Source organism: Pedobacter jamesrossensis, assembly GCF_042650905.1.
GTDB lineage: Bacteria > Bacteroidota > Bacteroidia > Sphingobacteriales > Sphingobacteriaceae > Pedobacter > Pedobacter jamesrossensis.
In genome coordinates this window covers 1-55,927 of record NZ_JBHSBY010000138.1, presented here as the reverse complement: position 1 = coordinate 55,927, position 55,927 = coordinate 1, and the positions used below count along the sequence as shown (strand labels likewise).

65 protein-coding genes (1 of these 65 cut by a window edge) are annotated in these 55,927 nt (G+C 35.3%); 41 read left to right on the top strand and 24 right to left on the bottom strand.

The window, feature by feature from the left end:
* The 27 genes from rplB to ACFOUY_RS16825 form a co-directional block, all read left to right on the top strand.
* Positions 1-594: the 3' portion of a 50S ribosomal protein L2 gene (gene rplB, locus ACFOUY_RS16955; RefSeq protein ID WP_378962389.1), read on the top strand. 231 nt of this gene lie to the left of the window's left edge; only the last 594 of its 825 coding nucleotides appear in the window; its start codon lies beyond the left edge, outside the window; the stop codon is at positions 592-594.
* Positions 594-860 carry a 30S ribosomal protein S19 gene (gene rpsS, locus ACFOUY_RS16950; RefSeq protein ID WP_010599906.1) on the top strand — a complete coding sequence of 89 codons (267 nt, stop codon included), beginning with the start codon at positions 594-596 and terminating at the stop codon, positions 858-860. The genes rplB and rpsS overlap by 1 nt, the downstream gene beginning before the upstream one ends.
* A gap of 7 nt (positions 861-867) precedes the next feature.
* Positions 868-1,230: a 50S ribosomal protein L22 gene (gene rplV, locus ACFOUY_RS16945; protein ID WP_090501102.1), complete on the top strand. Its 363-nt coding sequence runs from the start codon at positions 868-870 to the stop codon at positions 1,228-1,230.
* Between the two features lie 7 nt (positions 1,231-1,237).
* A complete protein-coding gene (gene rpsC / locus ACFOUY_RS16940) occupies positions 1,238-2,089 on the top strand; it encodes a 30S ribosomal protein S3 (RefSeq protein WP_378962388.1) in 852 nt (283 codons plus the stop codon).
* A gap of 40 nt (positions 2,090-2,129) precedes the next feature.
* Positions 2,130-2,552, top strand: a complete 423-nt coding sequence (rplP, locus tag ACFOUY_RS16935) for a 50S ribosomal protein L16 (protein WP_010599903.1) — start codon at positions 2,130-2,132, stop codon at positions 2,550-2,552.
* A 74-nt stretch (positions 2,553-2,626) separates the two neighbouring features.
* Entirely contained in the window at positions 2,627-2,839 is a 213-nt protein-coding gene (gene rpmC, locus ACFOUY_RS16930; RefSeq protein ID WP_378962387.1) for a 50S ribosomal protein L29, read from the top strand.
* Positions 2,840-2,852: 13 nt separating this feature from the next.
* The gene (rpsQ, locus tag ACFOUY_RS16925; protein ID WP_010599901.1) at positions 2,853-3,107 is read left to right on the top strand and encodes a 30S ribosomal protein S17; all 255 of its coding nucleotides are present in this window, start codon (positions 2,853-2,855) and stop codon (positions 3,105-3,107) included.
* A 1-nt stretch (position 3,108) separates the two neighbouring features.
* A complete protein-coding gene (gene rplN, locus ACFOUY_RS16920; protein ID WP_010599900.1) occupies positions 3,109-3,477 on the top strand; it encodes a 50S ribosomal protein L14 in 369 nt (122 codons plus the stop codon).
* A 1-nt stretch (position 3,478) separates the two neighbouring features.
* Positions 3,479-3,823: a 50S ribosomal protein L24 gene (gene rplX / locus ACFOUY_RS16915; protein ID WP_378962386.1), complete on the top strand. Its 345-nt coding sequence runs from the start codon at positions 3,479-3,481 to the stop codon at positions 3,821-3,823.
* The gene (gene rplE / locus ACFOUY_RS16910; protein WP_316764562.1) at positions 3,823-4,389 is read left to right on the top strand and encodes a 50S ribosomal protein L5; all 567 of its coding nucleotides are present in this window, start codon (positions 3,823-3,825) and stop codon (positions 4,387-4,389) included. The genes rplX and rplE overlap by 1 nt, the downstream gene beginning before the upstream one ends.
* Positions 4,389-4,658: a 30S ribosomal protein S14 gene (gene rpsN, locus ACFOUY_RS16905; protein WP_025145214.1), complete on the top strand. Its 270-nt coding sequence runs from the start codon at positions 4,389-4,391 to the stop codon at positions 4,656-4,658. Before rplE ends, rpsN begins: the two co-directional genes overlap by 1 nt.
* 151 nt (positions 4,659-4,809) lie before the next feature.
* Entirely contained in the window at positions 4,810-5,208 is a 399-nt protein-coding gene (gene rpsH, locus ACFOUY_RS16900) for a 30S ribosomal protein S8 (protein ID WP_056869756.1), read from the top strand.
* Between the two features lie 19 nt (positions 5,209-5,227).
* On the top strand, positions 5,228-5,785 hold the full coding sequence (gene rplF / locus ACFOUY_RS16895; protein WP_378962385.1) for a 50S ribosomal protein L6: 558 nt from the start codon (positions 5,228-5,230) through the stop codon (positions 5,783-5,785).
* Between the two features lie 5 nt (positions 5,786-5,790).
* Complete coding sequence (gene rplR, locus ACFOUY_RS16890; RefSeq protein WP_378962384.1) at positions 5,791-6,144, top strand: 50S ribosomal protein L18; 354 nt, start codon at positions 5,791-5,793, stop codon at positions 6,142-6,144.
* An 18-nt stretch (positions 6,145-6,162) separates the two neighbouring features.
* Positions 6,163-6,681 (top strand): 30S ribosomal protein S5, encoded by a 519-nt coding sequence (gene rpsE, locus ACFOUY_RS16885; protein WP_010599893.1) that lies wholly within the window; start codon positions 6,163-6,165, stop codon positions 6,679-6,681.
* 4 nt (positions 6,682-6,685) lie between these two features.
* Positions 6,686-6,865, top strand: coding sequence for a 50S ribosomal protein L30 (gene rpmD, locus ACFOUY_RS16880; RefSeq protein ID WP_010599892.1), 180 nt, complete (start codon positions 6,686-6,688; stop codon positions 6,863-6,865).
* A gap of 101 nt (positions 6,866-6,966) precedes the next feature.
* A complete protein-coding gene (gene rplO, locus ACFOUY_RS16875; protein WP_378962383.1) occupies positions 6,967-7,413 on the top strand; it encodes a 50S ribosomal protein L15 in 447 nt (148 codons plus the stop codon).
* Between the two features lie 7 nt (positions 7,414-7,420).
* Positions 7,421-8,761, top strand: a complete 1,341-nt coding sequence (gene secY, locus ACFOUY_RS16870) for a preprotein translocase subunit SecY (RefSeq protein ID WP_378962382.1) — start codon at positions 7,421-7,423, stop codon at positions 8,759-8,761.
* A 9-nt stretch (positions 8,762-8,770) separates the two neighbouring features.
* A complete protein-coding gene (gene map / locus ACFOUY_RS16865; RefSeq protein WP_378962381.1) occupies positions 8,771-9,556 on the top strand; it encodes a type I methionyl aminopeptidase in 786 nt (261 codons plus the stop codon).
* Positions 9,557-9,627: 71 nt separating this feature from the next.
* Positions 9,628-9,846, top strand: a complete 219-nt coding sequence (gene infA / locus ACFOUY_RS16860; RefSeq protein WP_010599888.1) for a translation initiation factor IF-1 — start codon at positions 9,628-9,630, stop codon at positions 9,844-9,846.
* 1 nt (position 9,847) lies between these two features.
* On the top strand, positions 9,848-9,964 hold the full coding sequence (gene rpmJ, locus ACFOUY_RS16855) for a 50S ribosomal protein L36 (RefSeq protein ID WP_010599887.1): 117 nt from the start codon (positions 9,848-9,850) through the stop codon (positions 9,962-9,964).
* Between the two features lie 69 nt (positions 9,965-10,033).
* On the top strand, positions 10,034-10,411 hold the full coding sequence (gene rpsM, locus ACFOUY_RS16850; RefSeq protein ID WP_056869760.1) for a 30S ribosomal protein S13: 378 nt from the start codon (positions 10,034-10,036) through the stop codon (positions 10,409-10,411).
* 88 nt (positions 10,412-10,499) lie between these two features.
* On the top strand, positions 10,500-10,889 hold the full coding sequence (gene rpsK / locus ACFOUY_RS16845) for a 30S ribosomal protein S11 (RefSeq protein WP_055910073.1): 390 nt from the start codon (positions 10,500-10,502) through the stop codon (positions 10,887-10,889).
* A 60-nt stretch (positions 10,890-10,949) separates the two neighbouring features.
* Positions 10,950-11,558: a 30S ribosomal protein S4 gene (rpsD, locus tag ACFOUY_RS16840; protein WP_025145206.1), complete on the top strand. Its 609-nt coding sequence runs from the start codon at positions 10,950-10,952 to the stop codon at positions 11,556-11,558.
* Positions 11,559-11,643: 85 nt separating this feature from the next.
* Complete coding sequence (locus ACFOUY_RS16835; protein WP_056097531.1) at positions 11,644-12,636, top strand: DNA-directed RNA polymerase subunit alpha; 993 nt, start codon at positions 11,644-11,646, stop codon at positions 12,634-12,636.
* A 96-nt stretch (positions 12,637-12,732) separates the two neighbouring features.
* Positions 12,733-13,263: a 50S ribosomal protein L17 gene (gene rplQ / locus ACFOUY_RS16830; protein ID WP_378962380.1), complete on the top strand. Its 531-nt coding sequence runs from the start codon at positions 12,733-12,735 to the stop codon at positions 13,261-13,263.
* Between the two features lie 99 nt (positions 13,264-13,362).
* Complete coding sequence (locus ACFOUY_RS16825; protein ID WP_378962378.1) at positions 13,363-14,232, top strand: glycoside hydrolase domain-containing protein; 870 nt, start codon at positions 13,363-13,365, stop codon at positions 14,230-14,232.
* A 56-nt stretch (positions 14,233-14,288) separates the two neighbouring features.
* Here the strand turns inward: ACFOUY_RS16825 and ACFOUY_RS16820 are convergent, their stop codons facing one another.
* Together ACFOUY_RS16820 and ACFOUY_RS16815 are read right to left on the bottom strand one after the other, a co-directional pair.
* On the bottom strand, positions 14,289-14,924 hold the full coding sequence (locus tag ACFOUY_RS16820) for a gluconate 2-dehydrogenase subunit 3 family protein (RefSeq protein WP_378962377.1): 636 nt from the start codon (positions 14,922-14,924) through the stop codon (positions 14,289-14,291).
* A 1-nt stretch (position 14,925) separates the two neighbouring features.
* Positions 14,926-16,662: a GMC family oxidoreductase gene (locus ACFOUY_RS16815; RefSeq protein ID WP_378962376.1), complete on the bottom strand. Its 1,737-nt coding sequence runs from the start codon at positions 16,660-16,662 to the stop codon at positions 14,926-14,928.
* Between the two features lie 281 nt (positions 16,663-16,943).
* Here ACFOUY_RS16815 and ACFOUY_RS16810 point away from each other — a divergent pair, with 281 nt between their 5' ends.
* Positions 16,944-18,146, top strand: coding sequence for a class I SAM-dependent methyltransferase (locus ACFOUY_RS16810; RefSeq protein WP_378962375.1), 1,203 nt, complete (start codon positions 16,944-16,946; stop codon positions 18,144-18,146).
* A 132-nt stretch (positions 18,147-18,278) separates the two neighbouring features.
* Here ACFOUY_RS16810 and ACFOUY_RS16805 read toward each other — a convergent pair whose 3' ends face one another.
* Positions 18,279-18,641 carry a DUF1304 domain-containing protein gene (locus tag ACFOUY_RS16805; RefSeq protein ID WP_378962374.1) on the bottom strand — a complete coding sequence of 121 codons (363 nt, stop codon included), beginning with the start codon at positions 18,639-18,641 and terminating at the stop codon, positions 18,279-18,281.
* A 489-nt stretch (positions 18,642-19,130) separates the two neighbouring features.
* On the opposite strand from ACFOUY_RS16805, the gene dnaK reads away from it, so the two are divergent.
* Complete coding sequence (gene dnaK, locus ACFOUY_RS16800; RefSeq protein WP_378962373.1) at positions 19,131-21,035, top strand: molecular chaperone DnaK; 1,905 nt, start codon at positions 19,131-19,133, stop codon at positions 21,033-21,035.
* A gap of 196 nt (positions 21,036-21,231) precedes the next feature.
* Here the strand turns inward: dnaK and ACFOUY_RS16795 are convergent, their stop codons facing one another.
* The 13 genes from ACFOUY_RS16795 to ACFOUY_RS16735 all read right to left on the bottom strand — a co-directional run bounded on the left by ACFOUY_RS16795 (position 21,232) and on the right by ACFOUY_RS16735 (position 36,167).
* Positions 21,232-21,822, bottom strand: coding sequence for a fasciclin domain-containing protein (locus ACFOUY_RS16795; protein WP_378962372.1), 591 nt, complete (start codon positions 21,820-21,822; stop codon positions 21,232-21,234).
* 222 nt (positions 21,823-22,044) lie between these two features.
* A complete protein-coding gene (locus tag ACFOUY_RS16790) occupies positions 22,045-23,118 on the bottom strand; it encodes a phosphotransferase enzyme family protein (RefSeq protein WP_378962371.1) in 1,074 nt (357 codons plus the stop codon).
* The gene (locus ACFOUY_RS16785) at positions 23,109-24,008 is read right to left on the bottom strand and encodes a nucleotidyltransferase family protein (protein WP_378962370.1); all 900 of its coding nucleotides are present in this window, start codon (positions 24,006-24,008) and stop codon (positions 23,109-23,111) included. The genes ACFOUY_RS16790 and ACFOUY_RS16785 overlap by 10 nt, the downstream gene beginning before the upstream one ends.
* Before the next feature lie 57 nt (positions 24,009-24,065).
* On the bottom strand, positions 24,066-24,722 hold the full coding sequence (locus tag ACFOUY_RS16780; protein WP_378962369.1) for a hypothetical protein: 657 nt from the start codon (positions 24,720-24,722) through the stop codon (positions 24,066-24,068).
* A 269-nt stretch (positions 24,723-24,991) separates the two neighbouring features.
* Positions 24,992-26,566, bottom strand: a complete 1,575-nt coding sequence (locus tag ACFOUY_RS16775; protein WP_378962368.1) for a helicase HerA-like domain-containing protein — start codon at positions 26,564-26,566, stop codon at positions 24,992-24,994.
* Between the two features lie 143 nt (positions 26,567-26,709).
* Positions 26,710-27,597: a DnaJ C-terminal domain-containing protein gene (locus tag ACFOUY_RS16770; RefSeq protein ID WP_378962366.1), complete on the bottom strand. Its 888-nt coding sequence runs from the start codon at positions 27,595-27,597 to the stop codon at positions 26,710-26,712.
* Positions 27,598-27,757: 160 nt separating this feature from the next.
* On the bottom strand, positions 27,758-30,175 hold the full coding sequence (locus tag ACFOUY_RS16765; protein WP_378962365.1) for an alpha/beta hydrolase family protein: 2,418 nt from the start codon (positions 30,173-30,175) through the stop codon (positions 27,758-27,760).
* Between the two features lie 279 nt (positions 30,176-30,454).
* Positions 30,455-30,868 (bottom strand): DUF1801 domain-containing protein, encoded by a 414-nt coding sequence (locus ACFOUY_RS16760; protein WP_378962364.1) that lies wholly within the window; start codon positions 30,866-30,868, stop codon positions 30,455-30,457.
* 64 nt (positions 30,869-30,932) lie between these two features.
* Entirely contained in the window at positions 30,933-31,622 is a 690-nt protein-coding gene (gene gpmA, locus ACFOUY_RS16755; RefSeq protein ID WP_378962362.1) for a 2,3-diphosphoglycerate-dependent phosphoglycerate mutase, read from the bottom strand.
* A 118-nt stretch (positions 31,623-31,740) separates the two neighbouring features.
* The gene (locus ACFOUY_RS16750) at positions 31,741-32,856 is read right to left on the bottom strand and encodes a M42 family metallopeptidase (RefSeq protein ID WP_378962361.1); all 1,116 of its coding nucleotides are present in this window, start codon (positions 32,854-32,856) and stop codon (positions 31,741-31,743) included.
* A 105-nt stretch (positions 32,857-32,961) separates the two neighbouring features.
* Entirely contained in the window at positions 32,962-33,384 is a 423-nt protein-coding gene (locus tag ACFOUY_RS16745) for a GNAT family N-acetyltransferase (protein ID WP_378962360.1), read from the bottom strand.
* A 2-nt stretch (positions 33,385-33,386) separates the two neighbouring features.
* Positions 33,387-34,517: an MFS transporter gene (locus ACFOUY_RS16740; protein WP_378962359.1), complete on the bottom strand. Its 1,131-nt coding sequence runs from the start codon at positions 34,515-34,517 to the stop codon at positions 33,387-33,389.
* A 108-nt stretch (positions 34,518-34,625) separates the two neighbouring features.
* Complete coding sequence (locus ACFOUY_RS16735) at positions 34,626-36,167, bottom strand: acyl-CoA carboxylase subunit beta (protein ID WP_378962358.1); 1,542 nt, start codon at positions 36,165-36,167, stop codon at positions 34,626-34,628.
* Positions 36,168-36,637: 470 nt separating this feature from the next.
* Between ACFOUY_RS16735 and ACFOUY_RS16730 the strand changes: the two genes are divergently transcribed.
* The 3 genes from ACFOUY_RS16730 to can all read left to right on the top strand — a co-directional run bounded on the left by ACFOUY_RS16730 (position 36,638) and on the right by can (position 39,283).
* Entirely contained in the window at positions 36,638-36,868 is a 231-nt protein-coding gene (locus ACFOUY_RS16730; RefSeq protein WP_378962357.1) for a hypothetical protein, read from the top strand.
* 149 nt (positions 36,869-37,017) lie between these two features.
* Positions 37,018-38,622 (top strand): SulP family inorganic anion transporter, encoded by a 1,605-nt coding sequence (locus tag ACFOUY_RS16725; RefSeq protein WP_378962356.1) that lies wholly within the window; start codon positions 37,018-37,020, stop codon positions 38,620-38,622.
* A 4-nt stretch (positions 38,623-38,626) separates the two neighbouring features.
* Positions 38,627-39,283: a carbonate dehydratase gene (gene can, locus ACFOUY_RS16720; RefSeq protein ID WP_378962355.1), complete on the top strand. Its 657-nt coding sequence runs from the start codon at positions 38,627-38,629 to the stop codon at positions 39,281-39,283.
* Between the two features lie 50 nt (positions 39,284-39,333).
* Here the strand turns inward: can and ACFOUY_RS16715 are convergent, their stop codons facing one another.
* The 6 genes from ACFOUY_RS16715 to ACFOUY_RS16690 all read right to left on the bottom strand — a co-directional run bounded on the left by ACFOUY_RS16715 (position 39,334) and on the right by ACFOUY_RS16690 (position 45,301).
* A complete protein-coding gene (locus ACFOUY_RS16715) occupies positions 39,334-39,594 on the bottom strand; it encodes a hypothetical protein (protein ID WP_378962354.1) in 261 nt (86 codons plus the stop codon).
* Positions 39,595-40,083: 489 nt separating this feature from the next.
* Positions 40,084-41,718 carry an L-glutamate gamma-semialdehyde dehydrogenase gene (gene pruA, locus ACFOUY_RS16710; RefSeq protein ID WP_378962353.1) on the bottom strand — a complete coding sequence of 545 codons (1,635 nt, stop codon included), beginning with the start codon at positions 41,716-41,718 and terminating at the stop codon, positions 40,084-40,086.
* 107 nt (positions 41,719-41,825) lie between these two features.
* Entirely contained in the window at positions 41,826-42,551 is a 726-nt protein-coding gene (locus ACFOUY_RS16705; protein WP_378962352.1) for a LytR/AlgR family response regulator transcription factor, read from the bottom strand.
* Positions 42,548-43,678 (bottom strand): sensor histidine kinase, encoded by a 1,131-nt coding sequence (locus ACFOUY_RS16700; protein ID WP_378962351.1) that lies wholly within the window; start codon positions 43,676-43,678, stop codon positions 42,548-42,550. Before ACFOUY_RS16700 ends, ACFOUY_RS16705 begins: the two co-directional genes overlap by 4 nt.
* Positions 43,678-45,108, bottom strand: a complete 1,431-nt coding sequence (locus tag ACFOUY_RS16695; protein ID WP_378962350.1) for a S41 family peptidase — start codon at positions 45,106-45,108, stop codon at positions 43,678-43,680. The genes ACFOUY_RS16700 and ACFOUY_RS16695 overlap by 1 nt, the downstream gene beginning before the upstream one ends.
* 16 nt (positions 45,109-45,124) lie before the next feature.
* Positions 45,125-45,301, bottom strand: coding sequence for a hypothetical protein (locus tag ACFOUY_RS16690; protein WP_378962347.1), 177 nt, complete (start codon positions 45,299-45,301; stop codon positions 45,125-45,127).
* Between the two features lie 262 nt (positions 45,302-45,563).
* Here ACFOUY_RS16690 and ACFOUY_RS16685 point away from each other — a divergent pair, with 262 nt between their 5' ends.
* The 6 genes from ACFOUY_RS16685 to ACFOUY_RS16660 all read left to right on the top strand — a co-directional run bounded on the left by ACFOUY_RS16685 (position 45,564) and on the right by ACFOUY_RS16660 (position 51,438).
* The gene (locus ACFOUY_RS16685; RefSeq protein ID WP_378962345.1) at positions 45,564-46,715 is read left to right on the top strand and encodes an HlyD family secretion protein; all 1,152 of its coding nucleotides are present in this window, start codon (positions 45,564-45,566) and stop codon (positions 46,713-46,715) included.
* A 57-nt stretch (positions 46,716-46,772) separates the two neighbouring features.
* Complete coding sequence (locus ACFOUY_RS16680; protein ID WP_378962343.1) at positions 46,773-48,929, top strand: peptidase domain-containing ABC transporter; 2,157 nt, start codon at positions 46,773-46,775, stop codon at positions 48,927-48,929.
* 68 nt (positions 48,930-48,997) lie between these two features.
* The gene (locus ACFOUY_RS16675; protein WP_378962341.1) at positions 48,998-49,306 is read left to right on the top strand and encodes a hypothetical protein; all 309 of its coding nucleotides are present in this window, start codon (positions 48,998-49,000) and stop codon (positions 49,304-49,306) included.
* Between the two features lie 97 nt (positions 49,307-49,403).
* On the top strand, positions 49,404-49,592 hold the full coding sequence (locus ACFOUY_RS16670) for a hypothetical protein (protein WP_378962339.1): 189 nt from the start codon (positions 49,404-49,406) through the stop codon (positions 49,590-49,592).
* A gap of 4 nt (positions 49,593-49,596) precedes the next feature.
* A complete protein-coding gene (locus ACFOUY_RS16665; RefSeq protein WP_378962337.1) occupies positions 49,597-49,776 on the top strand; it encodes a hypothetical protein in 180 nt (59 codons plus the stop codon).
* An 849-nt stretch (positions 49,777-50,625) separates the two neighbouring features.
* Positions 50,626-51,438 carry a hypothetical protein gene (locus tag ACFOUY_RS16660; RefSeq protein WP_378962336.1) on the top strand — a complete coding sequence of 271 codons (813 nt, stop codon included), beginning with the start codon at positions 50,626-50,628 and terminating at the stop codon, positions 51,436-51,438.
* Between the two features lie 179 nt (positions 51,439-51,617).
* On the opposite strand, the gene ACFOUY_RS16655 is transcribed toward ACFOUY_RS16660, so the two are convergent.
* Positions 51,618-51,953 (bottom strand): hypothetical protein, encoded by a 336-nt coding sequence (locus tag ACFOUY_RS16655; protein ID WP_378962335.1) that lies wholly within the window; start codon positions 51,951-51,953, stop codon positions 51,618-51,620.
* A gap of 310 nt (positions 51,954-52,263) precedes the next feature.
* Between ACFOUY_RS16655 and ACFOUY_RS16650 the strand changes: the two genes are divergently transcribed.
* The 3 genes from ACFOUY_RS16650 to ACFOUY_RS16640 all read left to right on the top strand — a co-directional run bounded on the left by ACFOUY_RS16650 (position 52,264) and on the right by ACFOUY_RS16640 (position 54,355).
* Positions 52,264-53,193, top strand: coding sequence for a hypothetical protein (locus ACFOUY_RS16650; protein WP_378962332.1), 930 nt, complete (start codon positions 52,264-52,266; stop codon positions 53,191-53,193).
* Positions 53,193-53,870 (top strand): hypothetical protein, encoded by a 678-nt coding sequence (locus tag ACFOUY_RS16645; protein WP_378962331.1) that lies wholly within the window; start codon positions 53,193-53,195, stop codon positions 53,868-53,870. Before ACFOUY_RS16650 ends, ACFOUY_RS16645 begins: the two co-directional genes overlap by 1 nt.
* A 164-nt stretch (positions 53,871-54,034) precedes the next feature.
* Positions 54,035-54,355 carry a hypothetical protein gene (locus ACFOUY_RS16640; protein ID WP_378962329.1) on the top strand — a complete coding sequence of 107 codons (321 nt, stop codon included), beginning with the start codon at positions 54,035-54,037 and terminating at the stop codon, positions 54,353-54,355.
* A 139-nt stretch (positions 54,356-54,494) separates the two neighbouring features.
* On the opposite strand, the gene ACFOUY_RS16635 is transcribed toward ACFOUY_RS16640, so the two are convergent.
* Positions 54,495-55,634: a sterol desaturase family protein gene (locus ACFOUY_RS16635; RefSeq protein WP_378962327.1), complete on the bottom strand. Its 1,140-nt coding sequence runs from the start codon at positions 55,632-55,634 to the stop codon at positions 54,495-54,497.
* Positions 55,635-55,927 lie beyond the last annotated feature (293 nt).

The following is a 55,927-nucleotide window of genomic DNA, read 5'->3' as shown; positions in this document are numbered from 1 at the left end:
GTAGCTACTGTAGAATACGATCCAAACCGTACTGCCCGCATTGCATTATTAAACTATGCAGATGGCGAGAAGCGTTATATTATTGCTCCTGAAGGATTGCAAGTTGGTTCGGTATTATTATCGGGCGATACTGCTACTCCAGAAGTAGGTAATGCTTTAAAATTATCGAACATTCCATTAGGTTCTATCGTTCACAACGTAGAAATCCATCCTGGAAAAGGAGCACAATTAGCTCGTAGTGCAGGTGCTTACGCACAATTAGCTGCCCGCGATGGTAAATATGCTACTTTAAAAATGCCTTCAGGCGAAACCCGTTTAATCTTGACTACTTGTCTTGCTACTATCGGTGCTGTATCTAACTCAGATCACGCCAACGAAGTATTAGGTAAAGCAGGTCGTAAACGTTGGTTGGGCCGTCGTCCGAGAACTAGACCGGTAGCGATGAACCCTGTCGATCACCCAATGGGTGGTGGTGAAGGTAGATCATCAGGTGGTCACCCACGTTCAAGAAATGGTGTTTTAGCTAAAGGCTTCAAAACCAGAGAACTTAAAAAATATTCTAATCGTTACATCATAGAGAGAAGGAAGAAATAATGGCTCGTTCGATAAAAAAAGGACCTTATATTGACCATAACGTAGAGAAAAAAGTAAACTCTATGAATGATTCAGGCAAAAAGTCTGTAATCAAAACTTGGTCACGTAGATCAATGATTTCACCAGATTTCGTTAATCATACATTTGCAGTACACAACGGTAATAAATTTATTCCTGTGTACGTAACAGAAAACATGGTTGGTCACAAGTTGGGAGAATTTGCTCCAACCAGAACATTCAGAGGACACGCTGAAAAGAAAAAATAATTAGACAATGGAAGCAATAGCAAAATTAAACAATTGTCCAACCTCACCGCGTAAGATGCGTTTGGTTGTAGATCTTATCAGAGGTGAACGTGTAGAGAAAGCATTAAGCATTTTAAAGTTTACCAATAAAGAAGCAGCAATAAGAGTTGAGAAATTATTATTATCTGCAATTAAAAACTGGGAATCTAAAAATGAAGGTGCTCGCCCTGAAGAAAACCAACTTTTTGTAAAAACAGTTATGGTTGATGGTGGTCGTCAGTTAAAACGCTTACGTCCAGCTCCTCAAGGCCGTGGATATAGAATTCGTAAACGTTCTAACCACGTAACGCTGATTGTAGATAGTAAAAACACAGAAACAACTCAAAACTAATTAGGAAATGGGACAAAAAGCAAATCCAATAGGTGCCAGGTTAGGAATTATCAAAGGATGGGATTCTAACTGGTTCGGTGGCAACAACTACTCCGATAAATTAGTTGAAGATGAGAAAATAAGAAAATACCTTTCTGCTCGTATTGCTAAAGGTGGTGTTGCAAAAGTAGTTATAGAACGTACGTTAAAACGTATCACTGTAACTATTCACACAGCTCGCCCAGGTATCGTAATCGGTAAAGCAGGTGCTGAGGTTGATAAAATCAAAGAAGAGTTAAAGAAATTGACTAAAAAGGAAATTCAAATTAACATTTTCGAGATCAAACGCCCAGAGCTTGATGCACAATTAGTTGCAGAAGGTGTTGCAAAACAATTAGAAGCAAGGATCTCATTCCGTAGAGCAATGAAATCTTCTATCGCATCAACAATGCGTATGGGTGCTGAAGGTATTAAAATCATGACTTCTGGTCGTTTAGGTGGTGCTGAAATGGCACGTTCTGAGCAGTACAAAGAAGGAAGAGTGCCTTTGCATACATTCCGTGCTGATATTGATTACGCTTTAGCTGAAGCTTTAACTACATATGGTAAAATAGGTGTTAAAGTTTGGATCTGTAAAGGTGAAGTTTATGGAAAACGTGATTTGTCTCCAAACATTGGTGCAACAAACAACGGTCCTAAAGGCCAATCAGATAAACCAGCTTTTGGTGGAAGAGATAACAGAGGCGGCGGAAGAGATAGCCGTGGCGGTGGTAACGACAGACGTGGTGGAAACCAAGGTGGTGGTCGTGGCCCAGGTCAAGGTGGTCCCGGAGCAAATAGAGGTGGTGGCGCAGGCGCTAACAGAGGTCCTCGTAAATAATTGATTTATTAACATCGTTTAACGATTAGAACAAAATAAAATGTTACAGCCAAAAAGAACGAAGTTCAGGAAGATGCAAAAAGGCAGAATGAAAGGTTTAGCTTCACGTGGAGCTGAATTAGCATTCGGTTCTTTCGGTATCAAGTCTTTAGAAGCAACTTGGATTACAAGTCGCCAGATAGAGGCTGCCCGTATTGCCGTAACTCGTTTCATGAAACGTGAAGGCCAAGTATGGATCAGGATTTTCCCGGACAAACCGGTAACTAAAAAACCTGCTGAAGTACGTATGGGTAAAGGTAAGGGTGCTCCTGAATACTGGGTTGCAGTAGTAAGACCAGGACGCGTAATTTTCGAAGCTGAAGGTGTGCCTTTAGAAGTTGCTAAAGAAGCGTTACGCTTAGCTGCTCAGAAATTACCAATCCAAACAAAATTTGTAGTACGTAGAGATTACGTAGAAGCATAGTAAAGTTGTTGAGATGAATGTTGTAAATACTTGTTTATTATAACCGCTACACTCAACCGTAAAGAAAAATAAAAATGAAAAATTCAGAAATCACAGGGCTTTCAAAAGAAGAATTAGTAGCTAAGATTGCGGAAGAAAAAGAGAACTTATCAAAATTAAAGTTCGCTCATACTATTTCAGCTATCGAAAATCCTTCACGCATTGCAAAAGTAAGGAAAGACATAGCCCGTTTAAACACTGAGTTGACGAAAGTAAAATCAGCTGAGTCAGCTACTGAAACTAATTAATTCGAAAGTCAACATGGAAAGACAATTAAGAAAAACAAGAACCGGGTTGGTGGTAAGCAACAAGATGGATAAATCTGTTGTAGTGAGCGTTGAGCGTAAAGTAAAACACCCGATTTACGGTAAGTTCGTAAAGAAAACTACCAAATTTATGGCTCACGACGAGAAAAACGAATGTGGTATCGGTGATACTGTATTAATTATGGAAACTCGTCCTTTGAGTAAGAACAAGAACTGGAGATTGGTACAAATTTTAGAAAGAGCTAAATAAGATGGTACAACAGGAATCGAGATTAAACGTTGCTGATAACAGTGGCGCTAAAGAAGTATTAGTAATTCGTGTGCTAGGTGGAACCGGCAAACGTTATGCTTCAATTGGTGATAAAGTGGTTGTTACTGTAAAAAGCGCTTTACCGTCAGGTAACATTAAAAAAGGTACAGTTTCTAAAGCAGTTGTTGTAAGAACTAAAAAAGAAATCCGTCGTAAAGATGGTTCTTATATTCGTTTTGACGATAATGCTGCTGTATTATTGAACGCACAGGATGAGCCAAGAGGTACACGTATCTTTGGCCCGGTTGCGAGAGAACTACGTGAAAAACAATTCATGAAAATTGTATCATTAGCACCGGAGGTATTGTAAAATGGGAAAGAAATTAATTATAGCACCATCAAAACTTAAAATCCGCACAGGAGATTTAGTTAAAATCATTGCTGGCGATTCAAAAGGTCAACAAGGAAAAGTACTTTCAGTACAAATAGATAAAAACAGAGCCATTGTAGAAGGCGTTAACTTAGTATCTAAACATACTAAACCAAATGCTGCAAACCCTAACGGTGGTATTATTAAAAAAGAAGCTGCTCTTCACATTTCTAACTTGATGTTGGTTGATCCAAAATCTGGTAAAGCTACCCGCGTTGGTCGTAAACTTAACGCAGATGGTAAATTGGTTAGAGTTGCTAAAATATCAGGAGAGGAGATTAAATAATGGCTACTACACCAAGATTAAAAAGCAAATACAAAGAAGAAGTTGTAAGTGCATTAAAAGAGAAATTTCAGTACAAAACTGTAATGCAGGTTCCTAAATTGGAAAAAATCTGTATCAATCAGGGTGTTGGTCGTTTTTCTGTAACAGATAAAAAGATTATGGATACCACAATCGTTGAATTGACTACTATTACTGGTCAACAAGCGGTTCCGGCTAACTCTAAGAAAGATATCTCAAACTTTAAATTACGTAAAGGTATGCCGGTAGGTGTACGTGTTACTTTACGTGATAACAATATGTATGAGTTCTTAGATCGTTTAATTTCTGTTGCTTTACCACGTATTCGTGATTTTAAAGGTATTAATGATAAAGGTTTTGATGGTAAAGGAAATTACACTTTAGGTGTAACTGAGCAAATCATCTTTCCAGAGATTAATATAGATAAAATCAATAAAATTTTAGGTATGGATATAACTTTCGTAACTTCGGCAAAATCTGACGTTGAAGCTTTAGAGTTATTGAAGCAATTCGGATTACCATTTAAAAATCAAAAAACAGCAGAATAATGGCAAAAGAAGGTGTAAAAGCACGCGAAGTTAAGCGCCAAAAATTGGTAGCTAGATACGCTGAAAAACGTGCAGTTTTAAAAGCTGCGGGAGATTTCGAGGGTTTAGATAAATTACCTAAAAACTCATCTCCAGTACGTTTACACAACCGTTGTAAATTAACTGGTCGTCCACGTGGTTACATGCGTACCTTTGGTATTTCAAGGGTAACGTTCCGCCAAATGGCACTAGACGGTAAAATACCGGGTGTTAAAAAAGCATCTTGGTAATATAGCTTAAAGCTGAAAGTTCAAAGTCTGAAGCGATGTAATGTTGCTTTAGTCTTTGTGCTTTAGTTTTTTTGCTTTAAAAAGAATTTTAACCGATAGCAGGTCCCACAGCTGGGTAGCAGAAGGAAACCACTATCAAAAACAATAACAAATGAATACAGATCCAATAGCAGATTATTTAACAAGAGTAAGGAATGCCATTAAGGCCAACCACCGTGTTGTAGAAATTCCTGCATCAAACCTTAAAAAAGAAATTACAAAAGTTCTTTTTGACAAAGGTTACATCGCGAACTATAAGTTTGAAGATACTACAGTTCAAGGCACAATCAAAATCGCTTTGAAATACAATCCAATTACTAAAGTTCCTGCTATTCGTACTTTGATGCGAATTAGTAAACCAGGTTTGAGAAACTATGCTGGTGTTGAAAATATGCCAAGAGTATTAAACGGTTTAGGTATCGCAATCTTATCTACTTCTAAAGGTGTAATGACTGATAAAGAAGCAGCCAAATTAAACATTGGTGGTGAGGTATTGTGTCACGTTTATTAATTATTAGGAGAACAGCACAATGTCAAGAATAGGAAAAGCCCCAATTACAATCCCTGCAGGTGTTACAATTACTGTATCGAAAGATAATGTAGTAAGTGTAAAAGGTCCTAAAGGTGAATTAACACAAGCAGTAGATACAGATATCACTGTTAGCCAAGAAGACGGAATTTTATCAGTAAATCGTCCTTCAGAGCAAAAGAAACACAAAGCACTACATGGTTTATACCGTTCATTGCTTAACAATATGGTTATTGGTGTTACAGATGGTTACAAATTAACTCAAGAATTAGTAGGTGTTGGTTACCGTGCTACAAACACAGGTAATACACTAGATCTAGTTTTAGGTTATTCTCACCATTATGTATTTCAATTACCAGAAGAGATTAAAGTAACCACTACATCAGAAAAAGGTCAAACTCCTAAAATCATTTTAGAAAGTATTGATAAACAACTTATCGGTCAGGTAGCTGCGAAAATTCGTTCGTTACGTGCTCCAGAGCCTTATAAAGGTAAAGGTATTAAGTTTGTAGGTGAAGTGTTAAGAAGAAAAGCAGGTAAATCAGCATCTAAAAAATAGTAATCATGGCAGGTAAAAAATTATCAAGAAGAGATCGTATTAAAAAAGGGATCAGAAAGAGACTTACTGGTTCTGACGAACGTCCAAGGTTATCTGTATTTAGAAGCAATAAAGGGATTTATGCTCAGGTAATTAACGACATCACAGGTACAACAATAGCTTCAGCATCATCTTTATCAAAAGATTTTTCTGGAACAGGAAACAAAAGCGACCAATCTGTAGCTGTAGGTAAATTAGTAGCAGAAAAAGCAATTGCTGCTGGTGTTAAAGAAGTTGTTTTCGATAGAAATGGCTATTTATACCACGGTCGTATTAAATCGTTGGCAGAGGGTGCCCGCGAAGCTGGTCTAGTATTTTAATCTGAAAAGAAAAGTAAGATGTCAACTATTAATATAAAAAGAGTAAAAACCACCGATATCGAATTAAAGGATCGTTTGGTTAGTATACAACGTGTTGCCAAAGTAACTAAAGGCGGTCGTACTTTCAGCTTCTCAGCAATTGTTGTTGTTGGAGATGAAAACGGTGTTGTTGGTTTCGGTTTAGGTAAAGCGAAAGAAGTAACTGAAGCAATTGCAAAAGGTGTGGATGATGCTAAAAAGAACTTAGTTAAAGTTCCAATTTTAAACGGTACTGTTCCTCACGAGCAAATCGGTAAATTCTCAGGTGGTTTTGTATTAATCAAACCAGCTGCAGTAGGTACAGGTGTAATTGCTGGTGGTGCAATGCGTGCTGTATTAGAAAGTGCTGGCGTTCATAACGTATTAGCAAAATCTAAAGGTTCATCAAATCCTCACAACGTGGTAAAAGCAACTGTTGATGCGTTAACAAAAATGCGTGATGCTTATACAGTAGCTCAAACTCGTGGTATCGATTTAAACAAAGTTTTTAACGGATAATATCATGGCTAAGATCAAAATAACACAAGTAAAAAGCGTTATCGACAGAAGCGAGCGCCAAAAAAGAACCGTTCAGGCTTTAGGTTTATCTAAAATGAACCAAAGTGTTGAAGTAGAGGCTACACCACAAATTATCGGTATGGTTCGCAAAGTGAATCACTTAGTAGCTATCGAAGCAATTTAATAAAGTTTAGAGCTAGTATGGGTATAACCTGTACTAGCTTTATATATGTTTAATCGTTGTACCTGTTTAGTGAAAGCGAAGGGCAACACAAATTCAAAAAAATGAATTTAAATACTTTAAAACCTGCAAAAGGTTCTACAAAAAACAGTAAAAGAATTGGTCGTGGTACAGGTTCAGGCCGTGGTGGTACTTCAACTCGTGGTCACAAAGGTGCAGGTTCTCGTTCTGGTCACAAAACGAAAATCGGTTTCGAAGGTGGTCAAATGCCTTTACAACGTCGTGTGCCTAAGGTTGGTTTCAAACCAATTAACCGTACAGAATATGTTGGTGTAAACTTGGATGTAATACAGGCGTTAGCTGAAAAATTCAGCTTAACAACTATCGATTTCGCTTCTTTACAAGAGCACGGTTTAGCTTCAAAAAATGACTTAGTTAAAATTTTAGGTCGTGGTGAGGTAAAAGCAAAATTAGAGATTACAGCACATGCGTTTTCTGCAACCGCACAAAAAGCTATCGAAGCAGCAGGTGGTTCAATTGTAAAATTGTAATTATTAAATGAAGAAGCTATTTACTACTTTAAGTAATATCTGGAAAATTCAAGAATTAAAAGAGCGTATATTATTTACGGTCATGATTCTTTTGGTATACCGTTTTGTGTCTCACGTGGTTTTACCAGGTGTAGATCCTAATGTTTTAGGCGAAAACGAGAAATCAGGTATCTTAGGCTTACTGGATATGTTTGCCGGAGGTTCTTTCTCTCGTGTTTCTATTTTAGCTTTAGGGGTAATGCCTTATATCTCTGCATCAATTGTGGTGCAACTATTAGGTATTGCTGTTCCTTCTTTCCAAAAAATGCAGAAAGAAGGTGAAAGTGGTAGAAAAAAAATGAACCAGATTACCCGCTACCTAACGGTGGCAATTACAATTGTTCAATCAGTTGGTTATGTTAAAACACAGGTTCCTGCTGAAGCTATTTTATTACCAAACACATTATTTTTAGTTCTTTCTACCTTTGTATTAACTGCGGGTACATTATTTGTAATGTGGTTAGGTGAAAAAATTACAGATAAAGGTATTGGAAATGGTACATCATTAATTATTATGGTGGGTATCATTGCTCGTTTACCTCAGGCTATTAGCCAGGAGTTTTCGGATAAAGTAGGAGCGGCAAGTACTGGCGGTGGTCCGGTTGCTTTAGTATTAGAGGTTGTTGCCTTATTTGCGATTGTAATGTTTACTATCTTAATTGTACAAGGTGTTCGTAAGGTGCCGGTACAATATGCTAAAAAGATAGTTGGCAATCGTCAATTTGGTGGTGTACGTCAATATATTCCTTTAAAGGTTAATGCAGCAGGTGTAATGCCAATCATTTTTGCGCAAGCATTAATGTTTATTCCAGGTGCTTTAATTCAATTTGTTCCTTCTCTGCAGGGTTCTTGGTTAATCCAATTTAGCAATACAACATCGTTAGCATATAGCTTAACTTTCGCTTTTTTAATTATTGCATTTACTTTCTTCTATACAGCTATAACAGTTAATCCAACTCAAATGAGTGATGATATGAAGAAAAATGGTGGTTTTATTCCAGGGGTTAAACCTGGTTTTGCAACATCAACTTTTATTGATGATGTAATTTCTAAAATCACTTTTCCAGGTGCAGTATTTTTAGCGATTATTGCTATTTTACCTTCTGTTGCTGTAAAGTTTGGTATTAAACAAGAATTTGCTCACTTCTTTGGTGGTACTTCACTACTTATTTTGGTGGGTGTTGTTTTAGATACATTGCAACAAATTGAAAGTTATCTTTTAATGCGTCATTATGACGGTTTAATGAAAACGGGACGTGTTACAGGCAGAACAGGTGTTCCTGCTGCTAGTAGCAACGCTGCGTTGTAGTTATAAATAATGTCTAAAATTTATTACAAATCTCTTGAAGAGATAGAGTTAATAAGAGAGAGTTCTTTACTTGTTTCGAAAACCTTAGCTGAAGTAGCTAAAATTATCGGACCAGGAGTAACAACAAATCAGTTAGATAAACTGGCTTACGAGTTTATGAATGATAACGGAGCAATTCCTGCATTCTTAAATTATAACGGTTTCCCTAATTCTTTATGCATTTCGCCTAATGAACAAGTTGTTCATGGTTTTCCAAGCGATTATGTAATTAAAGAAGGTGATTTAATCTCGGTTGACTGTGGTGTAATTAAAAATAATTATTTCGGCGATTCAGCATACACTTTTTCGATAGGAGAGGTGGATGCTGAAAAGCAGAAGTTAGTTGAAGTTACAAAACGTTGCCTTGAACTTGGATTAGAGAAAGCAGTAGTCGGAATGCGTATAGGTGATATTGGTTTTGCCATACAACAATATGCAGAGGCTAATGGATTTGGCGTAGTAAGAGAACTCGTAGGACATGGTGTAGGCGTAAAACTTCATGAGAAACCAGAAGTTCCTAATTATGGAAAACGAGGTAGTGGTCCAAAACTTGAAGAAGGAATGGTAATCGCTATAGAACCGATGATTAACGCAGGCGCAGCAGGTATTAAATTTCATAAAGATGGATGGACAGTAACAAGTAAGGATAACAAACCCTCAGCTCATTTTGAACATACAGTTGCAATAAAAAAGGGTCAGGCAGATGTTTTATCAACCTTTTCTTTAATAGAAGAAGTTTTACAACAAAAAAAGTAAATAATTAAAATTTTTTATTTAATTTTGCAACCCTGTTTAGAAGCAGCTAATTAAGTAACAATCAACAAAATATGGCTAAACAAGCCTCAATTGAACAAGACGGAGTAATAAGAGAAGCATTATCCAATGCGATGTTTAGAGTAGAACTCGAAAACGGGCATGAAATTATTGCGCACATTTCAGGAAAGATGAGGATGCATTATATCAAGATTCTGCCTGGTGATAAAGTTAAATTGGAAATGTCGCCTTATGATTTAACAAAAGGTCGCATAACTTATAGATACAAATAAAATGAAAGTTAGATCATCAATTAAAAAACGTAGCGCTGATTGCAAGATTATTCGCCGTAAAGGTAAACTTTACGTTATCAACAAGAAAAATCCAAAATACAAGCAACGTCAGGGGTAATTTAAAATATTGTAATGTGCTGCACAACGGTGGCCCGCCGTTCAGACTTACTAAAAAACATAAACAAATATGGCAAGGATTTCAGGTATTGATTTACCAAGAAACAAAAGAGGAGAGATTGGTTTAACTTATATCTATGGTATTGGTAAAACAACTGCACAACGTATTTTAACTACTGCAGGTATCGATCTTAACAAGAAAGTACAAGACTGGTCTGATGATGAGTTATCAGCAATTCGTACAATGATTAACGATGAGATTAAAGTAGAAGGTGCTTTACGCTCAGAGGTTCAGTTAAACATCAAACGTTTAATGGATATTGGTTGTTATCGCGGTTTACGTCACAGAAAAGGTTTACCTTCTCGTGGTCAGCGTACTAAGAATAACTCACGTACTCGTAAGGGTAAGAGAAAAACAGTTGCTAACAAGAAAAAAGCTACTAAATAGAAAGTAGATTTGAGATGTTAGATTTACGAATTACGGTTGTTAGTTCTTCAAATCTAAAATCGTAAGTCAAAAATCGTTAAATAAGAAAATGGCTAAGAGTAAAAAAGTAACCAAAAAACGTATCGTTGTAATTGAGTCTGTTGGTCAGGCTCATATCAATGCTACTTTCAACAACATCATCGTTACCTTAACAAATAACAACGGACAGACTATTTCATGGTCTTCTGCTGGTAAAATGGGCTTTAAAGGTTCTAAAAAGAATACTCCGTATGCAGCTGGTCAAGCAGCTTCAGATTGCGGTAAAGTTGCATTTGATTTAGGTTTACGTAAAGTTGAAGTGTTTGTAAAAGGTCCAGGTTCAGGTCGTGAATCAGCAATCAGAACTTTGCAAGTAGCAGGTATTGAGGTAATGTCTATTAAAGATATTACTCCACTTCCACACAACGGATGTCGTCCTCCTAAAAAGAGAAGAGTTTAATTAATTTTAAAGCTAAGAATCTTCGGTTACAGGCCGAATGATACTTTAAAACAGAAAAAAATGGCAAGATATACAGGCCCAAAATCAAAAATCGCCCGTAAATTCAGAGAACCAATTTTCGGTCCTGATAAGGTGTTAGACAGAAAAAATTATCCTCCTGGGCAACATGGCTCATCAAAAAGAAGAGGAAAACAATCTGAATATGCTATCCAGTTAATGGAGAAACAAAAAGTAAAATATACTTATGGTGTATTAGAAAAACAGTTCAGTAACTTGTTTAAAAAAGCATCTTCTCGTGCAGGTATCACAGGTGATAACTTACTTCAATTATTGGAGGCACGTTTAGATAATACAGTTTACCGTTTAGGTATTGCAACAACCCGTTCTGGTGCACGCCAGTTAGTTAGCCATAAACACGTAACTGTGAATGGTGAAGTTGTAAATATCCCTTCATATCAGTTAAAAGCTGGTGATGTTGTTGCGGTTCGTGAGAAATCTAAATCATTAGAATCAATTAGTAACTCAGTTGCAGGCAGAACAATTAACAAATTTGCCTGGTTAGAGTGGAATGCTGGTGAGTTAACAGGTAAGTTCTTAACTTACCCTCAACGCGACGAGATTCCAGAAAACATTAAGGAAAACTTAATCATCGAGTTATACTCAAAGTAATAAGTGATATAGTTAATTACCTCAAAAGGGTAATTAACTATTTTGATGTTACTATATATTCAATAACGAATTTAAAAAAATATAAATGGCAATTTTAGCATTTCAGAAACCAGACAAAGTGATCATGCAGAAATCAACTGATTTCGATGGCATATTTGAATTTCGTCCTTTAGAGCCCGGTTTCGGTGTAACAATTGGTAATGCCTTAAGAAGAATTTTACTTTCTTCGTTAGAAGGTTATGCTATTACTACTATTCGTTTTTCAGGCGTTTCGCATGAGTTTTCTACCATGAAAGGTGTTGTAGAAGATTTAACTGATATCATCTTAAACTTAAAACAAGTTCGTTTTAAGAAAACAGGTGATTCTGGTGATGCTGAAAAAGTTTTCATCATTGTTAACGGTCAAGATCAATTCAAAGCTGGTGATATCACTAAATTCTCTAACAACTTTACAGTTTTAAATCCTGAGCATGTAATTTGCAATATGGATAAATCTGTTACTTTAGAAGTAGAATTAACCATCAATAAAGGACGTGGTTATGTACCTGCTGAAGAAAATAAAGTTGCTGATGCTGTTGTAGGTGTTATCGCTATTGATTCGATCTACACTCCAATGAAAAACGTAAAATACACAATTGAAAACTTCCGTGTTGAACAAAAAACGGATTATGAGAAATTGGTATTAGATATTTCTACTGATGGTTCAATTCATCCAGAAGAAGCATTAAAAGAGGCGGCCAAGATTCTTATCCAACACTTTATGTTATTCTCTGATGAGAACTTAGTATTAGAGTCTCAAGCAAAAGAAGAAACTAAAGAAGTTGATGAGGAAATTTTACACATGCGTAAAATCCTTAAAACTGAATTAGTAGATATGGACTTATCGGTTAGAGCATTAAACTGCTTAAAAGCTGCTGATATCCGTACTTTAGCTGATTTAGTTTCTTACGATGTTGCTGATATGTTAAAATTCAGAAACTTCGGTAAAAAATCTTTAACAGAGATTCAAGAACTTGTAAAATCAAAAGGTTTATCATTTGGTATGAACCTGTCTAAATTTAAATTAGACGAAGAATAACACCTAAATTCCTTAAATGGAAATTTAGAAATTAATTAATTTTTCATAGTGTATAATTCCCTCGATAAGAGACGGTATACACTTAATTAAAAAACAATGAGACACGGTAAAAAAGTAAACCATTTAGGTAGAACCGCAAGCCACAGAAAGGCGATGTTAGCTAATATGGCTTCATCACTTATTTTGCACAAAAGAATTACAACAACTTTAGCTAAAGCAAAAGCTTTGCGTATGTATGTTGAGCCAATCATCACTAAATCTAAAAGTGATACAACTCACTCTCGTCGTACAGTATTTGCTTACTTACAAGATAAAGAAGTTGTAACTATTCTATTCCGCGAAATTGCTGAGAAAGTTGCAAATCGTCCAGGTGGTTACACTCGTATCATTAAATTAAATAACCGTTTAGGTGATAACGCTGAAATGGCTTTAATTGAACTGGTAGATTACAATACAGTTTACGGTAAAGACGTAGAAGCTGCAGAAGAGAAGAAAACAACTCGTCGTGGTAGAAGTAAAAGTGCTGCTCCTAAAGCTAAAGAAGCGAAAGCTGAAACTACTGAAGAGGTTGCACCAGAAGCTACTACTGAAGAAGCTCCTGCACCTGCAGAACCAAAAGGAGAATAATAATTTTATTCACTTAAGAAAAGAGTCCTGTTCGAAAGAGCAGGACTCTTTTGTTTATATTGAACCATCATTCTAACCATTGTATTATCCATCATCGAAATGATTAAACTAATTTCAACCACGCTAGTTTGCATAATAAGTCTAAGCGTTTTTGCACAGAAATCACGAGAAAAAAAGCCAATTAAATCTTTAAATATTATTGATCATACGATTTCTATTGATGGAAGAAAATTTGAAATAAATAATGATGGCTTCCCTAAACAAATTGAATCTTTTTTTTCTGATAATGTTGAAAGCTTTACTGATAAACCTACCCGTTTGTTATATGAGCCAATTCATTTTCATTTCTTTAATTCGGCTAAATTTCAGGAGAAAATGAGTGTAGATAAATTCGATTTGATTTCAAAGACTATAGATTCGATAGTATGGATGGCTAACAGTTTTTCTCCAAATATAAAAATGGATGTTAGGGGCAAAATGCAATCAAATGGCTTTGTAAGTTACCAGGTAAATTTACGAGCATTAAATGATGTTGAGTTTACTAATATTAATTTTCATATCCCGTTTGATAAAGGTGAAGCAAAATATTTGGCTGGTTTAGGACAAAAGAATTATTTACGTCCTGATACGGTTAAATGGAGTTGGAAAGATGGTAAGAATATTAAGCCTGCAGTTTGGATTGGTACTGATAGCACTGGACTTTACCTTAGTATTAATGATAAAAAGGATGCGATAAATTTTATAAATGGATGGAATAATCAAAATAAGGGGGACATTAAAATAAATATAAAAGGTAGTTCTATGCTTACGGATGTTTCTACTGGGAGCTTAGTGATGCATAAGGACGATGAACTGAGCTTCGATTTTAATTTGATTTTAACGCCTTTGGCTGAAAAGGGTGGCCGAGAGGGAATTGCTAAACGATTTAATGTTTATCGTAAGATCGACTTGAAAGAATCGAATAAGTAGAAAATAAAAAGCGAAGTATTCGATATTTGATACTTCGCTTTTGTATAAAATTTTGATTAGATTTTCACATTCTGCATTCCATATTGCTTCAATACATCATCTGGCACACCAGCCCATTGGTTAGGAGAATTTCCAACATAACCAATATCGTTAACGCCTATTTGAGTAGTGTAAAAACCAGAAGCAGTTAAATCTCTCATTCTGTTAAAAAATGTAACTCCTGGTTGCATTTCTGGTCTTGCTTTTTTAGGATATGCTATTTCATCAACAATCGAAATTTGTTCTTTTTCAGAAGCTTCAACAAAGGATTTTTGGAATTTGTTAAAACAATAAATATCTAACCATTTTAAGCCACCACGCATTGGAACTTTATGTTCGGGAATATCTTTAACAATAAACTCTATAAATTCTGGAACTTTAGCATCTGATGCACTACCAGAAACTTCATCTTTTGGAATAATAATATCGGCAAGAACAGTTATTGTAGCCATTTCATGCTTCGTGAAAAAGGTTTCGGATTTTAATTTTTTATCTCGATCTATTTCCCACTGTTCACGGCCGGCTTCCTTTGCAGTCTCTTCTGGCTTTGCAGCTATCTCGGTTTTAGTTTCAGGTTGCTTACAAGCTTCAACAAGAACAGCTGTACTTATCGCTGTAAGGCCAATTGCCTTTAAGGATTCTCTTCTATTCATATTAAATATTTTGTTTTTTCTTTTGCGCCAAAATATATTCAGCGGTTCTCATTGCTAATGCTAAAATTGTCCATGTTGCATTTTTATCACCCTGTTGTACAAATGGGCCCGCATCAACCACAAATAAATTTTTGCAATCGTGCGCCTGACAATATTTATTTAATGCAGATTTTTTTGGATCATCACCCATGCGAATTGTTCCAACTTCATGAATAATTTTTCCTGGGTTTAATAATCCATAATTTGTATCCGCTCCATGAATTTCTGAAGTTACAACAGCACCCATTTCTTTCATAATTGATAAAAAAGTCTCTTGCATGTGTTTGGCCTGTAGAATTTCTTCTTTCGCCCAGGTATAATTAAACCTTAATACCGGAATGCCATATTTATCAACCATATTAGGGTCTATCTCGCAATAGTTACTTTCTCTCGCAATTGCAGTTCCACGGCCGGCCATACCCACATTGGTACCATAGAAACGACGATAATCATCTTTTAGCGATTTTCCATAGCCTCCGGCATCTTTCATCTTACCATTTCTATCGGGCACCATTCCGTTTATCTTCGAAACACCGCCTCCAAAGCCATAAGATGGCATACCCATTCCACCACCATATTCGATATGATAACCTCTTGGGAAATTTAATTTTTTATTATCAAGCCACCATGGTGAATAAATGTGAACACTTCCTAAGCCATCTTCATTATATCGCTTTCTATCCATTAGCTGCGGTAAAAAGCCAGAAACACCAGCACCTGTAGAGTCGTGTAAATATTTTCCAACTACGCCACTGCTATTTGCTAGGCCACCTGGATGTGCCGAAGATTTAGAATTTAATAGAATACGTGCCGATTCACAGGCACTGGCACCTAAAATAACTAACTTGCCGTTAACCTGATATTCTTGTAAATCTTTTCTGTTTACATAAGAAACACCAACTGCTGTTCCGTCTTTGTCTGTTATAACTTCACGCACCATAGCATCGGTAATAACTGTTAAGTTACCAGTTTTTACCGCTGGAATAACTAAACATGAGGAAGCAGAAAAGTCTCCATAAACCTTACAGCTTCTGCCGCACTGGCCGCAATAAAAACAAGGTGCACGATCGTTATTACCTTTAATAGATTCTGTCATTACAGCTCCGCGACCAGTGATAACTTTAACGCCTGCTTTTTCAGCACCTTTTTTTATAAATAATTCATTTAACCTAGGTTTTGGTGGTTTCATGAAGATTCCGTCTGGTTCATTTTCGATGCCTTCCGCAGTACCATAAATGCCAATCATCCTGTCAACTTTATCGTAAAAAGGTTTAACATCGGCATAGGTTATGGGCCAATCATCTGTTAAACCATCAGTTGGCTTAAAATCTTGTGGACCCATTCTTAGGGAAATTCTTCCCCAGTGATTTGTTCTTCCACCTAACATACGCGACCGAAACCATTCAAATTCCGTCTTATTTTTCTGTGTATAGGGTTCGCCCTCTAATTCCCAGCCACCATAAGAGGCGTCAAAATCTCCGAAAGGTCTGGTTGTAGATGCTCCACGGCGAGGGGATTCCCAAGGCCATTTAAGCTGATGAGAATCCATTCTTGGGTCAAAATATTGACCAGCTTCTAGCATTAAAACTTTTTGGCCTGCATTAGCTAAAACGTAAGCTGCCATTCCGCCACCAGCTCCAGATCCAACAACAATGGCATCGTAAACTGTTGGCGATTTTTTTATTTGAAAGTCACTCATGTAATGTGGTTAGAAATTAAATGAATTCTAATTTAAGGCTAATTTTATTGAAATAAAAGAGATAATTCTTTTTGGAATGATTATAGATAATGTTTCGTTTTAGATATTCCTAAATCGTATTACCTAAATGTTTTTCTAATCCATATTGAATAGATATTTTAAAGAATTTTTGTCGGTGAATTGAATTTTTGATAAATAAAAAAGTCGCCCAATTGTTACATTGTTTCTCTTAAACTCATCTCCAGATAAATTGGTTTATCTTTACACTTTAAAATTTATTGATGGTATTTTCAGCAAACATAGAACAATTTATTTCTGCTTTAAAAGAAAGCTTAAACTTACAAGTTTTTGTTAAAATTTCTTTAGGGAATTACAAAGGTGAGGAAGAAGCTTTGAAACAAATTCTGATTCGTAAGGTTTCCATTAAACGAGAGGAGAAATTAGCTTTTACATTTCGATATAAAACACGAGATGTTGTAAAAAACTTCGAAGTGCTTGAAGCTGTAAATTTAATATCGGCGTACTTGCAAACAGGTTTTAAAATTGCAACTTTATTTACCACTCGAAAAGATATAATTTTTGAAGAGTTGAATAATGGTAAAATTGTTTTGAGAGAAACTTCGGCATCAACGAAAGAAATGCCTGATGCTAATCATGATAAAGAGAAAGCAAGATTAATTAAAGCAGATGATAAATCTTATTTAACTGAATTAAAAATTACCGATGCTGACGGCAAAGTGTATAAAAATGCACAGGATAAATTCAAACAGATCAATCATTATATAGAAATTCTTAGTTCTTTAATTAAAGAGTTGCCAGAAGGCACAATTAAAAAGGTTGCTGATATGGGCTCTGGTAAAGGATATTTAACTTTTGCATTGTACGATTATTTACACTCGGTTTTAAAATTAGATTCTGAAGTGATTGGTGTAGAATACCGCTCGGACATGGTTGATTTGTGTAATGCTGTTGCAGATAAATCTTCTTTAGATAAATTAAATTTTGTGGAGGGAACAATTGAAGATTACAATGCAGAAAATGTAAATCTCTTAATTGCTTTGCATGCTTGTGATACCGCGACCGATGATGCAATTTTTAAGGGCATTAAGGCTGGTGCTGAATTAATAGTGGTTGCACCTTGTTGCCACAAACAAATCCGAAGAGAAATAGAAAAGAGCAAAGTAAAGAATGACGTTGCGTTTTTGACTAAATATGGAATCTTTTTAGAACGGCAGGCAGAAATGGTAACTGATGGAATTAGAGCTTTAATTTTAGAATACTTTGGTTATAAGACAAAGGTTTTTGAATTTATTTCTGATGCGCATACACCTAAGAATGTGTTGGTTGTAGGAGTAAAGAGAGCGGAAAGCTTAAAGACTAAAGCCGAAAGCAAAAGAAAAACAGAGATTTTGCAAAGAATAAAGGATAGCAAAGAATACTTTGGAATCGGTTATCATCATTTGGAGCGGTTGTTGGATTTGTAATAACACGATCGTCATGCTGAATTGATTTCAGCATCTATCTAAAATTAACTATCTAAATGTAAAAAATATAAGACGAGCGCTTATGTGATTTTTAATTGTTTTATGTTGTTAGATTTTTTTCTTTGTAATTAGTTATCTAACATGCAATAAAATCAAAGCAACCAAAGCGGGTATGGATTGCACATAAAGAATTTTTTTACTTGCTGTTGCAGCACCGTAAATACCAGCGATAATTACACAGGTTAAAAAGAATACAGCTACGTAAAACCTCCAGTGATGGTCGGCAATGCAAAGCGACCAGATTAAACCTGCTGCTAAAAATCCATTATATAAGCCTTGGTTTGCAGCTAATGTTTTAGTCGGCGGAAATAAATCTTTCGGTATGGTTTTAAAAACTTTTGGTGCTCTGGTTGTCCACGCGAACATTTCTAACCACATGATATAAATATGGATTATGGCAACAAGCCCAATTACTATTTGTGCTGCTAATAGCATATTATTTTGATTTGGTTATTGAAGATACAATAAATTTAGGTTATTCATCTTTATTGCTGTTGTTTGTTTGTCTTGGCCAGAGGTTTTTTTGTTTTTCTTGATAAAAGAAACAAAAATCAAGGCTTGATGCAAGTCTTCGCTGCTTTGAAAGTTTGTGGTATCGAAAACATTGCAACAGGCCTCAAGCTTTATTCAATAACCCGATAAAGGCAAAAGCTCCCGATTTTTATCGGGACTACAGCGATTAACGGGGCAAATGCTCCCGAAAAGATTCTAACTTTCATTTTCAAATAATTAATATACCTCTTCTTAAGTCTTTCAGCTTTAGCCTTTAGTCTTTTTTCTGTCATGCTGTCAGTACCAATTGACTTATTTTTTTACATTTTATCAGTCTTTTGTCTATATTTTCTGCCAAAAACCAATTGGCACAAGCATTGTTTGATAGGAAGAAATTACAATACTTTAAAAAGAAAGAAAATACAAAATACAATGGGAAAAATTATTGGAATAGACTTAGGAACAACAAACTCTTGCGTGAGCGTAATGGAGGGCAACGAGCCTGTAGTTATTGCGAACAGTGAGGGTAAACGTACTACACCGTCTATTGTTGCTTTTGCAGAAAACGGCGAACGTAAAGTTGGCGAGCCAGCTAAACGTCAGGCTATAACTAACCCAACAAAAACGATTTATTCAATTAAACGCTTTATGGGTAACAGCTACGACGAAAGTGCGAAAGAAGCTGGACGTGTACCTTATAAAGTGGTTAAAGGCGATAACAACACACCACGTGTTGAAATCGACGATAGAAAATATACTCCACAAGAAATTTCTGCAATGATTTTGCAGAAAATGAAAAAAACTGCTGAAGATTTCTTGGGTCAAGAGGTTACTGAAGCGGTTATTACAGTACCTGCTTACTTTAACGATGCACAACGTCAGGCTACGAAAGAAGCTGGTGAAATTGCTGGTTTAACAGTAAAACGTATCATTAACGAGCCAACTGCTGCTGCTTTAGCTTATGGGTTAGATAAAGCACACAAAGACATGAAAATTGTTGTTTTTGATTGTGGTGGTGGTACGCATGATGTTTCTGTTTTAGAATTAGGTGATGGCGTTTTCGAAGTAAAATCTACTGATGGTGATACACACTTAGGTGGTGATGATTTTGACCACATTATTATCGATTGGTTAACATCTGAATTTAAAGCTGAAAACAGTATGGACCTTGCAAAAGATCCGATGGCTTTACAACGTTTAAAAGAAGCTGCTGAGAAAGCTAAAATTGAATTATCAAGCACAACTTCTACAGAAATCAACTTGCCATACATTACTGCTGATGCTAGCGGCCCTAAACACTTAGTACGTACATTATCTCGTGCTAAATTTGAGCAATTAGCTGGTGATTTAATTAAACGTACTATCGACCCTTGTAAATCTGCTTTGAAAAATGCTGGTTTAAACACAAGCGATATCGACGAAATTATCTTAGTAGGTGGTTCAACTCGTATTCCTGCAATTCAGGATGCTGTTAAAGCTTTCTTTGGTAAAGAGCCAAGTAAAGGTGTTAACCCTGATGAGGTTGTAGCAATTGGTGCTGCTATTCAAGGTGGTGTGTTAACTGGTGATGTGAAAGATGTATTGTTATTAGACGTTACACCTTTATCATTAGGTATAGAAACTATGGGTGGTGTAATGACTAAATTAATCGAGTCTAACACTACTATCCCAACTAAAAAATCTGAAACTTTCTCAACTGCAGCTGATAATCAACCTTCAGTAGAAATTCATATTTTACAAGGTGAGCGCCCAATGGCTGGTCAAAACCGTACAATTGGCCGTTTCATTTTAGATGGTATTCCACCAGCACCTCGTGGTGTGCCTCAAGTAGAAGTTGCTTTTGATATTGATGCTAACGGTATTCTACACGTAAGTGCTAAAGATAAAGCTACTGGTAAAGAGCAAAAAATCCGTATCGAAGCTTCTTCAGGTTTAACTGATGCTGAGATTAAGAAAATGAAAGAAGAAGCAGAAGCTAATGCAGCAGATGATGCTAAGCAAAAAGAAGAAGCTGATAAAATCAATGGTGCTGATGCTTTAATCTTCTCTACTGAGAAACAATTAAAAGAGTTCGGTGAAAAATTATCTGCTGATAAGAAAGCACCAATCGAAGCTGGTTTAGAGAAATTAAAAGCAGCTCACTTATCTCGTAACTTTGCAGATATCGATGCAGCATCAGCTGAATTGCAAGCTGCTTGGAACGTAGCATCTGAGGAAATGTACAAAGAGGGTGGTCAGCCTCAAGGTGGCGAACAACCACAAGCTGATGGTCAACCTCAAGGGGGTGGCGATAACGTTACCGATGTTGATTTCGAAGAAGTTAAAGAGGAGAAATAAGTCTTTTCTTTAGTCTAAAAGTTGGAGGTTCAAAAACCGAAGATTTTAAATATAAAAAGCGTTGCTGATTAGTTTCAGTAACGCTTTTTTAGTAATATAATATATTATCATGTTAAATGATGAAATTACTTGGCATCTTTAACACTTTGTAATGAAGAAATGTTCAGAGATAGAAAATAATATCGCTAATATTGAATTATTTTGGCATTAAAACACCATCAATAACGTGTGTAACTCCGTTGCTAGAAATAACATCTGCAACGGTTACGTTTGCACCATTTATCATAACTTTACCATCTTTAACAGATACCTTAAGTTTGCCACCTTGTACCGTGGTTAATTCTTCACCATCTTTTAAATCTGCGGCTTTTAAAGCACCAGGAACTACGTGGTAAGTTAAAATTTTGCTTAAATCTGCTTTCATTTCTGGTTTCATCAAACCATCTAAAGTAGCTTTTGGAATTGCCGCAAATGCTTCATTTGTTGGAGCAAATACGGTAAATGGACCTTTGCCACTCAAAGTCTCGACTAAATCTGCTTGTTTTACTGCGGCTACTAATGTAGTGTGATCAGTAGAACCAGATGCATTTTCTACGATGTTTTTAGAAGGTACCATCATTGCACCACCAACTTCAACACCAGTTTCTGTTGCAGTAGTGTCCATTGCCATTGCATTAGAATCCATTCCCGTACTGTCTGCAGCTGAATCTTTTTTAGGAGAACTACAAGCTACGATAGAAGCTAAAAATGTTACTCCCATTGCTAGACTTAAAAATTGCTTTTTCATACTATTTGTTTTTTGTTTAAGTTTTTTATTAGGTTACTTACGAGATAAATTCGTAAATGGTTTTCTTAAGATAAAAAACATATAGCTATAATTAAATTGCAGATCTTAATCTTTAAATAAAACTAAAAACGCTACATCACGCTTAATTTTTCTAATGTTAAAGACATATTACTTAAATATTTTTAATGATTCTGGATTTTTTGACCGAAAAGAGAATTCAATTTACAAATTCTCCTCAATAATATCTTGCAATTCTTTATCATTTAAAGTAATTTCCTGAAGTAGTTTAAATTGATTTTTTGCCCTATCTAAATTTTGTGTGGAATAGATGGTTGGATAATATTTGTTACCGTTTAAAAAATCAATTAGAAAACGCAAAGCTTGCATGTATATCATGTATTTTCCAGAAAATAAAAGTAGTTCTTTTTCAGTATCCGTTAAAATGCCTTTCATTTCAGATAAATATCCTTTTATCGTGGCTTCAAAATAAGATAATCTGATTTTTACTTTCGATAAATCGGTTTCATTTTCTGAGAATGCACAAATATAAGTACGCATCATATCGCCTAAATCAGAAATAAATTTACCAGGCATAATCGTATCCAAGTCAATAACGCAAACACCTTCAAATGTTTTAGAGTTAAGCAATACGTTACTGATTTTTGTATCGTGATGCATTACACGGTTAGGGAAATCGACTCTATGCGAGTATGATTTGAAATAATCTAAGATATATTTGTGCTCTAAAGCATCATCAATTTGAGGTTTTGCCAGCCTTTTAAGTTCATTAGAAGTTGCGCTTAATGCTGATGAAAATTGTTCAAAACGTAATCCTAAATCATGAAAACCAGGGATGGTTGGTTCTAATGTTGAAGCATCAAAATTATTTAATAGTCTGCTTAGTTTTCCAAACTGTTTTGCAGCTTCAAAAGCTTGCTTTTCGTTGCTTAGGACATCTAAAGACGTGGCATTGGGTACAAAAGGCAGCATTCTCCAATATTCATTATCAATAAATGCCATTTCGGCTCCATTAACGGCAGAAACAGGTTTTATAAATAGATAATCGGGATATGTTTTAGAAAGATAATCGGATATTGCTTTGAGGTTATTAGCAATGGATTGTGGGTTTTTAAAAACCGAAGTATTAATGTTCTGAAGAATATACTTTTTATCTTCGGATATGGGTGAAAGCAAATAAGTGCGGTTAATTAACCCCGCACCTATTTGACTAATTTTTATATTTTCTTTAGTGTACCCGTATGCTTTTAAAACTTCGGAATCTAAATTTAATTCCATAGTTTTTCAGGGTATGTTCCGTTCTTAACCAATTGGTCAATACTATCCTGAACATAAGGCTTATCCTCTTTATAAGTTACACCGAACCACTTGTTTGATGTTGGAACAACTTTAAAAGTAGCTTCTCCTGTTTTTACTAAATTTTCGCCGATTAATGGGATAAAGAATTCTGCTTTGGGTTTATCTTTATTTGCCATTGCAAATTCTTTAAATAATTTCTCTGTAATTTCGAATACGGCTGGAGTAAATCCCCAAAAATTCATCGAAACAGGAGTTTCAAATTCTAACGGAAATTCCTCGCCATCTTCTTCATAGAAGATTTTTCCGTCTTTAGGATAAACTTTTGTGCGCTCAATAATTTCTTCTAAATTACCTGCGGCATCTACTTTACAAACACCACGCGATACTGCACCAAACTCAGAAAGTGTTTTGCCAATTTCGTAACCAATGATAGAAAAATTACTGTCAGTTGCTTCATCATTTAAGAAATCAACCATCTTTTTAAAAGCATCGTAACCGTAGTAATCATCTGCATTGATAACGCAAAAAGGCTCTTTAACTACTTTTCTTCCAGATAAAATAGCATGAGCAGTTCCCCATGGTTTCTCTCTATATATCTCTTCTTCAATACCAAATTGTTTTAAATCGAAGTTTTGGAAAACGTAATCCGTTTCAATTCTTCCTTTTAATTTTGGTTCGAAAATCGATTTAAAATTATCTACAAATTCTTCTTTTATAATGAAAACAACTTTGCCAAATCCAGCTTTAATTGCATCATAAATAGAATAATCAATGATGGTTTCTCCATTAGGACCGAAGCCATCAATTTGTTTCATGCTTCCATAACGGCTTGCCATACCTGCAGCCAATATTAATAAGGTAGGTTTCATATTGCGAAAATAGTAATCCCAAGTCAATTTTATGATAAGGGAGACGTTTAATTTTAGTTAATTGTTAAAATATGTAAATAATTTATTTAAGTCTTCATCTTTTTTAAAATCGACCTTTTCTTTTTTTATGTATTCTGTAAGTTGTTCATCTTTAAGTCCAAATAAAGCAATAATAGATTTCTTATTTGGAGAAATTTTTATCAAATTTCCATTTTGCAAGTAATAATAGCTATACGTTGTGTTAAATAATTTTGTAGCACTTGCCGAATTATATTGTTTGCTTTCTGTAATGAACTTGCTAGTTTTTTTGAAGAGCGGAATTTTACCTTCGGCAATAACCTGATAATATGTTTCAGCACTAAATCCGTTTGAAGGTGGTAAGCCATTCACAAAACGAGAAATAGAAAGGTCTTTATTTAATAATTCAAATTCTTTAACCGGATCTGCAAAATGCATCAAACTGCCATCATCATTTTTGAAAATTAGCTTGTCATCAGTAACATCATATTTCAATGAATCGTTTGAATATTTCTTGCCATTTTTTAAGGTTACTTTACCTTTAACCCAAAAATCGTATAGATATGGGCTTCCTACCACATCAGTATATTTTACTAAAGTAAGTGGCGTCCCCCTAATGTCTCCAAATGGTTTAATTTCTGATTGTGCTTTTGCTGCTATAGAAAAGAAAAGTAATATAAAGAGAAAAATTTTCATATGTATAAAATTATTTTCAATGGTTATGAAGCTATCATGATTTTATTTATTGGTGTTTGTGGTTGGCAAAATCATGATGGCTTCATATGTAGATAATATTGTTTTCAATTGTCATATGGAATACGTCATGTATCTTCATTTGTGTTTGTGCGTTTCGGTACATGGCTATTTCATATGTATAAAATTATTTTCAATGGTTATGAAGCTATCATGATTTTATTCATTGGTGTTTGTGGTTGGCAAAATCATGATGGTTTCATGTTTTTTATTTAAAAGCCAAATAAACCACCACCGCTTTTACTTCTTGTTTTTTTTCCGGTTAACATACCAAAAAGCCCACGAACAATTTCTCTTCCAATTTGACGGGTTATTGTAGCACCCATTACTTTTTCAACTAAGCTTTTTTCGCCAGGTTTAGGTTTGCTTTCTATTTCAGCTTGTTTTTGCTCCTCAGCTTCTTGTTTTTGCTGTTCTTCAACCGCTACACGGTCATTTATTCTTTTTGTTAAAATATCGTAAGCACTTTCAGGGTCAATTGGGTCTTTGTATTTTGCATACATTGCACTTCCAGTTACCACTTTATCAAAATCAGCAGCAGTTAAAGGACCCATTACAGCTCTTGGAGGAGTTAGCATTGTTGCCGAAACCTCAGTTGGAATACCCTTTTCATTTAGTACCGTAACCAGTGCCTGCCCAGTACCTAAAGATGTTAAGACCTTATCAATTTGATAAAAATCTGATTTTGGATACGTGTTAACTGTTTTCTTAAGTGCATCTACATCGTTAGGTGTAAAAGCCCTTAATGCGTGTTGAACACGATTGCCTAATTGTCCTAAAACACTTTCTGGAACATCTGTTGGAGACTGTGTACAGAAGAAAACACCAACACCTTTCGAGCGAATTAAACGGATTATAGTTTCAATTTGTCCTAAAAATGTTTTCGAAGAATTATTGAAAAGTAAATGTGCTTCATCAAAAAAGAAAACCAGCTTTGGCTTATCTAAATCGCCAACTTCGGGTAGGGTATTAAAAAGTTCGGCAAGCAAACTCAATAAGAATGTAGAATATAAAACAGGTTGATTTTGAACATCAGCAATGTTCAAAAGGCTGATTATACCTTTTCCATCTACACGTTCGAACAAATCGTCTGCATCAAAAGATTTTTCGCCAAACATGCCAGATAAGCCTTGTTGTTCGATAGCCACAATCTTTCTTAAAATAGTACCCGAGGTTGCTGTAGAAATAGTACCATAGCTTTCTTTTATTTCTGCTGCGCCTGCACCTTCTGATAGGTAAGAAACTAGTTTTTTTAAGTCATTAAGGTCGATAATTGGCATTTTATTATCATCGGCATATTTGAAAATGACTGCCATAACACCAGATTGAGTGTCGTTTAAATCTAATACTTTAGATAAAAGTGTTGGCCCGAATTCTAAAACGGTTGCACGCATTTGTGCACCCAATTTGCCAGAAAGCGAATAAATTTCTACAGGAAAACCTGATGGTGTGAAAGGTTTTTTTAATTGAGCTGCTCGTTCTTCTATTTTTGGATTGATACTGCCTGGTTGATTTAAGCCTGATAAATCGCCTTTAACATCTAACATAAAAACTGGAACACCGGCATCAGAAAGTTGTTCGGCAAGCAATTGCAATGTTCTGGTTTTACCTGTACCAGTAGCCCCAGCTATTAAACCATGCCTGTTCATCATCTTTAATGATAAATTTACTTCGGCATCGCCATAAACCTGTCCATCTAAAATACCTGCTCCAAGGTAAATATATGAGCCTGTAGGTGCATAAGAAGCTTTTATTTTTTCAATAAATTTTAAAGAAGAATCACTCATTGTTTTAGTTTTAAAGTCCCAATTTAATAAACTAATATTAAAAAAATGATTTTTTTATCATAGCCTTAAAAGACTATAATATTTAAACTAATGAATAACTATGAATTCAAAAACTTTTAATAAAAGCTTAATTTGATATTTGCTTAGAGTTTAGAAAGTTTCTCAAACAATTCTTTTTCCTGGGCATTAAGGTTTGTAGGTAATTTGATTTGCCATTTGATGTATAAATCACCAAAATGGGTTTCCTTTTTATAAATAGGAAATCCTTTTCCTTTTAGTCTAAGTGTTGTATCAGGCTGTGTGCCGGCTGGGATAGTGAGTTTTACTTTACCATTTAGTGTTTCCACAATTTTTTCTCCCCCTAAAATAGCCGTATATAAATCAACGGTTTCCTGTAGGTAAATATCATTCCCTTTTCTTTTAAATTTAGAGTGTTCGGCAATATTAAAAGTGATAAACAGATCGCCTGCCGGACCATTGTTTGCCCCTGGTGCACCGTAACCAGGAAGTTTTATTTTTTGGCCGTTTTCTACGCCTGCCGGAATATTAATGCGGACTTGTTTTCCGTTTATATTAAGCGTTTGCTTGTGTGTGGTGTAAGCATCTAACAAATTAAGGTTTAATTCTGTTGTAAAATCCTGGCCTTTAAATGGAGAACGACTACTGCTTCTGCTTCCGCCACCACCAAACATCGAAGAAAAGAAATCAGAAAAATCGCTTCCGCCAAAATCACCGCCTGAAAAACCACCACCGAATCCACCACCACCTTGTGGCCTTTTTTGGCGCTGAGAATTAAACTGATCTGCATGTTGCCAATTCTGGCCGTATTGGTCATATTTTTTGCGTTTATCCGCATCACTTAAAACCTCGTTTGCCTCATTTATTTGTTGAAACTTTTTATTCGCCTCTTCATTATTTGGATTTAAATCAGGATGATATTTACGGGCAAGTTTGCGATAAGCCTTTTTTATTTCATCTGCCGAAGCATCTTTTTTAATCTCAAGAATTTTGTAATAATCGATGTAATCCATAGTAAATAAAACAAGTAAATGCTTTTATATTCGGGTTTGATTTAAAATGCAAAATTAGGCATTAATAGCAAACAATACTAAGTTTTTAATTTAGCATTTTTAAAAACAATGTAAAACAAAATGCCTCGATTAACGAGGCATTTTTATTAGAAATTGAATTCTACTTCTTGTTTTTAACGTATTTTTCAAGCCATTGATCTTGCTCCCAAAGTACGTGTAAAATATTTTCTTTACCACGATAACCGTGTGCTTCGAATGGCATAAAAACAAATCGAACAGTACCACCCAATCCTTTAATTGCGGCGAATAAACGCTCGCTATTTATTGGATAGGTGCCTGTGTTATCGTCAGAATCTCCGTGAATTAATAACAAAGGTGTCTTAATTTTATCAGCATAGCTGAAAGGGCTCATTTCATAATATAGTTGAGGAACTTCCCAATAAGTGCGTTCTTCGTTTTGGAAACCAAAAGGGGTAAGCGTGCGGTTATAAGCACCACTGCGTGCAATGCCTGCGGCAAATAAGTTGGTATGGGCTAAAAGATTAGCCGTCATAAAAGCACCGTAACTGTGCCCACCAACTGCCATACGTTTTCTATCACCAACACCTAAGTCGGATAATTTATTAATTGCTGCTTCTGCATTTAAGCTTAACTGGTCAACAAAAGTATCGTTCGGTTTTTTGCCATCTTTAGCCACGATTGGCATTTCTGCGTTATCTAAAACAGCGTAACCACGGGTTACCCAATAAATTGGAGAACCCCATGCAATTGCTGTAAACTTATCTTTCGAACCGCGAATTTGCGCTGCGTCAGCTGCCGAATTAAACTCACGCGGATAAGCCCAGATAATTGCTGGCAAAGCGCCATCTTTCTCCTTATTGTAGCCTTTTGGTAGATATAAATCTCCAGTTAAATCAACACCATCAGCACGTTTATAAGATATTTTCTCTTTCGTAATTCCATCTAAAGAAGGGTAGGGATTTGCGAAAGCTGTAACTGGCCTATCGGCCATACGTAACACTAAATTCTTAATGTAATAGTTTGGAACTAATTTCTGACTCTCTTTACGGGTAAGTAAAACCAGTTTGTCTGCATCAATTACGTCACTAACATATTCAAACGTTCCTTCGGCACTGCGCCAAATGATATCGTTTTTCTTAGTTGCCAAATCAAATTTAGCTAGGAAAGGTAAATCTCCTTTGTCTGATGAGCCAACGGTGTTATTCATTAAAAGTTTGGTGCCGTTATCAACGGTATGTATAACCGAGCGGCCATATTTATTTTTTGTGGTAACAGGCGTTCCTGGATTGCCGTAAGCATCTGTTTGGTTACGGCTGTACAATTCTTCTAATGTACCAGTTGTTGGATTGTAAACGCTTACGGTATTTGTTTGTTTACTACGTAAACCTTCCATTACCAAAGCTAAATTAGCATTGCCCCATTGTACGCCACGGTAACGGGTTTTCGTTTTAAAAAGTTCTTTCTCTGCGCCAGTAAATGGAGCACTTAATGCATAAACGGCATCATGAAATGGCACATTTTTCTTAATCAAACCGCTGTCTAAAGGTTTCGACCATACAATTGTTGCAGGTTGGTCATCACGCCAATCAAAACCGCGAACAACATTTTGTGTATTGTCATAACCCGATGGTGTACCTTCTGCTGAAGGTAATTCTGCTAATACTTTAACTGTTTTTCCAGCTAAGTCTGTAATAGTAACAGTTGTTGGAAATCCACGGGCGGTAACCAAATAAGAAAATGGTTTGCGAATGGTTTCGGTAAGCATAAAGCTTTTATCAGGAGATAAACTAACCGACGAATAAATTGCAGGTTTGCCAATCGGTGTTTCTACACCAGCAGTATTTTTTACCAGTTGCGATGTTCCGTAGAATTCAAAAAGTTGTTCGTCAAATGGCGATTTAATCAAATCCTGATAAGTAGGGCTTGGTGCCGCCTTACCTAAATTTTGTTGAACAGTCGGACCTTTAGGCATTAACGGTTTTACAGGTGCAGCACTTGCTGGTTTTGTAACCGCTCTGTAGATAATTGTGTTATCATTTAACCAAGTTAAACCACTTCCTAAAACAACATTTAAAAATGTTTTGTTTGTTTTAGTTGCTTTTTTACTCACTAAATCAATTATATAAAGGTCTACACCTTTTTGAGTTGTATTTGTAAATGCAATTTTATTTTGTGACGGATTCCAGCTAATATTGCTTGCGTATAACGGAGTTGGTAAGCCGCTTACTGGAAACGTTTTATCTGTTTTAATGTTTTTTAAGCTGAAATTATTGATGTAGGTAATACGGCTTGGAGAATAATTATTTGGGTTTAAACGTAAGCCTGCAATACGATATTCAGGCATCGCTAATTCTTCTACAGAAGGGTATGAGTTTCTTTCGCTGAATAAAATCCACTCCGCTTTATCATCAATACTTACACCTGGCGTAGGCTTTGCAAGTAATAAATCAGCAATTTCTTTTGGTGGAGTTTGGTAGCTAACGGCATCTTGTGCGGTCGAATTTAACGAAACGCAAGTGCCTGCTATTAAAAAATAGAGGTGTAGTTTTTTTAACATAATCCGGTTTGGTTATTATTCTGATAAGGAACTATCAAATATTGTAAAATAAACTGAGCAAAAACATCTCGTAACTGCTTATTTACACGTGTTTAATAAGATTTGAAAAGCAAAACCAAGAGTTCTTTTGGAATAGCAGCCCTAACTTTCGCTAGCAGGCCTCGCCTGAAAAAATCTGTTTAAGTTGCAAGTATGTATTCAGAAAATTAATCTGTGCTTAAATCGGGCTCCAGGCTATCCGCTCACTAGTATTTGAGTGGCAGTAATATTACTCTTAGCTTAGTATAAACTTTTGATTTGTTTGATTGAGTTAATGATCATTTTCTTGAGAATATGCACATCCACATCACTCAGCTTTTTAATGTAAACGCAAGATTTTCCTGTTTTGTGTTTGCCAAACTCAGCTAAAAGTTCCTCGCGGTCTTTGATTTGCAAAGAGATATATAAAGCAAACGAATCTTTTCTGGGCGAAAACCCAGCCAATGGTGCATCACCCTCTCTACCACTTTCATATTTGTAGTGGTAACTACCAAATCCAACAATTGCGTTGCCCCACATTTTGGCTTTAAAGGAAGAAGCCTCTTCGAATATTTTAATTAGCTCGAAACTATCATTTCGTTTTTCTTCATCAGTAACTGTGTTTAAAAATGAAGTTACGCTGCTTTCGTTTTCGGTCGTTTTGTTTTGTGCCATGTGGATTTAAATAACGTCTTACATAAAATTAATAATAAGTATCGTTAATTTGATAACTCGAATGCTATTCTAAATAATAGTGCCTTATCTTTTTCAAATCATCTTCCAACTCATAAACCAGCGGAATTCCAGTTGGAATTTCTAAAGCTGTTACTTCTTCGTTAGATAAATTATCGAGGTACTTAATTAAAGCCCTCAAGCTGTTTCCATGTGCTGAAATAATTACTTTTTCATTTTTGCTGATTGCAGGCACAATAGATTCATTCCAAAACGGAAGAACCCTTGCAATTGTATCACTCAGATTTTCACTTAGTGGCAATTCATCAAGTTTTAAATTTTGATAGCGTAAATCATTTCCAGGAAAACGCTCATCATCTCTGGTTAATTTGGGGGGTTCTTCATCTGGGGCTCTTCGCCATTTGTAAACTTGTTCGGCTCCATATTTTTCAGCAGTTTCTGCTTTATTTAATCCTTGCAAAGCACCATAAAAACGCTCGTTTAAATGCCAGCTTTTGTATTCTGGAATCCACAAATGGTCGAGGTCTTCGAGAATGATATGCAATGTTTTAATTGCTCTTTTTAATAGCGAAGTAAATGCAATATCAAAATTGTAATCGTGTTTTTTTAATATCTCTGCAGCTTTTTTTGCTTCTATGTGTCCTTGCTCCGATAGATCAACATCGGTCCAGCCAGTGAAACGATTTTCTTGATTATAAACACTTTGGCCGTGGCGAATTAATACGAGTTTTTTCATTGTTGAATTAACAAAGTAGCAGTTTATTAGATTTAGATAGTTAAGTAATTTACCCATTTTTTGCAATAAAAAAGGCCTGAAGTTATTTCTTCAGGCCTTCAAATTATGCAATCAAATTTTATTTGAATTCTCTAAAATCCTGTCCGTCTTTAATGTTTAGCAAGCTTTGATAAATTAAACTGATTACATTATCTACATCTTCTTTATGAACCATTTCTACCGTAGTATGCATGTAGCGTAATGGTAAAGAAATTAATGCAGATGGAACACCGCCGTTTGAGTAGGCAAAAGCATCTGTATCAGTACCGGTAGAACGAGATGAAGCCTGGCGTTGAAACGGAATTTCGTTTTTCTCAGCCGTTTTAATTAATAATTTATTTAAGTTGGTTTGAACCGCTGGCGCATAAGAAACCACAGGTCCTTTTCCGGCTGATAAATCACCCTGGATATTTTTGTTAATCATTGGAGTAGTGGTATCGTGGGTAACGTCTGTAACAATTGCTACGTTTGGTTTAATGCGTTGCGCAATCATTTCAGCACCACGTAAGCCAATTTCTTCTTGCACTGAGTTAACGATGTACAATCCGAATGGAAGTTTTTTCTTGTTTTCTTTTAATAAACGTGCAACTTCGGCAATCATAAAACCACCAACACGGTTATCTAAAGCACGACCAACATAATAACGGTCGTTTAAGACCATAAATTCATCTTCGTAAGTGATTACACAACCAACATGAATACCTAATTTCTCTACTTCTTCTTTTGAGGTACAACCACAATCTAAAAAGATGTTTTTAAGTTCGGGAGCCTGTTCTTTTTCGCCATGGCGAGTATGAATAGCAGGCCAGCCAAAAACAGCTTTAACCATACCCTTATCGGTATGAATATTTACACGTTTCGATGGTGCGATTTGATGGTCAGAACCACCGTTGCGAATTACATAAATTAAACCATCGCTGGTGATGTAATTTACATACCAAGAAATTTCATCAGCATGAGCCTCAATAACTACTTTGTAAGCTGCTTTTGGGTTGATTACGCCAACTGCCGTTCCATAATTATCAATGAAATGTTCATCAATGTATGGTTTTAAATAATTTAACCAAAGTTTTTGTCCCTCCCATTCGTAACCAGTAGGAGCGGGGTTGTTAATATATTCTTCTAAAAATTGTAACGATTTTTTAGTTACAACAGCAACGTGTTTTTTCTTTTCGTCTTCTTTTTTCTTAGCCATATTTTATTTTTTTTCACCACAAAGACACTAAGGTTGCAGCGTATTGTTTACTTGGTTAAGTAAACAGTCTTTCTTACTACTTTTTGTGCGCTGATGGTAAATTTATTAATATTTGAGTTCTTTCTCCATTACAACAAAATCATACCCATCTTTAAAAAAGGTATCTTCTGTTTCAATAAAATCAAATTTAAAATAAAATTCTTTAGCATTTACTCTGGCGTTGCACCAAATAACTGCTGCTTTCTGAATTTTACAAAAATCTAAGATATATTCCATGAGTTTTGTTCCGTAACCTGCCTTTTGTTCGTTAGGTAAAACTGCCAATTTTCTAAACTGGTAAACATCGCCTTGCGAAAATAAAGAAACCACACCTGTAAGTTTGTGGTCTGCATATAAACCAAAATGTGTGCCCTCGAAATCATCTTTAAGTTTTACAGAATCGAAAGGCATATCAGGATACATGGCCTCATGTCTAATCCGCCAGGTTAATGATGGGAATATTTGTTCTATTTGAATTAGTGTTTCCAAAATTAAAATTTTTTGCTTCCGTAAAATTTGTAAATCGATATATTGATTAAAACGATACCTGCAATTCCGTAGCAAAATAAATTCCAGCCACCTCGACCCCAAAGCCATAAACCCAAAGCCGAACCACAGCTTGCACCAATAAAACTAACAGACATAAAAATGGTGTTTAGCCGATTTCTAGCCTCTGGAATTAATGTGTAAATTCTCGTTTGATTGGTTACATGTATTGCTTGCTGACCAATATCAATTAAAACAATGCCGATTACGAATAAATATAAGTGATTTCCAGTGAAATAGAACAACGCAACGCTGATGATTTGTAGAATGAAACCAATCATTAAATTTTTACGCGGATTATTGCCGTCGCTCAATTTCCCAACCAATGGGGCAGCCAAAGCACCCGCCGCACCCGCAATGCCAAATAACCCAATTTGTAACGTTTGAAAACTAAAAGGAGGATTTGCAAGAAACAAAACCATTGTGGTCCAAAATGCACTAATAATGGAGAACGCAAGAAAGTTTATTATTGATGTTTCGCGTAAAACTGGCTGTGTTTTGATATAGCCAAACATCGAAGTCATTAATTCTTTATAACTGCCTTTAAACGCAGGGTAACTTTTCGGAAAGCGTTTAGCCATTAAAGCAATTAATAGTAAGCAAATTCCGGCTGCCATAAAATATACAGCTCGCCAACCTAACCAGAACCCAATACCACCACTTACGGCTCTCGATGCCAAAATACCAACAAGCAAACCACTCATAATCATTCCAATGTTTGCACCTCTATTTTCATCGGTACTTAAATTAGCGGCAAGTGGTAAAATTAATTGCGGTACAATAGAGCAGATGCCAATTAGTAGCGAGGCAACTTCTAACAAAAAGAATGTTTTAGAAAGGGCGGCAATCAAAAGCGCAAATATGGCTAGGCCAGTAATAAATAAAATTTGCTTTTTCCGCTCGAACATATCGCCAAGCGGTACAAGTAGAAATAAGCCCAATGCATAACCAATTTGAGTAATGTAGGTAATTCTGCCTGCAAAAGTTTCGGTTAAATTAAAGTCTTTAGCTACCAAAATAACCAAAGGTTGGCAATAGTAAATGTTTGCAACAATTAAACCTGTGCAAAAAGCCATTAATAGAATGTCTATTCTTTTTAGCCTTTGTTATGATATGTAAAAGCTAAGAAGTAAAATGGATGATGTTTTTGCTGCCATTCATCTTACATTATCCATTTTACATTATTACAAAGGTATGTTTCCATGTTTCTTTCTTGGTGTATTCACTACCTTATTTTCTAACATCTTAAAAGCTTTTATCAACTTTATTCGCGTTTGCGAAGGTTCTATTACTTCATCAATAAAACCTCGTTCTGCAGCACGGTAAGGGTTTGCAAAAATATTTGAATACAATTTTTCTTTCTCCAGCCATTTTTCCTGCGGATTTTCTGCCGTGGTAATTTCTTTTTTAAAGATAATTTCTGCTGCACCTTTAGCGCCCATAACGGCGATTTCGGCACTTGGCCATGCGTAATTCATGTCAGCGCCAATATGTTTGCTGTTCATTACATCATAAGCACCACCGTAAGCTTTTCTGGTGATAACCGTAATGCGAGGAACAGTTGCCTCACTAAAAGCATAAAGCAATTTTGCGCCATTGGTAATAATGCCATTCCATTCCTGGTCAGTTCCAGGCAGGAAACCCGGAACATCTTCAAAAACCAATAAGGGAATATTAAAGCAATCGCAGAAACGAACAAAACGTGCCGCTTTTGTTGAAGAATTACTATCTAGAACCCCTGCTAAATAAGCTGGTTGATTGGCCACAATTCCAATACTTCTGCCTGCCAATCGGGCAAAACCGACCACAATATTTTCTGCAAAATCTTTATGAACTTCTAAAAAGCTATATGTATCAGCGACAGATGAAATAATCTCTCTGATATCATAAGGCTGAGAGGCATTTTGAGGCATAAAAGTATTCAGCTCTATTCTGCTTTCATCTGTAATTTCGTAAGGTAGGCTTTCTGGTATTTCTTCGCAGTTTTGAGGCATATAACTCAATAACTTTTTTACGTGATTGATGGCTTCGATTTCGTTTGCACAAGCAAAATGCGTTACGCCAGATTTTGTTGCATGCGTACTTGCGCCACCCAATTCTTCTGATGTTACCTCTTCGTGAGTAACCGTTTTAACCACGTTCGGGCCAGTTACAAACATATAGGATGTATTTTCGACCATCAAAATAAAATCGGTTATGGCTGGTGAATAAACTGCTCCACCAGCACAAGGACCCATAATTGCAGAGAGTTGAGGAATAACGCCAGATGCCTGCACATTTTTATAAAAAATATCTGCATAGCCACCTAAAGAAACCACACCCTCTTGAATTCGGGCACCTCCACTATCGTTTAAACCAATTAACGGAGCGCCATTTTTCATTGCCATATCCATTAACTTGCATATTTTTTCTGCGTGAGTTTCTGATAATGATCCACCAAAAACGGTAAAATCCTGAGAGAAAACATAGGTTAGTTTGCCGTTGATGGTGCCATAACCTGTAATTACACCATCGCCCAAGTATTTCTCTCGTTCCATTCCAAAGTCTGTACTTCGATGTGTAACCAGCATACCAATTTCCTCAAAACTATTTTCGTCCATTAAAAAATGGATACGTTCGCGGGCGGTAAGTTTTCCTTTTTTGTGCTGACTGTCGATACGTGCTTGTCCGCCGCCAAGATTTGCCTGGTTAATTTTATCTTTAAGTAAAGCTATTTTCTTATCCATGTTTTTGGTGTGAGGTTTTAAAATTAAAAATTACTATCGAGAATGCAAGGTTTGGCGATTGGTTAATTTGCGAAGAATTACAAAACCTTGTTAAATAAACCCGACAGCAGGAAAATAATTTTTGTTCCAGAAAATTTAATTATTTCACTAAACCCAAACAAAAATATTGTACGAATGGCGGGGCTGACTTAGCCCTGTAAACCATGCTTTGGTTTTCAAATAAAACTATTTGACTATCAATATTTTTTGATTACCCATCTTATATATTACATTTTTTTTACAGCATAAAGTATTGAAAAACCAATTATCCGTTTATTTTTGTAAAGTTACATTAGAACAAGATTAGAATCAGGTTAATGTTTTTAAGGAAATACAAGTATATAATCGTTGCAGCATTTATGCTTATCTTCAGTGCGAAGATGGCCATTTCTGGTGCGCCGGTATTTTGTACATGTATCGACAAAGAAATTATGAACGCCGTAATCATGCAAATTGAGTTAGAGCATGATGGCGGAAAGGATGCCGCCAAAGACACAGCAAAATTCACCGATTTTAAAATCGTAGAATTAAATCATCCAATCTTTTCTTACGAGTTCTCTTCAAGCCACTTCATTTTGAAGAGCAGTTTTATAGAGCATTTCAAACGATATGTAGACCCATATCATGCTACAGTGCCAACACCTCCTCCCAACTTTATTTAGTATTTCCTTATTGGGGGTTACCTTTTTTGTTGAGTTAAATTTTATTTAAATGTGTTTATTTAAACGCATTTAATATATTTTTCTGCATGAAATTATTTGGGCTTCTCCCGCGATTTATTCGTTAAAATTTACCTGATAATTATATCGTTATGCAAAAGTTTAACCCGGCCTTTTCAGGTACGGATGTGAAGAAATATTTTCTTAAAAAGAATCTAAAGAAAGATTTACCCTCAAGTATTGTTGTTTTTTTAGTGGCCTTGCCATTATGTTTAGGCATTGCCCTTGCCTCCGGTGCACCATTATTTGCTGGTTTAATTACCGGGATTATTGGTGGTATTGTTGTAGCCTCATTTAGTGGTTCTCAACTAAGCGTTAGCGGGCCTGCGGCGGGTTTAACTGTTATTGTTTTGGGTGCCATAACTTCTTTGGGTAGTTATCCAACCTTTCTACTTGCCGTAGTTTTGGCGGGTGTTTTTCAAATGGTTTTAGGTTTAGTAAAAGCCGGAACGATTGGCAATTATTTCCCGTCGAGCGTTATTGAAGGCATGCTGGCTGCAATTGGTTTAATATTAATTTTGAAACAATTACCCCATGCTTTAGGTGTTGATAGTGATTTTAGTGGCGATGAGGGATTCTTTCAGCAAGATCACGAAAATACTTTCTCTGCAATTACTGCTGCATTAAGCCATTTCAGTTTGGCTGCGGTTGTTATCAGTTTATTATCGATAGCAATTCTAATTATATGGCCTAAGTTTCCAAAATTAGCTATAGTACCAGCCCCGCTTTTAGTTGTTGTGCTTGGCGTAACTGCAAGTTTTATTTTTGCTAGTACAGATTACCAGTTAAGAGCAGACCAAATAGTTAAAATACCTGTTGTAAATGGCGCAAGTGAGTTTTTTGGCCTGTTTACCATGCCAGATTTTTCTCAATTGGCCAATAAGGATGTTTACATCGTAGCCTTAACAATTGCGGTTGTAGCCAGTTTAGAGACACTTTTAAGTATTGAGGCTGTTGATAAAATCGACCCAATTAAACGTGTTTCGCCAACAAACAGAGAATTAATTGCACAAGGCATTGGTAACATTACGAGCGGTATGATTGGTGGTTTACCTATGACGTCGGTAATTGTTCGGAGCTCTGCAAATGTAAATTCAGGTGGTAGAACAAAAATGTCTGCAATATTTCATGGGGTTTGGTTATTGCTCTCGTTGTTATTTATTCCACAGGTTATTAATATGATTCCGCTTTCTTGTTTGGCTGCAATTTTATTGGTAACAGGTTATAAATTAACCCGAATAGCTTTATTTAAACACATGTACCATAAAGGCTGGGATCAGTTTGTGCCATTTGTAGTAACCATTATTGCGGTTTTGTTCACCGATTTACTAAAGGGTGTGGCAATAGGAATGCTGGTATCGATTTTCTACTTATTGCGTACAAATATGCGTAATCCTTTCTTTTATAGAATTACAAACGAAGGCGACAAAAAGAATATCAGAATTAAATTAGCAGAAGAAGTTTCTTTCTTAAATAAAGCAGCAATACAGGTAGTTTTAACGAATATACCACGCGAAACAAATGTAATTATAGATGGTACTAATGCGAGATACATTGATCCAGATGTGCTTGAAACCATTTTTAACTATAAACATAATGCCTATACAAAAGGCATTATAGTAACCTTAGAAAATGTACAGAAACACTATACTGTACCAAAATTAAAAAATACCATAATTAAAGACATTAATAAATAAGAATATGTGCGCAAAAACGATAGAAACAAAAGATATAACATACGATACATTATTGCAGGGAAATAAAGATTGGGTTAAAGATGTAATTGATAACGACCCAAGTTTTTTTGATAAGCTTGCTGAAGGCCAAAGCCCGCCCGTATTGTGGATTGGTTGTTCTGATAGCCGAGTTCCGGCTAATCAGATTACTAATACTAAGCCCGGCGATATATTTGTACACAGAAACATTGCAAATGTTGTGGTGCATACCGATATGAATATGCTTTCTGTTTTAGATTATTCGGTAAACGTTTTAAAAGTTAAACATGTAATTGTTTGCGGTCATTACGGTTGCGGTGGCGTTAAAGCCGCTTTGGGTAATAAACAAGTTGGTATAATTGATAACTGGCTGAGAAACATTCGTGATGTATATCGTACGCATGAGCGTGAAATGGCAACTATTAAAGACCCGGATCAAAGGTTCGACCGCCTGGTAGAATTAAATGCAATTGAAGGCGCAGGAAACATTATGAATACCTCGATTGTACAAGCTGCCTGGGCTAACGGCCAGGAATTAGCGGTGCATGCCTGGGTTTATAGTTTAAAAACAGGAATTATTAAAGACATGAAAGTTACGTGTACATGCCTTGATGATGTTACACCTGCTTTTAAAGTTGGATAATTTCACCCTATAAATGTAGTTTTCAGAAGCCTCGACTTTTGTCGGGGCTTTTATTTTTGCTCAGTATTAGGCATATTGCCAGCCTGCCCTTTATTACCTTTTTCCGAATCTTCACGAGCCTCTTCAGAACCAAAATCTCCTTTTCCAAAGTTTCTGCCCAAGTTACCCGCATCAGATTTTACTTTATTTTTTTTGCTATTTTCATCACTATGATGACGTGGAATTAATTGCTCGGGCATATTGGTTTTATCTGCAGCATTGTCTGCATTTTTATCATTTAAATTTTCGTTGTTGCTTTCTGTATTTTTCATGATGGTTAGTTTTTATTACAACAGCTGGAAATTGAGATGGTTTTGAAAGATTTTTGATGATTTGGAAATGAATGTTCAGTTCTTCCTAGATTCTGTGGTCCCGCCATTCGCTTTATACCGATGAAGAATCGCTATGCTCGCTACTGTCGGGTTTAAAATGAAAATATCTACAATTTGCAACCTTAAATAGTTGTATTTTCTGTGCCACCTAAACGGGATTGAAACGGTATCCTTTTTAGCTATAATTCTGATCGGAGTGGAAGAATAAGCTAAAAAGATTTAGTGGAAAGCCTGGGTAACAATTATATAAGCTGTACTAGTGCTTTCCAAAATTTTCTTAAAAAAGAAAAACCCCTGATTGCTCAGAGGTTTTTAAAATATGATTTCCAGTTTGTGTTTCCACAAGCCGAAACTATACAGTCTGTGAGGACACAGACCATGGCGTTATAAATTTACCTACTAGGGGGTTTTATCTCCAACTAAGTAAGATTAATCTTCAGCTAAAAACGGGTAACGGTAATCAGTTGGCGATTCGAAAACTTCTTTAATGGTACGTGGAGAAACCCAACGTAATAAGTTAATCATCGAACCTGCCTTATCGTTTGTGCCCGAACCTCTGGCTCCACCAAAGGGCTGCTGGCCAACAACAGCTCCAGTACATTTATCGTTGATGTAAAAATTACCAGCCGAGTTACGTAATGCATGAGATGCTTTGTCGATCGCATAACGATCTTGCGCAATTAAAGCACCTGTTAAAGCGTAAGGCGAAGTGGTATCAATAATCTCTAAAATCGAATCGAAATCTTTATCAGCGTAAACATAAACCGTTAAAACCGGACCGAATAACTCTTCGCACATGGTTGTATATTTCGGGTCGTCTACCACTAAAATAGTAGGCTCAACGAAGTAGCCTTTGCTTTTATCGTAGTTGCCACCAGCAATAATTTCTACACCTTTATCTTTTTTGGCCTGGTCAATGTATTTTGCTAATTTGTCGAAAGAACGCTCATCAATAACTGCATTAATAAAATTAGTGAAATCTTCAGTTCCACCCATTTTGAATGTAGCCAAATCGCGTAACATTAATTTTTTAATTTCAGGCCAAACGCTTTCTGCAATATAAACACGACTTGCGGCCGAACATTTTTGTCCTTGGTACTCGAAAGCGCCACGAACAATTGCAGTACTTGCAATATCAGTTTGCGCAGATGGGTGAACCAGGATAAAATCTTTACCACCAGTTTCGCCAACAATGCGAGGATATGATTTGTATTTATGAATGTTTGTGCCAATTGTTTTCCAGATCTCTTGGAAAACTTTTGTAGAACCTGTGAAGTGAATACCTGCGAAATCTGGGTGATTAAAAATTACTTCACCAGTTTCTGGTCCATCAGCATAAACCAAGTTAACAACGCCATCGGGTAAGCCTGCCTCACGGAAAATTTCCATTAAAAGGTTGGCTGCATAAACTTGCGTATCTGCTGGTTTCCAAACTAGAACATTGCCCATCATTGCTGCCGATGCCGGTAAGTTTGCTGCAATAGCTGTAAAGTTGAATGGTGTAAGTGCAAATACAAAACCTTCTAAAGGTCGTTGTTCTACACGATTCCAGTTGCCGCGAGGCGAAACTGGTGGCTGTTGTTTGTAAATATCGGCCATGTAGCTTACGTTAAAACGTAAGAAATCAATTAGCTCGCAGGCTGCATCAATTTCTGCCTGATAAGCATTTTTGCTTTGCCCAAGCATGGTTGCTGCGTTTAATTTATAGCGGTATTTACCGGCAATTAAATCAGCAGCTTTTAAAAATATTGCAGCTCTGTGTTCCCAAGAAAGGTTTTCCCAATCTTCTTTTGCTGCCAAAGCAGCATCAATTGCTTGTGCAATATGGGTTTTATCGCCAATACTAAATTGAGCCAAAATGTGTTGATGATCGTGTGGTGCAACAACTTTACCTTTTTTAGTGGTATGAACTGCTTTACCGCCAATATACATCGGGATATCTTGTTGGTGTGAGCGGGCTTCAGCAAGTGCCTCTTTTAAAAGCACGCGTTCTTTACTGCCTGGGCCATAGTTTAATATAGGTTCGTTTACCGGAGTTGGTACGTTAAAAAATCCTTTAAGCATAGTATATTTTTTATGAGTTACGCAAAGATAAGGCTTTTTAAGGGATGCAATTCTATTCTTCTGTAAAGAAAATAAGGCAAACGTTTGATTGGTAACACTGGGTAATACTAGCTAATTAGCTTATGCTTCATAACATCAAGAAAATTCTTTCTATAGGTTTCGCCAATTAGTATTTCGGCTGAAACGCCTTTTAACACGATACGGTTTCCATCAATCGAGGTAATTTTATTAAGCGCAATAATAAACGATTTCTGCACCCTGATAAATTTATTTTTAGGCAATCGTTCTTCAACATCTTTCATCGTCAGTAGAGCGAGTGTTCTGATGCCGTTATGGTGGAAAGCAAGATAGTTTTTCATGCCTTCAATAAAATCGATTTCTGCTATGTTAATTTTTAACATTTTACCCTTTGCTTCTGTTTTAACCATAAAATAATCGTCATCATTTAAACTAATTTGAAAATTATTTTTCTTGGCATGAATAATTTTCTGCGCTTTGGTTAATGCTTGCAAAAAACGAGTTAAAGGTATAGGTTTTACTAAATAATCTACCACTTCTAAATCAAAGCCTGTTGTTGCAAAATCTTTATATGCAGTGGTAAGAATTACTTGAGCATTACGATTATTTATCGTTTTAATAAAATCGATTCCTGATATTTCTGGCATGTGAATATCCAAAAAAATAAGGTCTATTGTGTTGATGCTTAAAAAACCTAGTGCATCAATTGGGTTAGTAAATGTTGCTAATATCTTTATTTCAGCAACCGATTTTAAGTAATGTTGTATAACTTCTATGGCATGCTCTTCATCATCAACAATAATGCAATTAATCATGAGGTGTAAGGTTTCGGATTTACAGAGGTTAATTTAAATTGATCAAAAATGGTGATCTGATCTGGAAAATGTATGTTTTCTTTATGTTCAACAATTAAATTGTATGGGATATTTAGAATAAGCGTATAATCAATGTCTGTGTCTTTAATAACCAGTGAAAAATCTTTTTTGTAGTGATTTGTAAGTCTTTTCTTTATGTTTTCCAAACCTATACCGCTGGAAAGTTCTTTAGGTCCGTTTTTCTTTTTATTCCAGGTACTTAAATAAATACTGTTATCTGTTTTGTTAATAGTTAGAGCTATTTTAATGGGATGCAATTTATCTGTGCAATCGCCATGTTTTAGTATGTTTTCTACAATGGTAATTAAAATTAGTGGAATCAATCTTATGTGCTCGGTATCACCACTGATTGTAAAATCAATCTGCAATTTATTATTAAAGCGGAGCTGATTAATTTTAATTACATTTTTAATGTGCTCAATTTCATCTTCTATTAAGGTCATCTTATCATCTTTGTCTATTTCGAGTGAATACCGCATAATTTCACTCAAAGTCATAATTCCATTGGCGAGTTCTTCTGATATGGGTAATGACTTTGCGAAAAAGAAATTTAGTGTATTGTTTAAAAAATGAGGATTAATCTGAGCACGAAGGAAAGCATATTCTGCTTCGTGTTTTTCTTTTTCTATGAGGCGTAGTTTTCTTTCGTGTTTAACACTTTCACTGGCGTAGTAATATCCAAAGCCTATTAAGGCATATGTCACAAATATCCATAATACAGAAATCCCAAAATGGAAGAAATTAAAAACTCTGGGTGCTGGGCCATTTGCATTAATATATGGTCTGATATAATAACTTGTAATGTACCAGTTTAGGTAAGAAAAACTAAAAATCACAATGCAACCCACTACTAGGAATAAAGTTTTAGGAGGGTTAGCGTACTTATGACAAAGTAGTACGCATAAATAAACTGTAACAATATTTGGAGCCTGTGTGAAAAATATATCTCCTATACTAAAATGATGGTTTTTTGGGTTAAGGCCGTATTCTAATAAATTAGCCAACAGCATATAACATGACCAGAAAAGAGTGTGATAAATTATAATCCTATATTTATTCTTTCTCATTAATTACTCTTTTTGTAGTTTTCTACAAATTTTATCCAATCGGAGATGTTATCATGTATTTGTATATTTGGCTTAATCCCGACATTATCCAAAGGGCGTTTAATGCTATGTAATGATTTACTAGCTGGATATACTAAGGTTAAGAAACTACATGGTAAAGTTATCTTAACAGTTTCTCCGTAGTCTACTACTCCAGCAGTATTTTCGCCAAATAGAGTTACCTTTTTGCTTTGCTCGGCCCGCAATATAAATAACTCACCACTACTTGCTGTACCATTATTTATCAAAATGGAAATGCGTTCTGGTTTTTTTAGAACTTTTGGAAGCTTTAAAGTCCGAGGTTTATATAGTAAGTATAGTTCGCCTAAATGATCTCTTAATTTTTTTGCATTCGCTTTTAGTTCATTACTTTCTTTATTAGATAAATTCGGATACTCTTTTTCATAACAGTTTCTAATATTCTCATCGGTGGCTAGAACTTTACCTCCATCAATTTTTATAGGATTCGTGTAAAGATATGGGAGCAAGTTTTCAAAACTCCTAGTTGATCCTCCTAAATTGTCACGTACATCAATAAGTAGATGTTTAGTGTTGCTAATTATCACTTTGTTTTTATCAAGTAAACTATCTATTTCATGTTTATACTTAGAATTAAACGAGGGTAGGGTAAGTAAGGATGTCTCATCGTCAAGCTTTGTAAATTTGGTTGTGTTGTGGCTTTGTTTATAAGGACTTATTGCTGTGGCTGCTTGTTTTTTATCCCCTTTGTACCACTTGCCAAAAATGCCAAAATCTAAAGTTTCTCCAACTTTAGATAGCGTTGGGAAAACAATAGAATGATCACCAGCACTAAAATAAACAGTTTTATATTTACCTTCAAATTTAGACACTCTGAATTTTACCTGTTGTGGCAACCACCTTAATCCATCTGATTTAATAATAAAAGCGATAAACTCCAAGTCTTTTTTAGTTCCATCTCTTACAATACCAAGTTTATAAGTATTGTTTTCATGGTTCCATATACCCTCTAAACTATCAACTTTATTTATATTCTGTTGTAAATAGGCATTAAAAGATGCCTCTGACCAATTCGTTTTTTCCACGTTTTGAAAAAATAATTTTATGGAATCTGTTGATAATTTATCAAAATCTAATCCAAAACTTATATGCTTATCTTTGAAGAAGGCAAGCCACTCTCTTGACAAGCTCAAACATGTATAACTGTCAGAAACCATAGCTATTTTTTGTAGACTATCGGTAAAATTTTGAAAACGAACGCGATTGGAAGAGTTTACTTTATCTGAATAGCCAACGTAATTTTTTTTTATTTTATCAGTTAATTGTTGAAAATTTTCGCTACAGCTACAATCTTGTGCTTTTAATGACTGATAAAGAAAAAAAAGGAACAAAGCAGTAAATATATATTTCATTTTAAAGATAAAATACTTAATTGAATGTATTATTTAGTGTTTGAGCTCCACAGTCAGGAGTGCCTGAATGATCAGTGGGGTTAAGTTTGCCGTTACCTCCATTAATTTTTCGCATCTGATCTTTACTTAGGTTCGCAATCATTTTTTTCTTAAAAAGAAAAACCGTCTTTTTTTCTAATTTTTTAGGTTTCATAATTTGTAAATTTAAATATACGGTTGTAAATTATAATTTATTAGAAATTTTATGAAAAAAGATACACCAAATCAGTTTTTCTATGTATGAAATAGGGAGTTTGTATATATGTAACGATTTGTGTTAAACATATAATTGATTATTTTCTTAACAGTTTCGTCCTTACAATAACCCATTTGGTGTATTATTTTTTTTAGAGCATAAAGCATTAATTATACTTGGTTAATATTTTTCGAGAACGAATTTTAAGCCGCTTAATTAAATGAATTTAACTGATGAAACTGATTTTCAAAATACATCAATCATTTTTCTACACCAAACTAAAATAAAAACACAAATTATTTATTCAATTACTTTGTTGTTTTTAGTGATTGCAGTATTAACTCTGCCTTTTATTTATACCACTGTAAGTGTAAAAGGTAATGGTTCTATGCAAAGCAATATCGAAAAGGCAGAACTACTTGTGCCAGTATCTGGTAGGATTACATCAATAAACTTAACAGATAATAAAAACGTAAAAAAAGGACAACTTCTTTTAAATATAGACCCTACACTACCTGAAAAACAAAATATGATTCTAAGTAATCGTACCAATGAATTAAAAGGGTTATTAAACGATGCGCTTCTCGTTTTAAAACTGGTTGATTTAAGCAATGCCGGAGAACCGGCATTGCAAACTGGTTTATATAGTGCAAACTGGCAACAATATAAAGAGCAAAATCAAAATGCAATAAATGCTAAAGAACAAGCCTACAAGGTTTATAGCAGGTACGAAATACTCTTTAATAAGAAGGTTGTAACGCAGGTAGAGTACGAACAATATAAATTTAACTATGAGCAGGCATGTTCAGATTTAAAATTAGTAGCTAAGCGATATAAAACTCAATGGCAAACAGAATCTAACCAGTATCGTAAAGAAATAAAAGATTTAGAAAATCAACATGTTCAAGTTTCAGAGCAAGAAAAATTATACAAATTAACTGCTAGAATTTCCGGAACGATTCAAAACCTGGCAGGTTTGCAGGTGGGTTCATTTGTTTCAACTGGCCAGAAAATAGCTGAGATTTCACCAGATAGTGCCTTACTAGCGGTTAGTTACATCAAACCATCAGATATTGGCTTAATAAAAAAGGGTCAGCAAGTTAGGTTTCAGATAGATGCTTTTAACTATAATCAATGGGGTTTGTTAAGTGGTAAAGTTGAGGACATTTCCGATGATATTCTACTAATCAATCAAAGTCCATATTTCAAGGTAAAATGTAAGTTAGAAAAAGGTTACCTACAATTGAAAAATGGTTATAAAGGTCATGTTAAAAAAGGAATGACTTTTGGTGCCCGTTTTACCATCACAAAAAGAAGTTTATATCAATTACTTTATGATAAGGTAGATGATTGGTTAAATCCTTCTTCATAAATCTCCTATTTCACATCCACATCCTGAGGTCGACTACTAAATTATTAGCATATTTTCATGTCTCGAAATTCAAACATATTAATTAAGCAACGCGATATTACAGATTGTGGTGCAGCCTGTTTAGCCTCTGTTTCTGCATTTTACAATTTAAAAATGCCAGTTGCACGAATAAGGCAATTGGCAAGCACTGATACTAAAGGAACAAATGTTTTAGGCCTAATTGAAGCGGCTAATAAACTAGGATTTGAAGCCAAGGGTGTAAGGGGTGCCTTAGAGAGTTTAAGTAAAATCCCATTGCCAGCAATTGCCCACGTGGTGGTTAAAAAACAATTGCAACATTATTTAGTAATTTTTAAGGTTACGGATAAGTATATCGAAATAATGGATCCTGGCGATGGCAAATTACAACGAAAAACTATTCAAGAGTTTACCGCCGAGTGGACCGGTGTGCTGGTGCTTTTACTTCCCGATGAAAGTTTTAAAACCGGAGACGAAAAGGTAGATACTAAAAGCCGTTTTTGGAGCTTAATTCAGCCTCATAAAAGTATCGTATTGCAGGCATTATTTGGCGCTTTAGTTTATACGCTTTTAGGATTATCTACCTCAATTTTTGTGCAAAAAATCACCGATAATGTTTTAGTTGATGGTAATCGAAATCTACTCAATTTAATGAGTATAATTATGATTGCAATTTTACTGTTGCAGCTATTTATCGGTACAACTAAAACCATATTTACCATTCGTACGGGTCAGCAAATAGATGCCCGATTAATTTTAGGCTATTATAAGCACTTGCTAAAATTGCCTCAACAATTTTTTGATACAATGCGTGTTGGAGAAATTATTTCGAGGGTAAATGATGCGGTAAAAATCAGGGCATTTATAAACGATGTTTCTATAAATCTTGTCGTAAATGTGTTTATAGTGATTTTTTCTTTTCTGTTGATGTTTAGTTACTATTGGAAACTCGCCCTAATTATGCTCGTTGTAATTCCTTTATACTTAGTAATTTACATTATCACCAATAAACTCAATAAAAAAAATCAACGAAAACTGATGGAAGAATCAGCAGAATTGGAATCTCAATTGGTAGAAAGTTTAAATAATGTAGGTACAATAAAACGATTCGGATTAGAAAGATTTACCAACACTAAAACTGAAACCCATTTTATAGCACTATTAAGGACGATTTATAAATCTGGGATGAATTCTGTTTTTTCTGGAACCTCTACCGAAATCATAGCTCATTTATTAACCATTATTTTGCTTTGGGTAGGAGCTGGCTACGTACTTGATGGTGAAATAACTCCAGGAGAGTTATTTTCTTTCTACACGTTGATAGGTTATTTCACAGGCCCTGCGGCTTCATTAATTGGTGCAAATAAAGCCATTCAGGACGCTGTTATCGCATCAGATCGTTTATTCGAAATTATGGATTTGCAAATTGAGCAAGATACTTCTAACGTGCCGCTTACGCCAGCTTTAATTGGCGATATTCGTTTCGAAAGTGTGGCTTTTCGCTATGGTAGCCGGGTTAATGTTTTCGATGATTTAAATTTAAGCATTAAAGCAGGAAGCTTCACCGCAATTGTAGGAGAAAGTGGTTCTGGTAAATCAACCTTGATGTCTTTGTTACAAAATATCTACCCAATTCATTCTGGTAGTATTTATATAGGTGATTATGCCATTAAATACCTTAACAATTCATCATTAAGAAACTTGTTAAGTGTTGTACCTCAAAATATTGATTTATTTGCAGGTAATGTTATCGATAACATTGCTGTGGGTGAGTACGAACCCGATATGCAGCGCATTATTGATATCTGCTCACAGTTGGGCATAATATCATTTATAGAACAATTGCCAGAAGGTTTTCAAACTTATCTTGGCGAAAATGGAGCATCATTATCTGGTGGACAAAAACAACGCATCGCCATTGCCAGGGCGTTGTATCGTAAACCCGAGATTTTAATTTTGGATGAAGCAACATCTTCTTTAGATTCTGCTTCTGAACAATACGTTCAGAAAGCGATTGATTTATTAAGAGCAGATCAAAAAACCATAATCATTATAGCCCACCGCTTAACTACCATTCGCAACGCAGATAAAATTATCGTTTTAGATAAAGGAAAAGTAATTGAAGAGGGAAGTCATAATGAAATGTTAGAAGCTGAGAACCACTATGCTAATTTATGGAGGCAGCAGTTTGGCTAATTGATGTCATTCTTAGCTTATCGAAGAACCACGATTATAAAGCTTAAATAACCTACTAAAGAAAACCTATGAAATTATTTGAATACATAAACAGAATTAACATTCTACATAAATTGATAAAAGAGGGCAGAACAGGTACGCCTGAAAAGCTAGCCCTGCGCTTATCAATTTCAACCTCGAGACTATACGTGGTTATTGATGAATTAAAAATGATGGGTGCTCCAATTGAATATTCCAGGCAGCTGCAAACCTACTTTTACTTGCAGCCCTTTGATATAAATATTAAAGCAGATTTTATTCTATTAAACCAGCAGGAAGAGTATAATATAAATGCAGGTTTTTTTATTCAACAAAATTACCCACTACTTTTTTTGTAGAGTGAGCCAAACTAATTTAGTGCTGTTGCAACAAAAAAAGGCGTATACCGAAAAGCCTAAAATGAGTAGGTAGTATAAAAAAAATAAAAACTAAATTATGAAAAGTTTAAATTTAGAAAATTTTGGTGTTCAGGAGATGGATGCTAAAGAAATGGGGGAAATGAAAGGGGGGTTTTTAATATATTTATATTTTATAGGAGGTAAGGCCATATATGGAGCAGGTATGGCTGTAGTTGCTGCGGGTTTAAAAGCAGCATACGATACGGGATATGATTCAATTCACTAAAGAAATGGAAAAGTTTAATTTACAAGAAATGAAATTAGCTGAATTAGATTCAGCTGATTTAATAGAAACAAATGGTGGTATTATTGCTGCATTATTATTAGCAGCAGAAATATACGGTGGAATGTGTTTGGTTGCTGGAGCTTTAGGAGCAGCACATGGATACTATGATAAACATATAAAATAATAAAATCTACATCCTACTCAATTAATGAGTGGGATGTAATTGGTTCATAATGAAAATGTTGAAATTTATTAAGTCTACGCTTTTACCTTCCTTAATTTTTTCCTATATGATTAGGGTGGCATATGCATTATGGTTTGCAATATCTGAGTCTTTACATAATTATTCGGAATTCTATAAGCAATTCATTACGGTTTTTAATAGTCAATATTGTTACAGGCTTCAGATAATATCTGGAATTATTCTTTTCATAATATTTTTTTTGTTTTTCCTTCTCTCAAAAAGAAAAATTAGATAATTCAGCGATAAATAATATCGAGAATTCAATTTTGGGTTTAACATAATAAAAGGTGATGCGGACTTGAAAATTATGTCTGTAGTGAGATTGAAGTTTTTAAACGCAAAAACAATACACGGGAAAGATCTTATTTTTAGAAAATAGATATTCTGGTTCCAAATAAAATGCAATATAAAAGAAGAAGCAGAATTTCTTTTGAAAGAAAATTAATCTCAAGAATATAAAAATTAAAATATTAAGCATTTTTCATGTATCCGCAATTAAATCGACAAAGAATTGCCTCTTGCTCGGGTAAGCTATACCAATTCTTCGCTTCCGCTTAACCATTTTGCTATCCTATCCCAGTCTCCAGGCATGATACTTACTCACCTACACGTTTGCCTATGTTGAAGGATTCCCGAAGCATGGTGAGAGCAAGTGGCATACAGGCATAGCCGAAACACGGAATGCACACGGATTAGAGTCGGATTTGATATGGATTTGTTTGCAGAAATGATTAGAAAATTGGTATATTGGATTGATCAATCCCTTGGTTAAATCAAATATAATCAATTATGGCTACATTAAATGGGATTGTGCGATTTTCCGGGCAAGTGGGGGATCTAATTTTTTATCGAAGGGGAAAGAAAGACGTGGTCAGAAGTAAATCTGCAATTCATCAACTTTCTGAAAACAGCAAAAAAAGCGGTCAAGATTTTGGCGAGGCCAGCAGGAATGCGGCATATATTCGTAAGGCTTTTGCTGCAATGGTAAAGGATTATGGCGTCGGCGACCTTGCCAGCCGATTGACTAAAAAAATCAATGAAATTTTCAGGAGCATTCCTAATGAGCATTTGGGCCATAAAAAACTGCGTTTTGGAAACCTCAAACTCCTTGAAGGATTCGAATTTAATGCAGTAACCAGCTTAACACAGCTTTTGCTTCGCCCACCTAATATTAAATTGCAAGCTAACGGACTATTTGAACTTCAGCTTCCTAAAATTGATGTTAAACAGCTGGTGAAAATGATTCCCCGGGCGGATGGGTTTATTCTACAAATCAAACTGTTCAATTTCGATTTAAATGGTGGTGACTACGAAATCATCGAAATAAATGATCTTAAATTCGATATCGATGGGGTTGAATTTCCTGGTGCAAAACTGAGGGTTGAAACACAGCAGGCTGGAGATCGTGCAGTGCTAATTGCTGTTGGTATCTCCTATTTTCATGATATGAACCGCAAGGAGGATAGGCGCTATTTTGCCTGCCAGATTAGAAATTGTTACCATTTAAAGGATGGAGTAGAAGTAGCATTTATTGAGCCAGTTAAGGAAAAGGCTTTGAAGGATGTTGAGGAGGAGCATGGTTTAAGCTGGGAATTGGGGTAGGCGTGAGGTTGGTTTAATGTTTAGAGCGATGCTCAAAACAAGGCTTCGTTACTTATTCTTAACCTTTGGGAAAGTTGAACTGTTCGGAATTTCCGAACAGTTCGACTAGAAGGTTGCGGTGAATAGAAATGCCGACCTGATTATTGATACTCATTTATTTATATTGTTAATTATACAATCTAATTATTCGGTATTTTTTCTAGATCACGAATAAGTTCTACTAAAATACTTTCCGCGTTTGCAGGTGTAATGGGTTCTTTCATAAAGATTGTTGATCTATTAGCAGAATCAGAGATATGTTTTGCCACCTTGGTTATAACGCCTGGAAACATTCTATTAATTATTTGAGTAAGATATTCTATACATGTAATGATTAAACTAAATTCAATGATGGTTTGTGGTACTCTAAAACTGTTGAGGCTTTTATGGATAGGCACACTTTTATTTTTAACTCTTAAGTTATGTGCTACCACTTGATTTCTAAACGCTTTAATATCGGGGAAAAGATTCAGCAATTTTTAATACGCTTAAAGCAAGGGTTTATATATGTTTTCTGTTGCTCATTTAAAAGTCGTGTAAAGTGTTCATGATACTGTTGATGTCCAAGCTAAAAAACTTAGCGCATTAAAATATTGTGAATATGCTACCGCTTTTAACCTTGAAAACGGTGGTAAATCTTGGTGTTATTTATTAATCCCACATGATGAAGTCTCTAGGTCTGTTAGTTTAGATTATCTAATTTCAAAATTTGGTTGAAATATATCTTAATATAGAAGAAGCTTAATATTCTAAATTTTTATTACTTTTATCAACGCCCAAAGAAAAATGTCGGAGAATAAATTAGAATTCAAAATCACCAAAGATGCCCATGGCAATGAAATTGAATTGACTAATTTAACGGTTGAAGCAACGGAATCTTTGATTTTGATGCTTCAATCTATGAAAGATATTATTTCGAATACACCTGGGGCCGAAGGCGCAAAAATTCAGGTGGTAAAAGGCTCTGCTACTGTAATGACGGTCGCATCGACCGAGGTTATTGAACATTTCCATAATGACTTTAATAACATTTTAGATAAGAAGGAAACCAATCCTGACATTATTACGCCCTGGCGTAATTTCCAAAATCTTCTTAAAGCTAATGGCTTAATCTATGAAGCTAATTTTTATACTAAGACTGAAAAAATTTCAGTTGAAAAAAAAATTAAGAAAGCAAAAAAATTTCAGGCTAAACCTGTTAAAAGACAATCAAATTTTACCATACAATTTCTTAAAGGAAAATTGATGGAAGTTGGTGGGGCTAATCCGAATATACATCTGCAGGATTTAAAGCCTATAAAGTGTTCCGAAAATCAAGCTATTGCCGTAAATAAATTTCTCTATCAAGACATAGAGTTGTTGGTTCGTAAAAGAGCTACCACTGATATTGAGGAATATACATTTTGCGAGTTCTTTATTAATGAAGAGCATAAAGCCTATTTTAAAAACTTACTTCATCTTTTAGAAAGTAAATCATTAGATGACTTTCTGTTCGATTTACACTTTGAAATTAAAAAGTTGCTAGATACTCAGCAATTTGGTGTTGTTGCAAAGGTCATCCGTTTATTTGACCATCCCAGTATTGATGTAAATATTATAAAAACGATTTTAGTGATTACTAAATCTTTTGCAGAGGAAACAGCAATAAAAGAGGTAAGAGCTAAATTATACCATACATTAAAAAGTAACCTAACGCAAACTCTAATTGATTTTTAATGTATACAGAAAAGGAAATTAGAGATAAACTGACACTAACTAAGAATTTCAGCCCGACTGGCAATTTTGTAGCAATATCTGTAACTGTTAATGACCTAGGACAGGCTCATCATTCTGCTCTGATTATTAGGTATAATGGCATCAATTATTATTATCATTTCGATAAACACGATGTACATTTAAAACCATTTGAACTAAAATTAGCAGATAAGGTTTTTCATAAAAGATTAGAAATTATTGATGAACGACTTATAGCTTCATTTTTAAATCACTGTAAAATTATAGCAAAGACAGCTAAGCCGCAATATGGCTACTTCTATGGTGGTTCTTTTTATGAAAATGGAGTTTATCATACTGATAAAAATTTACCTCAACTCATGACTTGCGTTGGTTTTTGCATAAACGTATTAACTGGTTTTGTTGAAGAAAAGAATTATTTAGAATATTCGGATTGGCAAGTTGTAACTAATAAAGCTGAAAAGTGGTTTAATGACTTTGTTGTTGAACTGAAAAAGAAATTTCCTAAAGTTGATGTGGAAGAACTTAGAAAGGATTTTAGAAGAATTAAACCATCAGAATTGATATCATCTGCATATTTTAATAAACTTCCGATTAGAAAGGTGCAGACTGATTCAGTGAAGGTAATTGTAGAGGAAGCTTTTAAAGCCTCTGTTTAAAACGAATTGTTCTAAGATGAGCTACCTGAAGCCTGGTCTATTTAGAGAACTCCGGATTTTGACTTTGGGAATGGTGTAGAGCCAAGGGATAAATTTCTGATTGTGATCGAGGTATCTGAAGAGCATCTCTTTTTTTGCAGGTGTTAACAACTTCACAATTAAAGGTGCCAGAAGATAAAGTTATGCATGGTTGCAGAAATGAGCTTGAAAATGGATTGCATTATTTTATGTTTGAACAGGAGCGGTGCATAGGCAAATTAAATGAGGTTGATTTTGCTTTCTCTAAACATACTTTTATCTTATTTCGTAATAATATAAAAGATGTTAAAACTGTACCATTCATTGAAAAATATGAGCATACTATAACTCATGTTTGTACGCTTTTACCGGAGGAGTTTTTGAGGTTGAAGAAATGTATTAGACAAAATGCCAGCGTGGCTGACCGTTCTGCTAAGCGGAATTTCCCTCAAGTATTTGGTCTTTGAAAGGTATAATCTAAGTGTACTTTTTTGCTGAAGGCTAAAGCGGTGTTGTATGCTCTCCGACTCCGCTCAGGGTGATATTTTAGGGCCGAGGGCGCAGGTATTCGATAGCTACCAATAAACTAGTGAGCCAATAGACAACCTACCTATCACTCCGTTCTTCCATATTTAAATCTGTGTCAAAAGGGCTTTTTGTAAACGGATAAACCGATTGCTTTATAAAACCTTTCGGATATGAAGCCTCATGTACACCAGTTCCTGCCGGCCATTCGTTTTTTGGTAAATAATACGTGCCGAAAATCATATCAATAAAAGGAAATATCGATGCAAAGTTATGTCCGTAATATTTTGGGTCTTCGCAATGGTGCCAATGATGATATTGTGGTGTAGTAAAAATGTACTTTATAGGGCCAAAATTTATCCTTGTGTTGGCATGAATTAAAACGGCATGAATGGCTATGAAAATAATATAAACATTAAAAACCGTTGATGAAAAACCCAATACATAAAGTGGAATAAAGGTCATCGCTCTGGTAAAAAAGATATCGATAAAGTGCGTTCGGCTGCCTGCCAACCAATCCATATTTTGTGTAGAATGATGGATAGAATGAAAACGCCATAAGGCAACTCTTGTATGGAAAAAGCGATGTGCCCAATATTGAAATAAATCGGTGCTGAAAAATGCGAGGAATAAAGCTAAGGCAAATGGCAAGCTTTGGATCCAGGTATGCAGTTGGTCTAAGCCCATCCATCCGAAAAATAATACTGCTGGTTTTTGCGTTACAATACCAAAGAACTGAATAAACAAATGGCTAATCACGAAGTAAGTTAAATCAGTTCTCCATTCCTCGTGAAACTTGGTTTGGTTATTGTTTTTAGGGAAAAATAATTCTAGCGGAACAAAAATGGCAACCATTAGCAATAAATCTAAAATCATCCAATCTAAGCCAAAATGCCAGCTCGATTTTGCTACATCCCTGCCTTCAACACCTAATGCGCCTAAAACTACGGCCAAAGCTGCTAAGACAAATCCTGGCCAGCCCCATTTTAATTTTTTACTCAACACAACGCTCAATGCAGCAAAAAAGAAAGAGGCAATTACACCACCAAGCATTAGAACTTCCATGCTATCTTTAGTATAAATTTCACGAAACTCTGGTGTTGTCAGTTTCTCGGGGTAGTGGAAACAAAGGATTCCGAGTAAAGCTAAAACAGCTAAAAAAATAGATATATAGCCACTAATTTGACCCTGGCCGACTACTAAACGTTTATTTGGAGACATTAAATTTTGTTTTTCAACAACAATAATAACAAAAAAAAACGATGGGCAATTAAGATGAGGCTGTATCACAATAAAAAATTCAGCTATTGTAAAAGAATTTAATTTGGCGGCATCGTCATGCTCAACTTGATTGGGTATCTTAATGCTTTCGCAGGCATATATAATGTTTCCTTTCTAGCGCTTTAGGTTTCCCGTTTTCACGAGAAGGACGTAAGGATTCGTCATGCTACCATTGACATTATATAAACGGATGTTTTAAACCACCTAAGGCACCTAAGAAAATCTAAGCTGAT

What these genes read in the sequence shown, in the direction of transcription:
- rpsS (WP_010599906.1), top strand. Translation starts at nt 594, where the DNA reads ATGGCTCGTTCGATAAAAAAAGGACCTTATATTGACCATAACGTAGAG.
- rplV (WP_090501102.1), top strand. Translation starts at nt 868, where the DNA reads ATGGAAGCAATAGCAAAATTAAACAATTGTCCAACCTCACCGCGTAAG.
- rpsC (WP_378962388.1), top strand. Translation starts at nt 1,238, where the DNA reads ATGGGACAAAAAGCAAATCCAATAGGTGCCAGGTTAGGAATTATCAAA.
- rplP (WP_010599903.1), top strand. Translation starts at nt 2,130, where the DNA reads ATGTTACAGCCAAAAAGAACGAAGTTCAGGAAGATGCAAAAAGGCAGA.
- rpmC (WP_378962387.1), top strand. Translation starts at nt 2,627, where the DNA reads ATGAAAAATTCAGAAATCACAGGGCTTTCAAAAGAAGAATTAGTAGCT.
- rpsQ (WP_010599901.1), top strand. Translation starts at nt 2,853, where the DNA reads ATGGAAAGACAATTAAGAAAAACAAGAACCGGGTTGGTGGTAAGCAAC.
- rplN (WP_010599900.1), top strand. Translation starts at nt 3,109, where the DNA reads ATGGTACAACAGGAATCGAGATTAAACGTTGCTGATAACAGTGGCGCT.
- rplX (WP_378962386.1), top strand. Translation starts at nt 3,479, where the DNA reads ATGGGAAAGAAATTAATTATAGCACCATCAAAACTTAAAATCCGCACA.
- rplE (WP_316764562.1), top strand. Translation starts at nt 3,823, where the DNA reads ATGGCTACTACACCAAGATTAAAAAGCAAATACAAAGAAGAAGTTGTA.
- rpsN (WP_025145214.1), top strand. Translation starts at nt 4,389, where the DNA reads ATGGCAAAAGAAGGTGTAAAAGCACGCGAAGTTAAGCGCCAAAAATTG.
- rpsH (WP_056869756.1), top strand. Translation starts at nt 4,810, where the DNA reads ATGAATACAGATCCAATAGCAGATTATTTAACAAGAGTAAGGAATGCC.
- rplF (WP_378962385.1), top strand. Translation starts at nt 5,228, where the DNA reads ATGTCAAGAATAGGAAAAGCCCCAATTACAATCCCTGCAGGTGTTACA.
- rplR (WP_378962384.1), top strand. Translation starts at nt 5,791, where the DNA reads ATGGCAGGTAAAAAATTATCAAGAAGAGATCGTATTAAAAAAGGGATC.
- rpsE (WP_010599893.1), top strand. Translation starts at nt 6,163, where the DNA reads ATGTCAACTATTAATATAAAAAGAGTAAAAACCACCGATATCGAATTA.
- rpmD (WP_010599892.1), top strand. Translation starts at nt 6,686, where the DNA reads ATGGCTAAGATCAAAATAACACAAGTAAAAAGCGTTATCGACAGAAGC.
- rplO (WP_378962383.1), top strand. Translation starts at nt 6,967, where the DNA reads ATGAATTTAAATACTTTAAAACCTGCAAAAGGTTCTACAAAAAACAGT.
- secY (WP_378962382.1), top strand. Translation starts at nt 7,421, where the DNA reads ATGAAGAAGCTATTTACTACTTTAAGTAATATCTGGAAAATTCAAGAA.
- map (WP_378962381.1), top strand. Translation starts at nt 8,771, where the DNA reads ATGTCTAAAATTTATTACAAATCTCTTGAAGAGATAGAGTTAATAAGA.
- infA (WP_010599888.1), top strand. Translation starts at nt 9,628, where the DNA reads ATGGCTAAACAAGCCTCAATTGAACAAGACGGAGTAATAAGAGAAGCA.
- rpmJ (WP_010599887.1), top strand. Translation starts at nt 9,848, where the DNA reads ATGAAAGTTAGATCATCAATTAAAAAACGTAGCGCTGATTGCAAGATT.
- rpsM (WP_056869760.1), top strand. Translation starts at nt 10,034, where the DNA reads ATGGCAAGGATTTCAGGTATTGATTTACCAAGAAACAAAAGAGGAGAG.
- rpsK (WP_055910073.1), top strand. Translation starts at nt 10,500, where the DNA reads ATGGCTAAGAGTAAAAAAGTAACCAAAAAACGTATCGTTGTAATTGAG.
- rpsD (WP_025145206.1), top strand. Translation starts at nt 10,950, where the DNA reads ATGGCAAGATATACAGGCCCAAAATCAAAAATCGCCCGTAAATTCAGA.
- ACFOUY_RS16835 (WP_056097531.1), top strand. Translation starts at nt 11,644, where the DNA reads ATGGCAATTTTAGCATTTCAGAAACCAGACAAAGTGATCATGCAGAAA.
- rplQ (WP_378962380.1), top strand. Translation starts at nt 12,733, where the DNA reads ATGAGACACGGTAAAAAAGTAAACCATTTAGGTAGAACCGCAAGCCAC.
- ACFOUY_RS16825 (WP_378962378.1), top strand. Translation starts at nt 13,363, where the DNA reads ATGATTAAACTAATTTCAACCACGCTAGTTTGCATAATAAGTCTAAGC.
- ACFOUY_RS16820 (WP_378962377.1), bottom strand. Translation starts at nt 14,924, where the DNA reads ATGAATAGAAGAGAATCCTTAAAGGCAATTGGCCTTACAGCGATAAGT.
- ACFOUY_RS16815 (WP_378962376.1), bottom strand. Translation starts at nt 16,662, where the DNA reads ATGAGTGACTTTCAAATAAAAAAATCGCCAACAGTTTACGATGCCATT.
- ACFOUY_RS16810 (WP_378962375.1), top strand. Translation starts at nt 16,944, where the DNA reads ATGGTATTTTCAGCAAACATAGAACAATTTATTTCTGCTTTAAAAGAA.
- ACFOUY_RS16805 (WP_378962374.1), bottom strand. Translation starts at nt 18,641, where the DNA reads ATGCTATTAGCAGCACAAATAGTAATTGGGCTTGTTGCCATAATCCAT.
- dnaK (WP_378962373.1), top strand. Translation starts at nt 19,131, where the DNA reads ATGGGAAAAATTATTGGAATAGACTTAGGAACAACAAACTCTTGCGTG.
- ACFOUY_RS16795 (WP_378962372.1), bottom strand. Translation starts at nt 21,822, where the DNA reads ATGAAAAAGCAATTTTTAAGTCTAGCAATGGGAGTAACATTTTTAGCT.
- ACFOUY_RS16790 (WP_378962371.1), bottom strand. Translation starts at nt 23,118, where the DNA reads ATGGAATTAAATTTAGATTCCGAAGTTTTAAAAGCATACGGGTACACT.
- ACFOUY_RS16785 (WP_378962370.1), bottom strand. Translation starts at nt 24,008, where the DNA reads ATGAAACCTACCTTATTAATATTGGCTGCAGGTATGGCAAGCCGTTAT.
- ACFOUY_RS16780 (WP_378962369.1), bottom strand. Translation starts at nt 24,722, where the DNA reads ATGAAAATTTTTCTCTTTATATTACTTTTCTTTTCTATAGCAGCAAAA.
- ACFOUY_RS16775 (WP_378962368.1), bottom strand. Translation starts at nt 26,566, where the DNA reads ATGAGTGATTCTTCTTTAAAATTTATTGAAAAAATAAAAGCTTCTTAT.
- ACFOUY_RS16770 (WP_378962366.1), bottom strand. Translation starts at nt 27,597, where the DNA reads ATGGATTACATCGATTATTACAAAATTCTTGAGATTAAAAAAGATGCT.
- ACFOUY_RS16765 (WP_378962365.1), bottom strand. Translation starts at nt 30,175, where the DNA reads ATGTTAAAAAAACTACACCTCTATTTTTTAATAGCAGGCACTTGCGTT.
- ACFOUY_RS16760 (WP_378962364.1), bottom strand. Translation starts at nt 30,868, where the DNA reads ATGGCACAAAACAAAACGACCGAAAACGAAAGCAGCGTAACTTCATTT.
- gpmA (WP_378962362.1), bottom strand. Translation starts at nt 31,622, where the DNA reads ATGAAAAAACTCGTATTAATTCGCCACGGCCAAAGTGTTTATAATCAA.
- ACFOUY_RS16750 (WP_378962361.1), bottom strand. Translation starts at nt 32,856, where the DNA reads ATGGCTAAGAAAAAAGAAGACGAAAAGAAAAAACACGTTGCTGTTGTA.
- ACFOUY_RS16740 (WP_378962359.1), bottom strand. Translation starts at nt 34,517, where the DNA reads ATGGCTTTTTGCACAGGTTTAATTGTTGCAAACATTTACTATTGCCAA.
- ACFOUY_RS16735 (WP_378962358.1), bottom strand. Translation starts at nt 36,167, where the DNA reads ATGGATAAGAAAATAGCTTTACTTAAAGATAAAATTAACCAGGCAAAT.
- ACFOUY_RS16730 (WP_378962357.1), top strand. Translation starts at nt 36,638, where the DNA reads ATGAACGCCGTAATCATGCAAATTGAGTTAGAGCATGATGGCGGAAAG.
- ACFOUY_RS16725 (WP_378962356.1), top strand. Translation starts at nt 37,018, where the DNA reads ATGCAAAAGTTTAACCCGGCCTTTTCAGGTACGGATGTGAAGAAATAT.
- can (WP_378962355.1), top strand. Translation starts at nt 38,627, where the DNA reads ATGTGCGCAAAAACGATAGAAACAAAAGATATAACATACGATACATTA.
- ACFOUY_RS16715 (WP_378962354.1), bottom strand. Translation starts at nt 39,594, where the DNA reads ATGAAAAATACAGAAAGCAACAACGAAAATTTAAATGATAAAAATGCA.
- pruA (WP_378962353.1), bottom strand. Translation starts at nt 41,718, where the DNA reads ATGCTTAAAGGATTTTTTAACGTACCAACTCCGGTAAACGAACCTATA.
- ACFOUY_RS16705 (WP_378962352.1), bottom strand. Translation starts at nt 42,551, where the DNA reads ATGATTAATTGCATTATTGTTGATGATGAAGAGCATGCCATAGAAGTT.
- ACFOUY_RS16700 (WP_378962351.1), bottom strand. Translation starts at nt 43,678, where the DNA reads ATGAGAAAGAATAAATATAGGATTATAATTTATCACACTCTTTTCTGG.
- ACFOUY_RS16695 (WP_378962350.1), bottom strand. Translation starts at nt 45,108, where the DNA reads ATGAAATATATATTTACTGCTTTGTTCCTTTTTTTTCTTTATCAGTCA.
- ACFOUY_RS16690 (WP_378962347.1), bottom strand. Translation starts at nt 45,301, where the DNA reads ATGAAACCTAAAAAATTAGAAAAAAAGACGGTTTTTCTTTTTAAGAAA.
- ACFOUY_RS16685 (WP_378962345.1), top strand. Translation starts at nt 45,564, where the DNA reads ATGAATTTAACTGATGAAACTGATTTTCAAAATACATCAATCATTTTT.
- ACFOUY_RS16680 (WP_378962343.1), top strand. Translation starts at nt 46,773, where the DNA reads ATGTCTCGAAATTCAAACATATTAATTAAGCAACGCGATATTACAGAT.
- ACFOUY_RS16675 (WP_378962341.1), top strand. Translation starts at nt 48,998, where the DNA reads ATGAAATTATTTGAATACATAAACAGAATTAACATTCTACATAAATTG.
- ACFOUY_RS16670 (WP_378962339.1), top strand. Translation starts at nt 49,404, where the DNA reads ATGAAAAGTTTAAATTTAGAAAATTTTGGTGTTCAGGAGATGGATGCT.
- ACFOUY_RS16665 (WP_378962337.1), top strand. Translation starts at nt 49,597, where the DNA reads ATGGAAAAGTTTAATTTACAAGAAATGAAATTAGCTGAATTAGATTCA.
- ACFOUY_RS16660 (WP_378962336.1), top strand. Translation starts at nt 50,626, where the DNA reads ATGGCTACATTAAATGGGATTGTGCGATTTTCCGGGCAAGTGGGGGAT.
- ACFOUY_RS16650 (WP_378962332.1), top strand. Translation starts at nt 52,264, where the DNA reads ATGTCGGAGAATAAATTAGAATTCAAAATCACCAAAGATGCCCATGGC.
- ACFOUY_RS16645 (WP_378962331.1), top strand. Translation starts at nt 53,193, where the DNA reads ATGTATACAGAAAAGGAAATTAGAGATAAACTGACACTAACTAAGAAT.
- ACFOUY_RS16635 (WP_378962327.1), bottom strand. Translation starts at nt 55,634, where the DNA reads ATGTCTCCAAATAAACGTTTAGTAGTCGGCCAGGGTCAAATTAGTGGC.